Consider the following 57,671-nt stretch of genomic DNA (forward strand, 5'->3'; position numbering starts at 1 on the left):
ATGGCAATGCTAAGTTTTTGACGCGTATTCCGCGCAAAAGAATATAGGTCACAGAGTTCTTTTGGCTTGGGCAAGTGATTGGGGTTTTTCTTATCATCACGGCCACGAATCAGGCGGAACATCATGAGTTGATCATCACGATCAATAATCGAAAACTGTTCTAGACCAAAGGCTTTTGGAATACGGCGCAAGAGGTACATACAAAAGGTATGAAAGGTTGATGCACGTAACCCTTTGGCTTGCTCACCTAGAGCCAACTCCACACGAGCAACAATTTCACTCGCTGCACGGCGAGTAAAAGTCAAAATTTGAATTTGATTGGCAGGCACGCCTTGATCAATTAAATAAGCTGCACGCGCTACGATGGTTTTGGTTTTACCACAACCTGCTCCTGCCAAAACCAAGCTATGCTGTGCTTCTGTTGTTGCGGCTTGTTTTTGTTGAGGATTTAATTCATCAATCAGGTTGGCTAAACTCATGGTGTCTCATCGTGCTATGTGAATTGGTAGTTTAACAGAGCTACCCTAAATTCACAGCGTAGACGACTACAAAGTGACTCAACTTGACGCGGAAACACACCGTTTTAACCATGACTATTCATTTAAAATTTTCATTGTTTATACAGTAAAAAATCAGTAGATTTACAAATCAATATCATTAGAAAAACAAAGACCTATTTAAATCCATAGGCTTATAACTTTAGAAAATAACCGTCTCTAGGAATCATGACATGTTCAATAGATTTTCACAGCTTTCTCTGTTGGTACTGAGTAGTAGTTTTTTTCCATGTCCAAGTATTCAAGCTGCAGATAAACTTAGCCCCATGACACCTAGTGAGTGCCAAAAAGATTTTAACTTTAGCTCTGAATTTATACTCAAAAATGATGCGGGTATTCGAGCAAAAAACTGGGACAACTATCCAGAAAATATTCAAAAGGACATAAATGAGCAAAACGCTAAAATTACACAAGTAAATTCGGTCGATGCCTGTAAAGAAATCACCAATCACTTTCTGAAATCTATCCGTAAAGGCCATCTGAGCTTAGGCCGAAAAACCATATCAGAAGCCGTCACAGAGAGTTCAACAATACAATCAAGCAATCTCGTGACCACGCAAAAATTATCTGAGCAGACAACCTTAATTACCATCCCAACTTTTGCTCTGTCTGTTCAAGATCAACTTGAAAAGATCATTCAAGACAATCAAAACCAAGTGTTAGACGCACGTTATTTAATTCTTGATCTACGCAAAAACTCAGGCGGATTTGATACATCAGCACAACCCCTTTATCCACTTTTGGGAGCAGCTGAGTATTGGTTTGAAATACCCCAAATTTATGCATCTACAGAAAATATTCAATCATGGAAAGAAACAGCCAAAACCTTACCTGATGGGGAAATCAAGGTAGAATTTAATCGTATGATTGCTAAACTTGAAAGCAATAAAAATAGCTGGGTTGGAATGACGAAGCAGAAAGAGGAAAAATATGTGATCGCCCATTCAGACGTCAAAGCTACGCCCAAAAAAGTTGTTATTCTGTCAGATGAAGAATGCGGTAGTTCGTGTGAAATGTTTATTTTAACCGCACGTCAAAATCCGAATGTTTTAGTCATGGGGCGTAACACTTATGGTGCTTTAGATGCATCGAATATTCGAACCATCAAAACGCCATCTCAACAATTCACACTGTATTATGCAACCACATTTATCCACCGCCGTACGGGACAGCAAATTGACGGCATTGGTATTGCACCTAATATTCGCCTCCCTAAACCGCAAAATCCAGCTGAGTACGATGCAGAAGTCACATTGGCACAGCACTATTTAGAAAATCGCTTATAGAAGTAACACTTTTCAGAACCGATCCATCTTAAGAGGAGTAGGTTCTGATCTTTTACATATAGAATTGATGAGATCTGTACAACTTTTTTCTAAGTATGTTTCGGCATTTTTTAATGCATCTTCCAACTTACAATCTGGTGGATTAATCCCAACAATCTGTGTGAAACCTAAATCATAAAGTTCTGTTATTTCCTCACCCACTAGACCAGCAAAGGCGATCACGGGTTTATTAAACTTTTTTGCAACCTGCGCCACACCAAATGGTGTTTTACCTAACTTGGTTTGATGATCAATTTTCCCTTCACCTGTCAGCACATAATCTGCCTGTGCTATTTTTTCCTTCAACTGAGTTTGTTCAATGACCAATTCCACACCTGATTGCATCGATGCACCTGCAAAAGCCATCAACCCAAAACCTAATCCACCTGCAGCACCTGCACCTGCGACATCACGTAAAGCACAACCCAGAGTCGCTTCAACGACATCGGCATAATGACTGAGGTTCTGATCTAACTGACGCACCATCTCCTGCGTTGCGCCTTTTTGCGGGCCAAAGATATGGGATGCACCATTTTCACCACATAATGGATTCATGACGTCGCTGGCAATGATAATTTCTGTATGCGCTAAACGTGAGTCGAGCTGCGTCAAATCAATACTGTTAATTTGATCAAGACAACCACCACAAACTGCTATTTCCAAGCCATTTTCATCTAAAAATTGTGCCCCCAAGGCCTGCGCCATACCTGCACCGCCATCATTGGTCACACTCCCGCCCAAGCCAATGATAATTTTACTTACTCCAAAGTCTAGAGCAGCCTTGATCATTTCGCCCGTACCATAAGTTGACGTCAGTAATGGATTTCGCTGAGCCATATCGACAAGATGAATTCCATTGGCTTTTGCCATTTCAATCACTGCGGTTTTCCCACCGTCGATCAAACCGAAATATGTCGTCACACCTTGATTGGGCAAAGGACCTGTAAGCGCTATCGTCACTTTTTGGCCGTCGCAAGCACTGAGTAACGCATCTACAGTTCCCTCACCACCATCTGCCATTGGCACAGCGATGACATTTGCATCTGGTATGAGCTTTAAAATTGCACGCTGCATCGCGTCACAGGCTTGTTGAGCACTCATACTTTCTTTAAATGAATCGGGCGCAAGAACAAAAGTGGTCATCTAAATGCTCAAAATAAAACTTGTCCTCAACCATAACGGTTTTAAAATAGCAGGTATATCTAAAAACATCAGAAAGGTTCGAAATGTCACGAATCAACCTAGGTCAGTCTGCACCTGAGCTATATAAAAAAGTTGCAGAACTTGATGCACTGGCTATGCAAAAAATAAATGAGTCTGGCCTAAGTGAAGATTTAGCCCATTTACTGAAATTACGTGCATCCCAAATCAACAAATGTGCGTTCTGTATTCGCATACATGCACAAGATGCAATGAAAACAGGTGAAAGCATTGAACGTATTAGCCTACTCAATGCATGGCGTGAAACTGCGTACTACGATGAAAAAGAACGTGCAGCTTTGAGCTTGATCGAAGCGATCACGTTAATTGCTGAAGGCCAAGTTCCCGATGCAGTTTATGAAGATGCTTTGCCCTTTTTAACAGATGAGCAAATCAGTGCCGTGGAATGGCTGGCTATTGTGATCAACACATGGAACCGAATTGCAATTAGTAGCCGCTATAGCGTTAAACCTTAACGGGTTGTACACATTAAAAGTGAATAAAAAAAAGAGTGCCTCAGCACTCTTTTTTTTATTTATCAGATCCGCAAGCAGCTTACTGCTCTGCCGAGCTTTTCGGCACTTCACGTCGAATATAAGAAGCCAAAGTAAGGTAGTTGACCCCTTGGAATAAAATATCAACCGCCAAGAATAATCCTAATACCCAAAATGGCGCATCAGGCAACATCAAAATGATCACACCCGTAATCAAGGTCAATAGACCTGAAAATAGTGTCCATCCCCAACCTTGAAATGCTCGAAATAGCACAGCATTAAAGATACGAATGACCCCTGCAATGATCAAAATAATCGCCAACAAATTGGTCAGGACAATGGCCGTTTTGACAGGCGTTGTAAATGCATAATAGCCTGCGACCAAATACAACACACCAAATAGTGCCCAGAACCAGCGGTAGCCGCCTTCAAAAATTTTAAATGCTGCAATGAAGTGAATTACGCCACCTAACATCATCAGCAAACCAAAAATATAAATCACCGTAAGTGTCGCAAATGGCAAAGCTGCCAAAAGGACCAATCCGAAGACCACCAATAAAGCACCTAAACCGAGATACCACTTACGGTTTTCATGGAGCTGACTGCGAATTAAATCGTTGCCTACTGTTCTCATGCTTTTTCTCAAGTTATTCGTTATTCAATGGATTATGCAACTTCATGATGAAGAAAAATGAAAGAAAAGTCCAAATCTTATCCACACTGCTGACTTAGACTGTGGATAAGATAGGTTTTATCCACATTATTTTTTCCATCCCAGTTCAATCGCTGTGACGTCATTCACCACAGTATCAGCTAAATCTTCAGGCATTTTACTTTGCGTCTGTGAGGTAGGAATATGCCCCGCCATTAATTCAGCTTTGCTTTGTGGAAACAAAGGCTGCCGCTGGGGTTCTGCATAACCGACAGGGAAGATAGGCTGACCTGTGGCCAAATCATATTTATCAGTTGCACCAAAAGCGTGTAATAACTCATGTGCTAAAACGATTTTATTCTGCGCTGTCTGTTTATTCGATGCAAATAAATTCACCGATCCAATTCGACCATTTTCCAAGGCTGTGGAATGTTTAAGTTCTTTGGTTTGGTTCGGATCGTAATAATTTAGAAAGAGCGTAACACTCGAAACCCCGTCTACATTTTCATGCTGTTGCCAAGCATAGTAGCGGAATTTCAAACTCCATAAGATAATGTCCAACATACCAGCGTCATTGGGTACTTTGGGAGGTAAAACTTTCAGCTCGCGACCTAACTTAAAATACACATAAGTCGGTTGCCCTCGGTATTTCTGTGCTGTCGCTTGTAAATATTGTTGAACATCGTTTAAATCATTGACAGAGAGCTGCTGTATATACGCTTGTGTGCTCTCTCGACCATCTGCATTAATTGGATGTAACAATACAAAGATCGGTTTACTCCAGTCTTGGTTTTTGTCTTTATAGGCATTGACTGCGACAACCAATAAAATCAGCAATAAACACAGTACCCGAATTTTTTTCCACATTCCCCAAGATCTCAATTAATTTTTAGCATTTATTTTCAGAATTAAAACAGAACATTCTTAAAATGTCTTGGACAATTTAAAAGCTCAATAGATTGCCTATCATCAAATATCCCTGATCAAAAGACATAAAAAATGCCGACCGAAGTCAGCACTTTATTGGTTTTAAAGCTTAAGCCTCAACCCACTTACCGTCTTGGTACACCAAAGACCATTTGGTTTGTTTGCCTTCAGCATTTTCAGAACCAATATATTGCGCTTGGTTTTTACGGCTGAATTTTACTAATGTTGGGTTTCCTTCAGGATCGACATCCGGTGCTTGCAAGATGAACTGATATTTTGCATCCAACTGATCTGCGACAGAACGTAGTTCAGCCACTTTCGGTGCACGAGTTTCACGAACTTTCGGGAACTTACTTGCAGCTAAGAATAAACCTGCTGCGCCATCACGAAGGACAAAGAAGTCATCATGTTTGGTTGAGCGTAAGTGTTCCATTTTAATTGGATCTACACGTGGAGGTGCAGGCTGACCGCTCTTCAACACTTTACGTGTATTATCACAGCTATTACATGCAAAGTATGGACCGAAACGGCCTGTCTTCAATTGCATTTCGCCATCACATTTGTCGCACGGAATGGTTGGACCATCATAACCTTTGATTTTGAACTCACCTTCTTCAAGCTCAAAACCAGCACAGTCTGGGTTATTACCACAGATATGCAACTTACGCCCACCATCAATCACATAGCTATCCATGGCTGTTTCACAGATTGGACAACGTTTTTTCGACATCAAATCTGCTGTTTCTGCCGAGTCATCGTCAGACAGTGCAGCCAATGATTCTACAGGTGTCAGGTTTAAAGTTCCCTTACAACGCTCTTTTGGCGGTAAGTTATAACCTGAACAACCCAAGAACACACCGGTAGTTCCTGTACGAATCTGCATCGGACGATCACATTCTTTACAGTGCACAGCATCCACTTCTACAGGTAAATTACGGCGCATGCCATTTTCACCCTGAGCTGTGGTTAAACGTGTTTTAAAATCACCGTAGAAGCTATTGAGTAACTCTTTCCAGTTACGATCACCATCCGCGACTTTATCTAGCTGACCTTCAAGATCTGCCGTAAATGCATAGTTCATCAAGTTATTAAAGTTTTCATCGAGACGGTCTGTCACGATTTCACCCATTTTCTCGGCGAACAAACGACGGTTATCAAGCTTCACATAACCACGGTCTTGAATAGTTGAGATAATCGCAGCATACGTCGATGGACGACCAATCCCTTTTTTCTCAAGCTCTTTGACCAAAGATGCTTCAGTGAAGCGCGCAGGTGGTTTAGTAAAGTGTTGCGATGGATCTAATTTTTCAAGTTTCAGTACTTCACCGACTTTTACAGCAGGCAACAGTACATCATCATCCGATTTGTTTTGACCACGCACTTTAGTGAAACCATCAAAAACCAATGTACGGCCTTTGGCTTTGAGTTCGACACCATTGGCATTGACTAAAATCGTTGATGATAAATATTCTGCTGGAGTCATTTGACATGCAACGAACTGACGCCAGATCAGGTCATAAAGACGCTGTGCATCACGCTCTACACCCACCAAACTATCGCCTTTTAGCGCGACATTTGATGGACGAATCGCTTCATGGGCTTCTTGCGCACCAGCTTTATTGCCGTAGCGATTTGGTTTAGCCGGTAAATATTTTTGACCAAACTCAGTTTCAATATGACCACGAACCATATTTACAGCGTCATCACTCAAGAATGTTGAGTCTGTACGCATGTAGGTAATAAAGCCGGCTTCATATAAACGCTGTGCCAACATCATGGTTTTCTTCACAGAAAAACCTAAACGTGTACTTGCTGCTTGTTGCAGTGTAGACGTGATGTATGGCGCACTTGGATTGACCTTGGTTGGTTTGTCTTCACGTGCTGAAACTGTGTAGTCGGCATCTTTAATCAGGTTCAGTAAAGCATCCGTTTCAGCTTTGTTGTGCAGTTTTAAAGTCTTGCCATTTTGCTTCACCGCTTCTAAGCGGATATCGTCTTTCTTCGACTTGGTATCTGCAAAAACTTGCCAAAACTCTTCTGGAATGAAGGCACGAATTTCACGTTCACGCTCAACCACAAGTTTAACAGCCACTGATTGCACACGACCTGCCGATAGACCACGGGCGATTTTTTCCCATAAGAGTGGCGAGATCATAAAGCCCACAATACGGTCGAGGAAACGACGGGCTTGCTGAGCATTGACTTTATCTGTATCGAGGCGAGAAGGATGTTTAAACGCTTCTTGGATGGCATTTTTGGTAATTTCGTTGAACACCACACGTTGATAACGTGAGTCGTCACCGCCAATCACTTCTTTTAAATGCCAAGCAATTGCTTCTCCTTCCCTATCCATATCCGTTGCGAGATAGACCTCGTCAACTTGCGATGCAAGCTTTTTCAGTTCCGCAACAACATGTTCTTTACCCGGTAGGACTTCGTACTGTGCCTTCCAGTCATTTTCAGGGTCTACACCCATACGATTAACCAAAGCTTTTTGTGCTTTTTTGGCTTTTTCAGCTTCAGTTAATTTTGCACGAGTTACTGGCTTTTTCTCTGCTGTTTTACTCGAGCCGCCTGTAGGTAAATCACGGACATGACCCACCGATGATTTCACGATGTAATCAGAGCCCAAATATTTATTGATTGTTTTCGCTTTTGCAGGCGATTCCACAATCACTAACGCACGCTTTTTCCCAGCATCGGCAGATTTTGCTGTGGTACTTTTAGATGTGGACCGAGGAGCGTTCGCCATAGTTAACCATCATTCCTGTTTAATAGGTTTTTTAAAATTTAAAGTTCAGCCAATGAATGTAAAAATGCTTTCATATCATCAAGCTGTGTGGCTCTTAAGTCAGATTCTTCGTTCCAATAGAGTCCTACACAGTTTGCCTGCATATCAATAGCATAAATGCCCTTTAATGTAATGGCTAAATCCTTGAACTTGTCATCACCATGCACCAGTTCAAGTTTGTCATCGACCACTAAAGCACGCATTAAAGGCAAACGCGCATCTGGAATCAGCACACTGTAATACGCCACCATACTGGCACGTTTTTCAGAAGCCATTGGAATCTTGGTCCAAGCAGGTGCAGCCACTAAACGTGGGTGCAGCCCCATCTTACGCGCCTTCTCGCGCATAATGCCCAAGGCTTTTTCTCTAGGATTTACTCGAAGTCCAAAAATCGACCCAAGTACAAAGACCACAATAAAAACGGTAACCCAGATTCCAGTATTTTCCATAGCACAACCTTTATATTCCTTTATTAGAGTTGCATAAGCGCAATATAAAACGCAAGTTCACTCGATAAAATTAATTCAGGAACATCTCGTGGCTATACAGCACTTCGTGACCATTCCAGTAGATATATCCTTTTTCGATCAACTCTTTAAGTAATAATCGAACGTCAGATTGCGGGAACATTTGCTCCAATAAATCACGTAAGGCATAGATATCTTTTGGTTTATCTGACTTTAATTCATGCAATTTTCGGATCACTTCCATTTGCACAGGATCAATCTTATTGAAATTTTTAAATAAGCCTTGCTGTGCAGCCTGAATCATCGACGCCGTATCATCAGTATTTGAGGTTTGTTCTTCGAGTGAAGCAGTAAATGCATTCAGGTCTGTTTTTATCGGCAATGCTGTTTCAGCCGTCGCATTTAAATCTAGCTGCACCCATTGTTTGAGTACTTTTTTTCGAATCGAAATTTGCTCATCAAAGCGTTTGACGATTTTAAGATTGATCAACATACCGACCAAATGCTGAGCTTTTTCGCTAGAGACTTGCAAAATATTCATCAGCGAATTTTTCAGTTTATCCAAACTGTTGGGCTTGCCACTGAGTTTTTCCAGACCATCACAATAGTGTTTAATCAGTAATAAATCAGGTTTATTCCGAATGGTTTCTAGGTCAGGAATTTTATACTTCACTTTATGTGAAACTTCTTGTTCTGACTGAATTTGAATGAGATGTGCGCTGAGTCCAGAGCCGTCCAATTGTTCTATCAATAAGCCAATATCCGGCATCGCTGAAATCACTTCAATATGCGCATCTGGATCCATCAAGGCCATCAGTTGCCCCACAATCACCGCATATTCAAATTCTTTTTGCGGCGTTTCTGGAATATCCAAAACCACCAATTGACCAGTCGCGATCCACCCTGCAATTTCAGTCAAATCTTCAAGTGCATATTCAAATTTTCCGCTGCAGCTAAACACATACAAAGTACTGTAATGTTCAATGATATTGCGCAATAGATTTGCTGTGGGCGGGTTATTTTCCAAATCTAGCAGGACAACTTTTTGACTCATGAGATGAAATAATGGGTTTCGATCAGCAGATGCGGTGCATTAGACCTGTCACGCTGCAAAAGGTCAAATAAATTTACACCAATCCACAGCTTTGGCGCTGATTCGTCATCTGCCTGTCATTCAATAGTGACATTAATAATGCGGTGGGCGGTTAGTCATTGGGTCAAATGCCGCAATACCTTCAGATAAATCTGCCGATTCAATACGACGATACAAAATCTGCATTTGTTTCTTTAAATCAGCGATTTCGGCGTTTTGACGCGCAACTTGATCATTCAGTTGGTCAACTAAATCATCTAAAAATGCAATTCGGACTTGCAAATCTTCAATGGGTGCGGAAAATGACGCCTGTTCATCAAGATTTTGTTGTGTAGTCAATTTACACTCCTCATATAAGATTTCAGGAAACATTATGGCCTATATTACTTTAAGGGACGTCCAGCTTGCATTTGGCGGACCTTCCCTACTCGACGGCGCGAACTTCAGTTTAGAACGTGGCGAGCGAGTGTGTCTAATCGGTCGTAATGGTGAAGGTAAGTCTACTTTACTTAAACTGATTGAGGGAACTTTATTGCCAGATGGCGGTGAAGTTTCATTGCAAAATGGCATTACGATTTCAATGCTTGCTCAAGATGTACCCATGGATTCGGGCAAAGTTGCTGATATTGTTGCCGATGGTGCAGGTGAAGCTGCAACTGTTCTACGTGCTTATCATGAAGCCAGCGAAGCCTGCGTACTCGGCGATATGGACGCCTGTGAGCGCATGGGCAACCTACAACATCAGATGGATCAAATGGATGGCTGGTCACTTGAAACCAAAGTGAATGCCATCCTCAGCAAAATGGGCCTAGACCCAGAAGCTGACCTTGCAGATTTGTCTGGTGGTCGTAAGCGTCGTGTTTTGTTGGCACGTGCTCTCTTAACGCAGCCCGATGTCTTACTACTCGACGAACCGACTAACCATTTGGACGTTGAAAGTATTGAATGGCTCGAAAAATTCCTGCTTGATCAAAATAACTTAACCCTGTTGTTTATTTCGCATGACCGTTCATTTGTCGATAGCATCGCAACCCGTATTGTGGAACTTGACCGCGGCATTTTGCGTAGCTATGAAGGTAACTATTCACGTTACCTCGAACTCAAAGCTCAGCAAATGGAAGCGGAAGAAAAGCAAAATGCGCTATTCGATAAAAAACTCGCTGAAGAAGAAGTGTGGATTCGTCAGGGCATTAAAGCGCGTCGTACCCGTAACGAAGGTCGTGTTCGTGCCCTAAAAGCATTGCGTGAAGAGTCTAAAGCACGTCGTTCACAACAAGGCAAAGTGAGCATGGCAACGCAAGATGCGCAGCGCTCAGGTAAAGTGGTCTTTGAAATTGAAAACTTAGCTGTGCAATTTGGCAACAGCGCACCAATCATCAAAGACTTCTCGGCACTGGTATTACGTGGTGACCGGATCGGCTTAGTCGGTGACAACGGTGTGGGTAAAACCACTCTTATCAAAGCTATTTTGGGTGAGCAAGAACATACTGGTACAGTAAAAACAGGTACACAGCTTGAAGTTGCTTACTTTGATCAGCTTCGAAATGCACTTGATCTTGAAAAATCAGTGAAAGATAACGTCTCTGAAGGCTCAGACCATGTCGATGTCAATGGTAGCCGTCGTCACATCTACAGTTATTTACAAGACTTCTTATTCTCTCCAGAACGCGCACGTACACCAGTTAAAGCACTGTCTGGAGGTGAGCGTAACCGTATTCTGTTGGCTAAGCTTCTACTGAAACCATCGAACCTTATCGTGATGGACGAACCGACCAACGACTTGGATATGGTGACTCTTGAACTGTTAGAAGAAATGCTCAGTGCTTACAAAGGCACACTGTTACTGATTTCGCATGACCGTGCATTTATGGACAACGTGGTGACTTCAACTTGGGTCTTTGATGGTAAAGGTCAAATCGATGAATACATCGGTGGTTATCAAGACTATTTGGAACAGCGTCCTGACCAAACTGTCGTGGATCAAAAAAGCGATGTGAAAAAAGCCATGGCTAAAGCCGAAGCAGCGGCTGCCGCTGCGGTGCCTAAAAAAGTCAAGCTCAGCTATAAAGACCAACGTGCCCTAGAACAACTGCCGACTGAAATTGAAGCATTGGAACAAGAGCAAGCTGAATTGTCTGAAAAATTAGCTGACGGTTCTTGGTTCATGACTGACGCCAATGCTGCGACCAAAGCATCACAGCGTCTAGCTGAAATTGATGACGAAATGCTAGAAAAAATGGAACGTTTAGATGAGCTAGAAACGCTCGCTAAAGGCTAAATCTACAAATATTCCACACAGAAAAAGCCGTATCTCGATACGGCTTTTTTATGTCATATGACTCGACTGGATGGCTAACCTAAATGACGCTGTTTCAAATTGGAGCATACAGCGTCTGTAAAGACGATTCCGCAAATGTGAAAAGCTTGCTATGGTGACGTTCAATATAAGATTGAGTCACGAGCATGCAAATTTCAGATCAAATTGTCTTGGTTACAGGAGGCGCACGTGGCCTCGGTTTGGCAATTAGCAAAACTTTAATAGCTGAAGGCGCACGCGTGGTCGTGAACTATCTATCCAGTCAAACTGCGGCAGAACAGTTGGCGACCGCATTTCCTCAGCAAGTGTTTGCCTATCAAGCAGATGTCACAGATAAAGCTCAAGTAGAACAGCTTTTTGCCGCAGCAGAAGCACATTTTGGTACCGCGATCACCTCTGTCGTAAATAATGCCCTCATCCATTTTCAATTTAATGGCGATGCCCGTCCTAAAATGGAAGAACTGACTGCACAGCACTTACAGCAACAGTTTGATGGCGCAGTCGTCGCTGCACTCAACACCACGCAAGCGGCGCTTCCCAAGATGAAAGCACAGGGTTTTGGTCGCATTGTCAATATTGGCACCAACCTGGTACAAAACCCTGTCGTGCCTTACCACGACTACACTGCAGCAAAGGCAGCTTTGTTGGCCTTCACCCGCACAGCGGCACATGAGCTGGGTGAGTTTGGGATTAATGTGAATATGCTTTCAGGTGGCTTATTACAAAGCACCGATGCCAGTAAAGCGACGCCCGATGCCGTCTTTGACTTAATTGCGGCATCGACACCTTTACGCACAGTGACCACGCCTGAAGAATTTGCTGCAGCCATCATGATGTTCTTGTCCCCTTACTCACGTGCGGTCACAGGGCAGAATTTGATTGTCGATGGCGGTTTAGTCAAAGGTTAAGTCTAGCGCAGCATGAGGTTGAACTTTCTCTTTCAATTCAGCTTCATGCTAAACTGAACCCTATTTTTTAATCTTTGATTTAGCCCTATGAGTCAAAAGCCAACATATCAACCTGGAAAATTCCAATGGTCTTTCTTACTTCCTCAGTATTGGGGAATTTGGATAGGGATTGTATTTCTTATGATTTTGGCGATTCTTCCGTGGGCAATTCAGTATCGACTTGGGCAATTCCTCGGTTCTGTCGCATTTAATAATCTCAAATCACGTCGTAAAACCACGATTCGCAACTTGGAAGTTTGCTTTCCTGAATGGACGGCAGAACAGATTGAAGCTAATGCAAGACAGGTTTTTATCGACCAAATGATTGGTATTTTTGAAACCTTAAATGCATGGTACAGCCCGCAGTGGTTCAAAAATCGGGTGCAAATTGAAGGCTTAGAACATATTCAAAATGCACAAGCTGAAGGCAAAGGTATTTTACTCCTCGGCACACATTCTACCCTGCTCGATGCTGGTGGCTATTTATGCGCACAGTTTTTTGAGCCGGATGTGGTTTATCGTCCGCAAAATAATCCGCTGTTGGATATGTTGATTGTGCGTTGCCGTGCCACCATCTATGCCAACCAAATCGACCATGATGATATGCGTGGCTTGATTCGCAATCTGAAAAATGGCCATGCCATTTGGTACAGTCCCGATCAAGACTTTGGTTTAAAACAAGGGGTTATGGCACCGTTTTTTGGTACTCCCGCAGCCACTGTTACTGCACATCGTCGCTTATTAAAAATTGCTAAAGCCGTAGCGATCCCATTGTATTTTTATCGAGATGGCGACATCAGCAACCCTCAATATCATGTGCTGATTGAACCTGCTTTGGATAATTTTCCGAGTGAAGATGAAGTTTCGGATGCTGTTCGAACCAATAAAATTATTGAAAATCAGCTACGAATCGCACCGACACAATACATGTGGTTCCATCGCCGCTTTAAAACCCGCCCACAAGGCTATGACAAAATCTATTGAGTTCAACTCAGCACATAAAAAAGAGAAATGCTATGAAAGTAATGCAGCTTTTACCTGAATTGAACAGTGGTGGTGTCGAGCGAGGAACCTTAGAAATAGCTCGTGCTTTAGTGACCGCCGGTCATGAGTCCTTAGTGGTTTCAAATGGTGGCCGTATGGTGACTCAATTGGAAGCCGAAGGCTCAACTCATCTCACACTCGCAATCCATAAAAAAGCCTTATCAAGCTTATGGCAAATTCGTCCTCTACGTAAACTGATTGAGCAACATCAACCAGATATCGTGCATGTGCGCTCACGTGTCCCCGCGTGGCTCACGCATTTTGCCCTCAAAGGGATTCCTGCAAACAAACGACCTCACTTGATTTCAACTGTACATGGTTTTTATTCGATTAATCGCTACAGTCAAATCATGACGCAGGCTGAAAAAGTCATTGCGGTCTCGGATAGTGTTGTCAAATACATCACGGACAACTACAAAAACTGTCCTACCAAGGACATTGTGCGTATTTATCGTGGCATTGACCCCGCTGCTTTTCCACATGGTTATCAACCCTCAGCACAGTGGCTCAATCAAACCCTAAAAGATTTCCCTGAACTAGAAAATAAGCGTCTGATTTGCTTACCAGGCCGTATCACCCGTTTGAAAGGTCATGAAACCCTGATCCATTTAATGGAACAGCTACAAACACAGTATCCCGACGTACATGCGGTGGTGGTCGGTGGTGCAGATCCGAAAAAAGCGGCTTATTTACAAGAAATGCAAGACAGTATTGCGGCTAAAGGGCTGAGTGATCGGATTACTTTTGTCGGTCATCGTTCAGATATCCGTGAATGGTTAGCTTTTAGCGATTTGGTTTTATCTTTGTCGAGCCAAGCGGAAACCTTTGGACGGACTGTACTAGAAGCACTGTCTGTAGGTACACCTGTGATTGGTTGGAACCGTGGTGGTGTAGCTGAAATTTTATCCAATGTCTATCCGCAAGGTTTAGTCACTGTCGATGATGAAACACAATTACTCGACACCTTAAAGTTGCATTTAGACCAACCACAACACGTGCAGCCTATCAGCATGTTTAGTTTAAAAGAGATGTGTGATCAGACTTTGGAGTTGTATACGCAAGTGGTCTCTCAGCATTCAGCTTGATTGACTACACGCCATAGATCTTTGCTGTGCAGGATAACGCTCTGAAAATCTTTTTAATTCGGCAACTAGATCAGCATCTAGAAAGGATATTGTGAAATGCACAATATCCTTTTTTATTATGAACGACTCAATGGTTATTATGAATGACTCAATGGTGATTCAACCCTTCCATACACGGTATCGGGCCATCAACCAAAGGATCAGCGGCAACAACATGACATTTAGAATATGTTTCAAACTTTGCCCTATACGCCAAAAGCCTCTATCTAAAATATCATGGCGTGCATTAAACAATTCCAATCCCATTGCGACGACCACAACCGTCCAAATCGCATAAGGTGATTTCAATTGGCGGTGATGGCAAAAGGCCACAAAAAAGAACAGTATTAAGCCAAGGTAAATGGAAAGTGCATCGGTGGATAAGTGTGTAATCTGCAATATTTTTTGGTGCCATTCGGACAGCATAGAACGTCTCATACCTATATTTTTATTGGAAATTCATCGTTTTTTCTTGGCACACTGTATAAAGAAATTGATCAAAAGAAAAGCAAAAAAATCTATATCACAAAAGCAAAACCCGAGTTCTGCATCCTGCAAAACTCGGGTCTATGAGGTTGTGCTTTCACAAGTATTCTTTTTATTTTTTTATTGGCTTTCCTTTCCTGCATCCGTTCCGTGATGCTTCCATCGGCTTCGTCTTCCTTAGTGGGATGTTCCGTTCCCAGTTCCATGTGCCGATGAACAAAGAATAAGTCAATACACTTGACCTGACCATTCGTCAGAAGCCGAAAGCTGTGTAAGCTATTTCTTACACTTTTCTCTTAAATCAAACAAAATCAAGGTGCCTTCGTACCATCCTTATAATCACGGGCGATTTCATCAGTCACAATCTTCTCCTCTTCCTCAGCTTTTTCTATACCCTCCTGAATTGCCTCTTGCGCTTCTTGTTCATCTTCATCTGTTTGCTCTAATTCTTCTTGGATTTGCTCAAATACCCTGCCTGTTTGCAGCACCACATAGACTGGAAAATGGTCTGAACCGATATTGGGCAAGCGTTCCATATGTACCAATGCAAAATCTGTACTATGAAAAATATGGTCGAGCGACCAACGCAGCAGTGGATAATTGGCATGAAAGGTATTTACGAAATGACGTCCAACACGCGGGTCTAAAAGCCCACTGATTCGTTGAAAGAGTCGTGTAGTACGTGACCATGCCACATCATTCAGGTCCCCCATAACGATGCAACTTTCGTCTAAATCTTTAATCTGATCGCCCACAATCAGCAATTCTGCATCGCGTAAAGTTGAATCTTTGGCTTCTGTTGGACTTGGCGGTTTGGGATGTAAACAATACAGTTGAACCTGATTTCCTGATGCTAAGGTGACTCGGGTATGGATCGAAGGAATTTCATCACTGAGAATAAATTTGACTTCAGTTTCACTAAGTTCTAACTTGCTATACAAATGCATCCCATACAAATTATCCAAAGGTACGGGTACGCGATAAGGATAATCAGCTTCAATCACTGCCAATTCATTTTGCCAAGTTTGATCGGTTTCTAGCGTGAGTACTAAGTCAGGTTGATGCTTTTGTATTTGTGCCAATAATAAGTGATATTGAGTATTCGGCGTAAGTACATTTGAGACAATGATTGAAATTTGTTTCTGTTTATCTAACTGGTCTGAACGAACTTTTTTGACTTGTTTTTTCCAAATAAAGGTATAAGGCAAAACCATTTTTAATTGATATGCCAAGGCAGCAATCAACCCAATTAAAATGATTTCACGCGCCAAGTCCCATTCAGCATTCCATAAAATTAAGCCTATGAAGGCAAATATGCCCAAAGCCAAGATTTGCAGACGCGGAAAATCTGCACCACGAAACCACCATTCATCTCGTGGTATGAGTGACCAAAATGTCAACCAAATGACGAAGCCCGCCAGTATTTCAATCCAAATCATTACGCCTCCCTTATATTCTTTATTTTTTATTGATTCATAAATTTATATCAGTTTTGCATGTAACATAAACAAGATATATTGCACAATATTATTGGTGTTTTCATTATGTAGCGCTTGCAGTTATGCGCCCTTTTGGTACACTCGAACCCCCTTTTTATTTTTTTAACGCACCGAGGCAAAGTGACATGAAAGTAGGTCTGGTCGGTTGGCGCGGGATGGTTGGTTCCGTCCTTATGCAACGTATGGTTGAAGAAAACGATTTCGCTCATTTCGAACCGTTTTACTTTTCTACCAGTAATGCAGGTGGTGAAGCCCCTGTGTTTGGTGGTAAGACTGCCCCAGCACTTATGGATGCAACGGACATTGATAGTCTGAAGCAAATGGATGTCATTATCACCTGCCAAGGTGGCGATTATACGACTGAAGTTTTCCCTAAGCTTAAAGCTGAAAACTGGAATGGTTACTGGATCGATGCTGCATCAACTTTACGTATGGATGATGAAGCGATCATCGTACTTGACCCAGTAAACATGAACGTAATCAAAGACGGCTTAGTAAAAGGCACAAAAACCTTCGTGGGCGGTAACTGTACCGTTTCATTAATGTTAATGGGTCTAGGCGGTCTATTCCAAAATAATTTAGTGGAATGGGCAACCTCAATGACTTATCAAGCGGCATCTGGTGCAGGCGCGCAAAACATGCGTGAACTGATTTCAGGTATGGGTTACTTGTACAACAATACCAAAGATTTGCTAGATGACCCACGTTCTCCAATTTTAGATATCGACTCTAAAATTGCAGCCCTACAACGCGGTGAAGGTTTCCCATCTGCGAACTTCGGTGTGCCTTTAGCGGGTTCTCTCATTCCTTATATCGACAAACAGCTTGAAAGCGGTCAGTCGAAAGAAGAGTGGAAAGGTCAAGTTGAAACCAACAAGATCTTAGGCAACCAGCAAATCGTTCCAATCGATGGCCACTGTGTCCGTATCGGTGCGATGCGTTGTCACTCACAAGCATTGACTTTAAAACTTCGTAAAGATGTTCCACTGGATGAAATCGAAGATATCATCGCAAGTGCCAACGATTGGTCTAAAGTGGTTCCAAATACCCGTGAAGCGTCAATGACTGATTTGACTCCTGTTGCTGTAACAGGCACCTTGTCTGTTCCAGTTGGTCGTCTCCGTAAGCTCAACATGGGTAAAGAATACCTAGGTGCATTCACTGTAGGTGACCAATTGCTTTGGGGTGCTGCTGAACCTTTACGTCGTATGCTAAGAATTCTCATTGATTATAAAAATGCTTAAGCATTTTTAAGTCTCTGAACAGGAAGCCGATCACAATTGATCGGCTTTTTTATGTAACTGTCGTGTAAATATTTTACAATTCTTTGACAACTCGCTAATCTATAATTTTCGCCATGCGACATATATTCGAGCTAAAGATTAAGATGACCGTATATAACAAATTAAAGATCGCCATTTTAGCCGTTATTGCATCTCAAAACATTCAAGCGATCAGCATTGATCCTGTACAAGTCCAGTCAGCACCCGGGGAATTGCTGTACGCTGAGATTCATTTTCGCCACTCAAACACATCTGTGCCGCTCAATGCAAGTTTAGCCACGGCAGAGGATTTGTTGAGTATGGGTACAGGGCATCAACCACCGGGACATTTAAACTTCTTTACGCGTCGTGATGGTGCAGGCAACGGGGTAATTACCATTACCTCTTCGCGTCCAGTAACCGATGCAGAACTTAATTTTATTGTTAATATTAAAGAAGGGAATGCTTCACGCCTGCAACAAATTCGTACCCCATTAAAACGCAATCCAGCGCCGTCAAATGCGACTCAAACCCGTGCCAATGAGCGTGCTTTAACACCTGTCGTGATTGTAAATGAAAAAGAAATTGCCTTAAATTTACCTGTCAGCACACTGTATACCGCAAAAGCACCCGTAGCTGCAGAACAACCCTTATTACTCAGTACCAAAGCACCTCCACAGTTAGCAACGTCAACGCCTGTTGCGATTGAACCTGTCACGCATGTACAAAATTATAGTGTTACGCCTGCGGAGCAACATAGCGGAAGTACTTCATCAGGTTCTGAAACATCAATTTCGAAAGTTACAAAAACCAATTCGACCGGCTCTGTCAGTTCAGAAATGCAAGCCACACAAACTGCAACAGCATCAACTGCAAGATCTCAAGACCCATTGGCACAAAAATTTGCTGCGGAGCAGGCAGCACAAAAACGTGAAAATCCAACAACGACAACTCAAACAGCATCTACACCAAAACCAACAAGTACTGCAGCTGCATCAACAGCAACACCTGCGGCAAAATATGTGGTTCGCTCAAATGAAAGCCTTTGGGGGATTGCCTCACGTATTGCGACAGAACAAAACCGCCCTGTCTCTGAAGTCATGCAACAGATTAAAAACAGCAACGAACATGCATTCATTCAGGGCGACGTAAACCGTCTGCGCCGTGGTGCGGCATTAAATCTGCATGGTATGCAGCAAGCAAAACAGCCTGTAAAAGTCTCTGCGGCAGAACTTGCCAAAGTGCCTTCGAAGCAGTCAGGCAAAACCAAATACCGTTTGAATCAAGCTGAAATGAGTCTGGTTGCAGAGAAAGCGCAAGATTCGGCACAATCTTCTGCCAACAGTGCGGCAGAAAAGAATAAAACTTCGAAAGAGTTGTCATTAAAAGTTATGACATCTCGTGAAAAAACCGTTAAATTACAGAGAAACGTAACTCAATTAGAATTGGCGCTAAATCAAAAGGATCACAGAATTCAATTATTAAATGCTCGTCTTGCTCAACTGCAACAACAGTTGAAAGCTCAACAAGCAGATAAAAGAAGCCAATAAACTAAAACGTTACCAATCAAGATTTTATAGGGATGAGTGCAACTTTATATCGCTCTATCTCCAAGGGGTTAAAACATGCTGATTTATGTGATTCCATTAGTGATCTTAGTGATCGTATTGGTTTTTTTAAACAAACGCCAAAAAGATCAAGAATCAGATAAAGCCAAACCGACATCCACTAAAACCAAGAAAACGGGTGTTTCGGCCAAAGCGACTCCGAAGAAAACTCAAGTAGTTGAAAGCAGTGTCATTGAAAAAAAATCAATGACGCCATTAACGACCGATGCTCGTGGCAAAATTGAAAAATTAATTGCGGAACGTAATTTCTTTTCTGCTGAAGCGCAAATCAATCAATCATTAAAACGTGATAACTCACAACATGAGTTATATCTATATCTATTAGATATTCACATTTTACAAAAAGACGAATTTGCCATCAGCCAATTGCTGAGCCATATTCGTTCACTTGAACTCGATGAAATTTTAGAACAAGCTGAAGCAAAAAAAGTAGAGTTTGAAAATTCTCAAAATGTGAAAGATGATGCCATTAACTTTGTATCACCGATCACTGAAGAGGTTCCATCAAAAGCTCAAAATACCTCTGATTTTGATGCTTTAATGCAAAGTTCAACTGCTGCACCTGTTGAGCCCAAAGCAGCCGAAATTAAACCACTAGATTTTAATTTCACCACTGAAACGCCTGCAAAAGCAGACATTTCTACCCCAGTTGAAAGTGCTCCTGCTGAAAAAATACAGCCGCTTGAATTTGATACGCTTTCAATTTCACCAGAACCTGCACTTGAAGCGACACCGAAAACCGAAGAGATTGCTCAGCCATCTCCTGCCGTTGAAGAAATCAAACCGATTGATTTTGCAATGGACTTTGCCCCAAGCACTGAAGCTGTGGCTGAAACCAAAACAGAAACTGTAGAAGAAAAAATCGAGCCTTTAGATTTTTCATTTACGACAGAAAAACCAGCTGTAGAAGAAAACAAAGTTGAAGCTCCAACCTTAAACTTTGACTTAGGTGCTTTTGAAACAGCAAAAACAGAAGAAGCGGTTGTTGCTCCTGCAACAGAGTTTAACTTAGAGTCTACACCTGAAGAAAAACCTCCCGCACTTGCTTCAAGTGGTGTGAGTTTTGACATTAGCGGTTTAGGCACACCGTCAACCCCATCTGCTACAGACCAAAACGATCCATTGGTTCAATCTTTCCCTGAACTGATTGAAGTCAATGAAATTGAATTGAATCTTGAATTGGCAGCGCAATACATCAAACTAGGTGCTTATGACGCTGCACGTGAAATTTTAACTGAAAAAGAGGCTGAGTTTTCTTCAGCTCAGCGTCAACAAGCAGATCAGTTACTGAATCAAATCGCATCTTAAGCAAAAGCGATTTAAACTAAAGCAGTCTTTCAAGGCTGCTTTTTTTATGATGAAAAAAATTGCTCTTATTTATATGGGTGGTACCTTCGGTTGTATCGGTGAGCCTTTAAGCCCCATGCCAGCGAATGCTTTTTTACCTAAATTACAGCATGTGCTGCCACTACACCTAAACATTGAATGTTTTGTCGCACCTGTCATTCGCGACAGTAGTGCTTGTACTGCACCCGACTGGCTGGCACTGATCCAACAAATTCAAAGTTTACAATTACAACAATTTCAGCATTTCGTAATTATTCATGGCACAGACACGCTTAGCTATGCCAGCGCCATGCTTGCACACTTTATGGCACAGTCTGCTCATATCGTGCTAACAGGCAGCCAATATCCGCTGTTTAATGTGGCTGGTGACAACACCCGTGAATTTACCGATGCCATCGACAATTTAAATTTTGCATTGGAATCGGTACATCAATCGAGTGTTGGGGTTTATTTGGCCTTTCATCATCAACTGATGCATGCTCAATCCGCACTAAAAGTACATACAACCGATCTGAAAGCCTTTGATGGGCTGCCAGCCACACAGCCACTTTCAATGCTGACATCGCCATATTTTGTTCAAGTCAATGATTTAGACAAAGCGGCTCATTTCAATTGCCTGAATTGGATGTGGCAACCGATAACAACTGATCTACACAGTCAAAATTTAGCCGCCCTGCTTACACACACGCCAGATGTTTTAATTCTGCAAGGTTTTGGCACAGGGAATATTGCCGTTGATGCTGAATTACTCAATGTATTGAAAGCCATACAACAAAAAAATTGCAAAATTATCTTAAGTACACAGGTTGTTCATGGCGGTATAGATCAGCGCTATGCTGTGAGTGACTGGGTCAAAGATAGTGGAATATTACTGAGCAATTGTTTGGGTCATGCAGATCTTTATGCCAAATGCTTGAAAATGTATTTACAATACGGCAGTGCCGCAGACTGGACTGCGCATTGGAACGATTAAGTCATTTGAGGTAACTATGCAACGTTTTGCGATTGGGATTGAGTTTTGTGGCATGCAATACAAGGGCTGGCAAACTCAGCAACCGGGCGTACCAAGCGTGCAAGAAACCATTGAAACCGTCCTCAGTAAAGTAGCCAATGAGCCGATCATGTTGCATGGCGCTGGCCGAACAGATGCCGGCGTCCATGCAACCAATATGGTGGCACATTTCGATACTCAGGCTATTCGCCCCATTCGTGGATGGTTAATGGGCAGCAATAGCCAATTACCTCGTGACATCTCCATCCAATGGATTAAGGAAATGGATCAGGACTTCCATGCCCGCTTTAAAGCGCAAGCACGTCGTTATCGCTATGTGGTCTATAACAATCCACAGCGACCAGCTTTACTGCACAAGCAAGTGACCCATGTTTATGCAAAATTAGATGTGCTAAAAATGCAACGTGCCGCGGCCAAATTTGAAGGCACTCATAATTTCGAAAGCTTCCGTGCCGCAGCCTGTCAGTCCAATCAGCCTGTTCGTCATGTCAGCCATTGCCGTCTGATCCAACACGGATGCTACTTGGTCCTAGATATTCAGGCCGATGGTTTTTTACATCATATGGTGCGTAACATCATGGGCTGTTTGTTGGAAATTGGGCAAGGTATGTATGACGTTGACCATATTGACGATATTTTTGCTGCTGAAGATCGTAAAGCAGCAGGTGTCACCGCACCACCCGATGGACTATATTTTATCCATGCAGACTATCCAGCTCAGTTTGAACTTCCTCAAGTTCCGTTAGGACCACATTGGCTAAATATGCCTGAATAAACAATCCCTCCCAACCTCACTTTCATAGTGGGAGGAGTGTCATTTTCTCCATTATTGCTAAGCTTTAAAATGAAAGTCCCCCTTTGAAAAAGGGAGGATTCTGTTTAGGGAATACTTTTAAATGTTCAACGTTAACGCTGCTTTCGTTTACGATACTCCACAGGCGTTTCATTGGTCCAGCGTTTAAATGCACGATAGAACGTACTTGGTTCAGAAAAACCCGTTAAGTACACAATGCGCTCCACACTTTCATTGGTATTGGCCAATAATTTTTTAGCCAAACGACAGCGATAGTCTGACAAAATTTGCTGAAAACTGGTATTGGCTTCTGACAACTGAGTCCGTAAACGACGCGGGGTAATGTTGAGCTGCGCAGCGACCGTTTCAAGCGTGGTTTCACCACTTTCTAGCGTTGAACCAATAGCACGGCGAACTTCACCGACCAAATCATAACGCGCCAACTCCTGAAGTTTTTCAATCGCCAACTGCTCATGCAATTGTAATAACTCAGGTTCTGCCTGCCACAATTGATACTCTAAAATAGCCGGATCAAAATACAATCGGGTTTCTTTCTGCCCTAAGCTCACAGGGCATTCATAAACACGGAAATACTCATCATCTGGCGCGCCCTGACTAAAGTTAAAGTCGATATAAATCGGCTGAAAACGCCCTTCAGTAATAAACTTAAAGAAACGCAAAACACCGGACATCGCGCATTCAGAAAAATGACGATTCACGATATTTTCTGCCCAAGGCTGATGACCATTGGTCAAATAGCAGCGGTCATCTTCAATCACCAATTGTGCATGAAAGGCATCGCTAATTAGGCGTTGATAGGCCAAAGCTCGCTTTAAACCTTCACCAAAATTCTCAGATGAAATAAATAAGTGTTCAATCACCTGCCCTCGATATAAAGGCAAATGCTCTCCCAGATGCAAACCAATATCAGGATCTTTACTGACTTCTTCTGCAGCCACCCAGAACGCAAATTGCGCATTCAATGGGGTACGGTCATTGGTTTCAACCTGATTTAATGCCACACCCGCTTTTGTTAAAATTTCTTCTGTTGGCAATCCGGCACGACGAATCGCTTGATACCCTAAACGCAACACAACAGATGCATCAGTTAGCTGACCCACTCCAGAACCTTCCTTGTATGTACTTCATTTATACCTAAAAAGATTGATTTTAGATTAACTGCGATTGACCAAACTGACAACTGTTACTGCACATTTTTTGTTGAAAATATTTAACAGAATTGTTCGCTTATTTTACTGACAGTCGATCAGTTCAAAGCCTTTTACGGCTTGTATTCTGAAAAAAAATTGACTATAATTTGCGCCTTGCTAATTTATTCATTCAGGTAGGCTATGGCCAATAAAGAGGAACTCATCGAGTTCGAAGGCGTTGTCACCGAGACGCTTCCTAATACTATGTTCCGTGTACGTTTAGAAAACGGTCATGAAGTGATTGCTCACATCTCTGGCAAAATGCGTAAACACTATATCCGTATTTTGACTGGCGACAGTGTTAAAGTAGAAATGACACCTTATGATTTGACTAAGGGTCGTATCACTTACCGTGCGCGCTAAGTTTTAGCGAAGCGAAAAAGCCACTTTATCAGTGGCTTTTTTTGTATTTATTTCAATGCAATGATAAAAATTGACTGCAAATTTGCTTTGCTTTACAGTCTAAAAACATAAAAATTCGATTATAAAATTCAAAATATAAGGACATAAAATCATATGAAACATCTAGGATTAGTCGGTGCTATCTTTTGTGTTGCTTGCGCCACGACAGGCCAAAAGCAACTCAATCAATCCCTACAACACTATATTGGACAGCCAGCTGATCAAGTTCGTAAAGAGCTCAACTTGAGTCAATTGGGCTACAAAGTGATGGGAGCACCCGTACAAAGCAATGAAAAACTCAGTTATACCATTTTACGCTCAATGCCAATTCCGATAGGTACACCGAATATCGGCACCAGTATAGCCATGGGCGCCCCTATCCCAACGCCGTCTAAAGGTGGTGTCACTGTCGACATGGAATGTAAAATCGAGTTCAAATTACGCAATCAAATAGTTGAATCCATTGACTATGTTGGCAGAGCTTGTTGATCCTGCATGAGAATCCTAGAGGCTAATCTTGCTCAGCTGACCGTGTATCAAATGACTACAGTGTTATACAGACCGATCTGACTAAACTGAATTTATTTCGTGAGAAACTGACCCATGAAATTTATTTTAGAACATCAGGTTTACAAAGATCAGCGTTTTATTCGCCCAATATTGAGCATGGGATGCGTTCTAAGCATTGTATGTTTGGCTGGTTGTACCACGACATCAACGATATCCTCCGTTGAACGTGAACGCTATTTAGCCTCATTTATTGGTCAATCGAGCCAAACGATTCAAGCAGAACTTAATCTCAGCAAACTCGGCTATCAAAGAACCTCTCCCGTAGAGGTCAGTTCAGACTACCTTCGTTATCGTGTTACACGCCCAATCAGTATTCCTTTACCGATGGCGGAAAATCCTGTGATGGGCATGGGCAGCGGCGCTGCTGTGCCGATTCCCAGTGGAAATACACGCTATGAGGTTGAGTTAAACTGCCTTATTCAATTTCGCATAAAGCATAATATTGCAACTGATGTCCGATTAACTGGTCGCACCTGTTAGCGCATCAATTCTAGGATTGATAATTTCTAGGCACAAAAAAACGCAGCATAAACGCTGCGTTTTTTGATTCGCCATTAGTTCAATGCAGAAACTACAGCTTGACCCATTTCAACAGTACCGACTTGAGTACTGCCTTCTGACATGATGTCACCTGTACGTAAGCCTTGATCTAAGACATTACCTACTGCATCTTCAATCGCTTTTGCCGCCGCTTCTTCACGGAAGGTATAACGTAGCATCATAGCAACAGACAGAATTGTAGCTAATGGGTTCGCAATGTTTTGACCTGCGATGTCTGGCGCTGAACCGTGGCAAGGCTCATACATACCTTTACCATTTTCATCTAAAGAAGCCGATGGCAACATGCCGATAGAACCGGTTAACATCGCCGCTTCATCAGACAAGATATCGCCGAACAAGTTACCCGTCACGATCACATCAAACTGTTTTGGCGCACGGACCAATTGCATTGCAGCATTGTCAACATACATATGAGACAAGTTAATTTCAGGATACTGCTCTTCTTTTAACGCAGTTACGGTTTGTTTCCAAAGCTCAGTCACTTCTAGCACGTTGGCTTTATCCACTGAACACACTTTACCACCGCGTAAGTTCGCCATTTCAAAAGCAACTTTGGCAATACGCTTGATTTCAGATTCAGCATATACGTCAGTATTGAAACCTTGTTTTTCGCCGTTTTCGAGTTCACGAATACCACGTGGTTGACCGAAATAGATCCCGCCAGTTAACTCACGTACGATCAAGATATCCAAACCTGCTACGATTTCAGGTTTTAAGCTCGACGCATCTGCAAGCTGCGGATAAAGAATTGCTGGACGTAAATTGGCAAATAAATTTAATTCTGAACGAATTTTTAATAGGCCACGTTCTGGACGAATTGAACGCTCAATGGTATCCCACTTAGGACCACCCACTGCACCCAATAAAATCGCATCAGCAGTCTTCGCTTGTGCTGCTGTTACATCTGGATAAGGTGAACCGTGCGCATCGATCGCTGCACCACCTAAAAGACCTTGTTCCCAAGTCAAACCTAAGTTGAATTTCTCGTTTACACGTGTCAGCACTTGTTCAGCCGCTTTCACGATTTCAGGACCAATACCATCACCTGGTAAAATCAAAATATGTTTTGACATGAGTCTTTCCATTTATACGCTGGCTTGATTACCAGTCAGATTTAAAGTTTCTTTTCTACAAACTCACCAAGTCCTGTGAGGACATTGTAGGGTCGGCAGAAACGTCGAATCGTTTTTGCACCTTGCTTTAAGTCTACACAGAGCGGATCAGGCGCAGATTTATCCAGTAAACTGCCTCTGTTTTTTGAACGCTCACGGTACATTTTAAAGGTGTACTCGTGTTTGGACCTAAAGTTGTGAATGACATGCAAGCGCTCTGCTTTTTCCTGAGAAATTGGATAATAGCGAATCACGACTTCATGCTGACCTGAAGGTACAGACAAATACAAAGGATTAGGCTCAGACAATGAACGACCATTCAACCGTACAATGCCTGCTTTAATCGCAGCACGTTGTACATGTTGATTATTTGGATCAACCACTTGTATTTGATCAAAACGCTCAAATTCACAATGCGCTGTACCTGCACAGTAAATCAGAGCATTATTTTTTGTACTTTCAGTTTCTTTCACATTTTTAATGCGTGCCGTGTCAAAGCTTTGACAGGCAGAGAGCGTTGCGAACAGCGCTCCCGTTACAACCAGCTGACCGAAGAACTTTTTCATTTTTCGAACCCAACCTGATAAATTCTGGCTAACGTATAAATTTTGTTTCGCCTGATATTAGCAAGACTTAAGCCGACTGACTACTAAGAAGTTCTACAGTGACACTGACTTAAGCTTTAATTTCTGCAAATACCCAAGGGCGAGATGCTTTGGTTTTTTCTTCATAAGCACGGATATCATCGGCAGCTTGTAAGGTTAAACCGATATCATCCAAGCCATTCAATAGGCAGTGTTTACGAAATGGATCGACTTCAAATGTAAATGCTTCACCACTCGGTGTACGTACTTCTTGCGCAGCCAAATCAATGGTTAATTGATAGCCTTCAGATGCAGCACATTCTTTAAACAACTGATCGACGATCTCTTCAGACAAGATCACTGGCAACATGCCATTTTTAAAGCTGTTATTAAAGAAAATGTCCGCATAGCTTGGTGCAATGACAGTACGGAAACCATATTCTTCTAATGCCCAAGGTGCATGCTCACGGCTCGAACCACAACCAAAGTTTGCACGAGAGATCAAAATAGACGCACCTTGATAACGCGGTTTGTTCAATTCGAAATCTGGGTTAATTGGACGTTTTGAAATGTCTTGACCTAAATAGCCTTCATCCAAATAGCGCAACTCATCAAATAAGTTGGCACCAAAGCCTGTACGCTTAATAGATTTCAAAAACTGTTTTGGAATAATTAAATCTGTATCCACATTGGCACGGTCTAATGGTGCAACGATACCTTGTTCAACGGTATATTTTTTCATGTTTATTTCTCACTGAATCCGTGACCTCTCCCTAACCCTCTCCTAAAAGGAGAGGGAACTCCTTCTCCCTCAGGGAGAAGGTTGGGATGAGGGCTTAAACTAGAATGTACGCACATCCACAAAGTGACCAGCGATTGCCGCAGCTGCTGCCATTGCTGGACTCACCAAGTGTGTACGACCGCCATTGCCTTGACGACCTTCAAAATTACGGTTAGACGTCGATGCACAGTGCTCACCTGGTTGCAATTTGTCGGCATTCATTGCCAAACACATTGAGCAACCCGGCTCACGCCATTCAAAGCCTGCTTCAATTAAGATTTTATCTAAGCCTTCTGCTTCTGCTTGTGCTTTGACTAAACCTGAACCCGGTACCACCATGGCTTGCTTAATCGATGCCGCCACTTTTTTACCTTTGACCACTTCAGCCGCTGCACGAATATCTTCGATGCGTGAGTTGGTACATGAACCAATAAATACACGGTCTAATTGAATATCAGCCAATGCCTGACCCGCTTCTAAGCCCATGTAGTTGTATGCACGTGTCCAGTCATTACGCTGTACGTCATCTTTAGCTTGTTCTAAAGTTGGCACTGCTTGAGATACAGGAATCACCATCTCAGGAGAAGTCCCCCAAGACACTTGTGGCTCAATCTCTTCACCTTGCAACACCACAACAGTATCAAAATGCGCGCCTTCATCAGACACTAAAGTCTTCCAATATTCTACTGCAGCATCCCACTGTTCGCCCTTCGGTGCATATGGACGGTCTTTTACATAGGCAATGGTTTTGTCATCGACAGCCACCATACCCACGCGCGCGCCACCTTCGATCGCCATGTTACACACCGTCATACGACCTTCGATCGACATATCACGGAATACTTGACCACCAAACTCAATCGCGTGACCTGTACCACCTGCCGTACCGATTTTACCGATAATCGCTAAAACCACGTCTTTAGGAGTTACGCCCTGACCCAATTGACCGTCAACACGCACCAACATGTTCTTCATTTTCTTTTGAACTAAGCATTGAGTCGCCAATACGTGTTCAACTTCCGATGTGCCGATACCATGAGCCAAGCAACCAAAAGCACCATGAGTGGCTGTATGTGAGTCACCACAAACAACCGTCATACCTGGCAACGTTAAACCTTGCTCAGGCCCAACCACATGCGCGATCCCTTGGCGTACATCGTTGATGTCAAACTGGGCAACATCAAAAGTTTTACAGTTGTCATCTAAAGTTTGCACTTGGATACGTGAGGTATCATCTTCAATACCCGCAATACCTTCAGCACGCTCCTTAGTAGAAGTAGGTACGTTATGGTCTGGCGTTGCAACGTTAGCGCTTAAACGCCATGGTTTACGACCTGCAAGTTGTAGCCCTTCAAAGGCTTGTGGAGAAGTCACTTCATGCAATAAATGACGGTCGATATACAATAATGAAGAGCCATCATCTCGTTGTTTTACTAGATGGTCATCCCACAATTTGTCATACAAGGTTTTTTTTATTTGGGTTTCCGCTTTTTGGGTTTCGCCTGCCATGTCGATTTGCTCCACTGGACTGGGTAAATTCTTTCGTTAAATCGATTATAACCACGTATTCACATAAATCTAATTTATCATTTTTATTAGTTTAAAAACTTATAGGAATGATATTTAACTGCTGATTTCCGCTGCATTTTAAAGACCATTAATGCGTTTAAAACACGCTCACTTCAATACTTTCAGTAGATGAAACTTTAGAATTTTCTCCAACTTTTTGTTCACTTTCTGCCATTTTTAGGCAGTGATTTAGAAATTCAATGATCATAAATTGAATTTTCTCTTTTACATTGCAAATAAGAATCATTATTATTAACTCATTGCCAAGATTTATCAATTTAACAAGGAGCATTTTCATGGCACACATTAACAAGTTCGTCGAAAATAATCAGCGCATGTTCAAAAAAACCTTGAGCTATTACATCATGCATATCACGGTTGCGATGTTGGTTGGTTATTACGTGACAGGCAGTATTGCAATGGCTATTACATTAAGTTTACTTGAACCAACTGTTCAAGCGGTTGCCTTTTTCTTCCACGAAAAAGTCTGGGAAAAGAAAGATAAAGCTGTAGAGGAAAATATCCCCGCTTAATCCAACCCTGCTCCTTGTAAAAAAACCACCATCACGGTGGTTTTTTTTATGATCTTTAAACGTTCTTTTACTCCATCCACTTTAACTTTCTATTCATTTCATCCTATAGATTCAATTGTAGACAGATCATCAAAGCTTGGTTTTTTGCTGTAAGACCAGCTGACCATGCGCCTCAACCAATTGTTCTATCGCAAGAATCAGTTTGTTTTTTGCCGCATTACACTCCGCTGCTGCACGGTTTTCGTCGTCTTCGTCATCTGCGATTTCATATATTGCACAGCGCTTTTCGACTGTCCCTTCAAAAATATCCAATAAATTTTTAATGTGCTTAATATCCATCGCCTTCTCCCTGTGAGGTACGCTATCGCTAATCGATGCCGCCCTGACTGTACCTGTTACTTTAATTATTCACTGAAAAGTATGTTCCCCAAGCCATCAAAACTTGAGTTCATTTTTGTTTTAGTTCAATGCTGAGTTAAAAGAAACGCCATCGCTCCTCTTTAATTCAAACGGTTGAAATACTTTTCAGCCCTGTATTTTTTATATTATGCATAACTCTGGTTTCGGTTTAAAAAACAACTTTGTAACAACGCATTTGAGCTGAAAACGTCACAGCTCCATCTCAAATCATGCAACAATCAAGCACTCGAATAACGCTATAGAACTCGAAAAATCCCCTCAGATTTAATGCGTAGTATGACTTGAACGCCTAGTTTTAAATCAAAAGATACAACTTTCCCTTTGATTTATTCTTAAAATATTATAACAATGAGACTAAGCATAAAAATTCTTTATAGGAATGAAGATGAATCTCGCAGCCTTTGAAGCCTTTGTAAAAGTTATGGAAACTGGTTCGATCTCTTTGGCAGCAGATCAGCTCTTCATTACGCAACCTGCTGTAACCAAGCGTATTCACAGTTTAGAAGAATACTTCGGTGTCAAACTTTTTGAATCCGCGGGTCGTGGTGTTCAAGCGACGCATGCAGCAAACTCTCTCTTGCCAAAAGTAAAAAGCTGGCTGAATGAGTTGGGCGATATTCACCATACGCTCAGCCATGAGCAAGGTCAGGTTCAAGGTAAACTGAAAATTGGTACCAGCCATCATATCGGCTTACACCATTTACCGGCGCATTTGCGTCAATACGTACAGCAATTTCCAGAAGTGACCTTAGATGTACACTTTGTTGATTCTGAACAAGCCCATGAGCAAGTTTTGGCTGGCGACTTAGAATTGGCATTTTTAACTTTACCGCCACAAGGTGACAGCCGTTTAAAATACATTACGACATGGAATGATCCACTGGTATTCGTGGTTGCACCTTTCCATCCTTTGGCGCAAGTTGAACATTTAACCTTAGAAGATTTGATCCAATACCCGAGTCTGTTACCTGCAGCGCAAACCTATACCAGTCAAATTACCTTAGCTGAGTTTGAAAAGTATGGACTCAAGCCGAAAGTCACCATGAGCAATAACTCACTTGAGTCGATTCGCATGTTGGTTTCAATTGGTCTTGGTTGGTCAGTCCTTCCTAAAACCTTATTGAACCAAGATTTAAAACAACTGAATTTACCTTCAAACATGAATCGTCAATTGGGCATGGTATGGCACCCAGGCCGTACTCAGTCACTTGCTGCACAAAAGCTGGTTGAATTGATGAAACACATCTAATTCATTTTTTTGCCTACAAAATTCAATTATTAATCAAGCCACCGCTATGGTGGCTTTTTATATTCATCTGTTTAAGCATTTAGAAAAAGCGAATGACTTGATTAGCCAAGTGTTGAACAGTCCTTGTTGAATAGTCATCATAGACAATGCAGTGACCTTCAAATCTGCCATCAATATTTGTAGCTTTGCTCAAGGTCAGCAATAGATGCTCTTACTTATTATGAAAGTTCAACCTCTTTTCACTGATGTTATACAGTAACATCAGAAGTGCAATTTGATTCAAATATAAGAACGAGGCAAGGTCATCCGCAAGTGTTTGAGATAGGACTACTTCTCATCAAAAATGTTTTTGCGATACTTTGAATAATTAGACGGTAGTGAACGAGTTTTGCGGATGACAATGGTTTTGGGTACTTTTGCCGAAGGCCAATCAATTTATTCAATTCCTAGATGTAAGACTTCGTTGAATAGATTTAAAAATCATTTTAAAAACACGAAATAACTTTTACGTACGTAACATCAGTTTTTCAGTAAAAATGGGATCACCTATTTCAGCCGATCCCATTAAAAAACAAAGGAAAACCCGTCAGTTTTACTTCGTCAACGAATCTTCATGTAATGATTCATTCAATTGATCGACAATAATCGCCCATTCACCATCTGACTTAATTTTTTCGGCCAAGAACTGGCGCTGAGCATCTGTCCAATAATCTGCTTCGGTGATTTTAGTTTGGGCACTGAGTTGATGCGTCACGATAAATAAAGCAATCGCGTCTTCACTCGAATCTAAACCCAGTTGTTCAAATAGATGAGTCATGCGTGGACGTACACTCATTGTCATTCTCCGTGTTAAAACTTATTATTTATGGATACAAAATTATTCTGTTTTAAGGATATAACATGGAATGAACACGCACTCAATTACAGAATTCTATAGCGGTGAAAATTGAATAAAAGGCAAACTGAGCATAATCATCACGACAGATTGAATAAATACCAACAATAAAGGTAGCCCCCAGTTCACTCCCCCTTCTTCAGCAAACACCTGTTCACTATATTTTGGCTGCTGCATATAGGCTTTGGTCTTTTGCACCGCAAAATCGCTATATAAACGCTTTCCGATCCCTGCGAGTACGACGTTAGGAATCAATGCTAGCCCCATCAAGACTTGTTCAGGCACACCGATGATGAGTGCCAACATGCTAATCAAAAAACCAACCGCAAAGAATAAGAAGAAATAGCGGTACATCTTTCGATAGAGTAACCAATAGGGTCCAAAAATTAGCCCTGCCCAACTCAGACCATTGTTCTGTCCAACTTGTTGTTCAATGAAATTTAAATAAGATTGAGCACGTGGCCCAATAAAGATTTGAATTAAATGTTTAAAAGAAGCTTCTGTCTGCATACGGAGCGATAGTTCAAATAAGTGAGTCGAAGGTTAATCAAAAGAACATCAAATAAAAAAGCATCTCAAGATGCTTTTTTTTCATGTTCATCTTTAGGCTTGAATTGACCAGTCTTGAATGTCCCAACCTTGTTCTTTTGCTAGGACCTCTAAACGATCATCTGGATTGACTGCAATTGCATGATCCGCATATTCCAACAGGAAACGGTCATTAATCGAATCTGAATACGCCCAAGACTCTGTAACATCACGACCTTCTAACCATTGATTCAAACGGACTAATTTGCCCTTTTGATAGCACGGAGTATTAATTACTTTACCTGTATATTTACCATTCACAATTTCGGCATTGGTCGCAATGATTTCAGTAATGCCGAATTCACGAAAAATCGGTGCGGTAATAAAATCAGACGTTGCGGTGATCCCGACCAATTGATGCCCTGCATCTTGATGGCGCTGAATGGCAGCATAGCCCTCTGGACGCATTTGCGCACGAATAACTTTTTTCATAAACAACTGATGTAACTCAGTTAAGTAGGCATTGTCATGTTGGGTTAAAAACTCAAATACAAATTCGTTATAGGCAATCGGGTCAAGCTGGCCTTTTTTATAATCATCATAAAATTTGTCATTCATGGCACGATGACGAATTGGATCAACCAAGCCTTCATTGACCAAAAACTCCCCCCAAGAATGGTCTGAGTCGGTATTTAATAAGGTGTGATCAAGGTCAAACAGTGCCAATTTCATGAAAATACTCGTAAAAGCTGAAATTTAAGAAAAAAATTGTAAATCTATCTCCGCTAGTCGATAGAAATTCGTTAAGATCATAACAATTTTAACATTTTTACACTTTGCTTTTTCGAGATGGACACAGAAATAAACGTCCCCGCGAGCAAAGTCATAAATTACACAATATTTAGGTAGCCAAATGATCGATTCAGAAGGTTTCCGACCCAACGTCGGGATCATTTTGGCAAACGACATTGGACAAGTTTTATGGGCAAAGCGCATTGGTCACAATGCCTGGCAATTTCCACAAGGAGGTATCCAACATGGAGAAACCCCCGAACAGGCACTTTACCGTGAGCTGAGAGAAGAAGTTGGCTTACTGCCCGAACACGTCCAGGTGATAGCACAAACCCAAGGGTGGTTGCGCTATCGTTTGCCACATCGGTATATACGTACCGATTCAGCCCCCGTTTGTATTGGTCAAAAGCAAAAGTGGTTTTTATTGAAACTGACAGCTTCAGCACAGCATATTCAGCTTGATTTGTCAGATCCACCTGAGTTTGATCAATGGCAATGGGTCAGCTATTGGTACCCACTAGGACAAGTGGTGAATTTTAAACGCGATGTATATCGTAAAGCCATGGTGGAACTTTGCAGTCAGCTTCCACAAAAGCCGTAAAAATTTGCTGAATGGATGCAGATTTTTAGGATGAGTGTTGTTATAAATAAAGCAGAATAAATTTTGGAGCAGACACGATGTCGAACATGCAGCTGGATACATTAAGACGCATAGTCCAAGAGATTAATGCGTCAGCCAGTTTGCATGAATCTTTAGACATAATGGTCAATCAAGTGGCAGAAGCCATGCATGTGGATGTCTGCTCAATCTACTTGCTTGATGAACGAAACCATCGTTATTTACTGATGGCTTCTAAGGGTTTAAACCCTGAAGCCGTTGGGCATGTCTCTTTGCATACCAGTGAAGGTTTGGTTGGCTTAGTTGGACAACGTGAAGAAATCGTCAACCTTGATAACGCACCGAAGCATGAACGCTTTATGTATCTGCCAGAAACGGGGGAAGAAATTTACAATTCCTTCCTCGGTGTTCCGGTGATGTATCGCCGTAAAGTTATGGGTGTCTTGGTGGTTCAAAACAAAGAACCTCAAGACTTTAGCGAAGCTGCCGAATCCTTCCTCGTGACCCTATGCGCTCAACTTTCAGGGGTGATTGCCCATGCACATGCCGTCGGCAATATCGAAGTCTTTCGTAAGCCGAATAATCTGCCAGCGTACAAAACCTTCCAAGGCATTTCAGGTTCAGGCGGTATTGCCCTAGGTCGAGCAGTTATCCTATATCCACCTGCTGACTTGGCGTCAGTCCCTGATCGTGAAGCCGATGACATTAGTGAGGAACTCGAATTACTCGACAATGCCATAGACGCAGTTCGCCAAGAAATTCAGTCGCTTGATGAAAAAATGCAAGATGCCCTCATGGCTGAAGAACGCGCATTATTTAGCGTGTTCTTACGGATGCTCGATGCCAATGCCCTCCCCGCGGAAATCAAAAGTGAAATTCGCGACGGTAACTGGGCACAAGGTGCTGTTCGCATTGTCATTGATAAACACATTGCGCTCTTTGCACAGATGGAAGATGACTATCTCCGTGAGCGTGTTTCAGACTTAAAAGATCTGGGGCGTCGTATCTTGGCCTTTTTGCAAGAAGCAGATGCTAGTCACCGTGAAATCACCGATGAAAGTATTTTAATTGGTGAAGAAATTTCTACAGCTGCCTTGGTTGAACTCCCAGTCGATAAAATCGCAGCGATTGTGACCACTGAAGGTGCCATGAACTCACACATGGTGATTGTGGCGCGTGCTCTCGGCATTCCAACTGTGGTTGGTGTGACTGAACTGCCAATTAACACCCTCGATGATGTCGAAATGATTGTCGATGCACATCAAGGTCGTGTATTCATCAATCCACCTCGTCGCTTACGCACACGTTATAAAGAGATTCAAAAAGAAGAAGAGCAAATTGCCAAAGACCTAAAACAATACGAAACAAAAGATGCCATCACGCCAGATGGCGTCGCTGTTCGATTGTTTGTAAATACAGGCTTGATGATCGATGTAGTACGCGGTGTACAACGTGGCGCCAAAGGTGTCGGTCTATACCGTTCTGAAATTCCATTTATGCTGCGTGATCGCTTCCCAGGTGAAGAAGAACAACGGGCGATTTACCGTCAACAGCTCAGTCATTTTGCCAATAAACCAGTGGTGATGCGTACCCTCGATATTGGTGCAGATAAAGACCTACCTTATTTCTCGATTGAAGAAGAAAACTCTGCACTGGGTTGGCGTGGGATTCGCTTTACCCTCGATCATCCTGAGATTTTTTCAGCCCAAATTCGTGCCATGCTTAAAGCCAGTATTGGCCTGAACAACTTGCATATTTTGCTGCCGATGGTGACCAGTGTCAGCGAAGTCGAAGAAGCGTTGTATTTGCTCGATCGTGACTGGCAAGCGGTGCAAGAAGAAGAACAGGTGAAAATTACCAAACCAAAAATCGGCATCATGGTCGAAGTGCCGAGTGTGCTGTTACAGATCGATGAATTTGCTGAATTGGTTGACTTCTTCTCAGTGGGATCAAACGATTTAACCCAATATTTACTTGCGGTTGACCGTAATAACCCACGTGTTGCCAATGTCTATTCACACTCACACCCAGCCGTACTTCGTGCGCTGACTCGTTTGGTGCAAGAATGTCATAAATACGACAAGCCGATTAGTATTTGTGGGGAAATGGCTGGTGATCCACTCACCGCTATTTTATTGATGGCAATGGGCTTTAATACCCTATCGATGAGTTCGAGTAATATCCTGAAAGTTCGTAAAGCCATCTGCCATGTGCCGATGCCAGATGCAAAAGAGCTCTTGAATCGTGCCTTAAGCATGAATAATCCACTGATGGTGAAAAGCTTAATGGAGTATTACTTTAAGACTCATGGTCTAGGTGATATGGTGAAATCAGCGACACGAATAGTCAGTTAAATTATAAAAATACAGACCAATAAAAAGGGAGATAATCATTCGAATATCCCCCTTTTTTGTGCTTTGCATAGCCACGTTTTGCATTTTTCTTTCGATCTACAAAAGTTTGGCTTTTGTTAAAATCATTCATGTGTTTTGCCACGAAGTTGCGAACTTCAACTTCTGGCAGGACTTTTTTCTTTGCCATTTGCATTCACCTTTTGCCTATACAGCACCTTCGTGCTGTAGTGCATATATTGGTCTATTTTTAGATTTTTTCAAGCACTTTCCTATGGCTTTTTGATACAGCGTCGTTAGTCCCATGTCCATAAAAAATTGTTTTCCCACATTATTCCCATCTCCAAAACCCTCTCCCATTAAGAGAGGGAAATACATTGTATTTAACTTGCGAAAGCCCGTTCCAACAAACGCTCTACATCGACCATTTTGGCATCCAACATCCCCACCACTTGCCCGTGTTTAGCGCTATAACGGCTTTGAATAAAACCATTTGCTACATAATCAGGCGCATAGCGTTTCAATAACACCGCTTGTGCAAGTACCGTTAAACGACTGACCAAACTGCGCCCCATAAATTGTAAATCTTCAGGCGATTGATGGAACAACCTGAACAAGTCCTGCAATTCTGTTTGCAAGCTTTCATCTGTACTTGCTGTACTGGCCAAATCTTTAAACAGCACCTCAATAGATTCAGGATCACGCCCAATCGCGCGCAGCACATCTAGGCACATAACATTGCCTGAACCTTCCCAAATGGTATTCACAGGTGCTTCTTTAAAAATGCGCGCCATGATGCCGTTATCGACATAGCCATTACCACCAAAGACTTCCATCATCTCACCAGTTAGTTCGACTGCACGTTTACAAATCCAAAACTTAGCTGCTGGGGTCATAATGCGTTTCCATGCCACAGACAAGGCATCATCTGATTCATAGCACTGCGCCAAATGGAAACTGAGCTGCGTCGCTGCTTCACTCTCTAAAGCCAAATCTGCCAAAACTGCACGCATTAAGGGTTGTTCAATCAAATGTTTACCAAAAGCCTGACGCTGACGGGTATAGGCAATGCATTGCACCAAAGCTTGACGCAGCATGGCGCTCGAACCGACCGAACAGGTCAGACGGGTGTAATTCGCCATTTCAATAATGGTTGGAATGCCACGCCCTGCCTCACCAATCATAATGCCCCACGCATTTTTGAATTCGACTTCCGAGCTTGAATTACTGCGGTTACCGACTTTTTCTTTTAGGCGTTGCACCTGAATATTATTCTTCGTGCCATCTTCCAGCCAACGCGGTACAAAGAAACAGGCCAAGCCATCTTGTTCGGTTTTTGCCACCACCAAATGCGCATCACACATTGGTGCAGAGAAAAACCATTTATGCCCTGTCAGCAAATAAGCTTTGCCTCGTCCTGTTTCTGCCATAGGCACAGCTATAGTTTCATTAGCACGTACATCTGAACCGCCCTGCTTTTCAGTCATGCCCATACCGAGCCAAATCGACTTTTTCTGCGCAATCGGTACATCGCGTTCATCATATTCAGTCGATAGTAGTTTCTCTCCAATTTTGGCCCACAGTTCAGGTTCACGCTGAATGAGTGGAATACTGCCGAGTGTCATTGAATTTGGACATAAATTGCCGCACTCGACCTGACCTGCTAAATAAAAACGTGCTGCCCATTCCACCCATTTTGCCTTGGAATTTGGCTGATTAAATGGATGTGCATGGGTATCAAACTGGCGGTTGAGTCCCATCCATTTATGCCATGAAGGATGAAACTCGATAAAGTCAGTACGGCGGCCTCGCGCATCGAAGGCATGTAAAATTGGGGTATGTTTGTTGGCTAAAGCCCCATGCTGAAAGTATTCACTCGAACCTGCCACTTTGCCCATTTCGCATAAAGTCGGCTGATCATGGCTGCTGCAGCGTTTTAAGATTTCATGTAAAACCGTATCGCTTGAAAATAGATTGTAGTTTTCTAGTTCATCAAATTGGTTGCTGATTTGATGCGTCATCCATGGCTGTTCTAATGTATTCATCGTCTATATTTTCCACTTGTTCTTGTTGGCTTTTCATTTCAGTATAGAGAAAATTTAAAGCATAGACGTTCGGTTTTCAGCGCTTAACAATATGAAGAATTCAGCCATTCAGATACGGCGTAAGCCGCGTCAATCACGTGCAAAGCTCACGCAAGAGGCATTGCAAGAAAGTTTTGTTCGGCTTTTGCATGAGCGCCCTGCCGACAAAATTACCATTCGTGAAATTACCGACCTTGCAGGCGTTGGCTTAGGGACATTTTATGAATATTTTTCCAAGAAGGAAGATTTGATTGCGCTGACCATTCATTTACATGTGAAGCACAATGCCGAACAGATGAAAACTTATGCACAATCGCTGATGAAGTTATCCACAGATTTGGATTTTCAAGAGTATTTAAAGCAAATCATCCACTTCCAAATTGAGCAAATTCAAGCGCAGCAGTTTTTATGGTCACAGGTGTTTTTATTGGAACGGCGGATTTCAGATATTGAAAGTTACCGTAAAAGTTATGTCATGATGGTGCAAATGTGGCAACACATGCTTAAGCCTTTTATAAATAACGAGGAAAAGCTCAAGCCAATGGCTTTAAATATACAAAGAGTGTGTTATGGCTTTGTGTCGCAAAGCTTGTTGATCGTACCAAACTTTACTGAATGGGATGAATTAAAGCGAGATATAATTCATATGTTGCGCGATTAGACTTCGCGGACAAGTCTAATGACGTTTCAAATGCATCGGTGAATAAAATAAAGTCATGTTATTTACAAAAAAACCGGCTCTTAAACCAGTTATTTTAGATATTTAGGAAATTCATTTTTACGGTAGAAGAAAATCATTCATCACTTGGTTCATCCTTCAATAAAAGTGCTTTAGAAGTTAAGCTTTTATTGCCAGCTTACTTATCTCATTTATACGCCTTTGCAATGCTGGCCAGTTGTAAGCTCTTTAAAAATTCAGCCGTATATTTTGGACTATGGCCTAATGCACCCCGATGATAGCCATTTGGGATCGCCTGATAACTACTGGCAATTTTTTATTTGCACACTTTCTGGTAATAACTTTGAGTACCAAGGTGATCTACAAATGGTCTGCGGCGCCTTAAACAAACATCAGTGGTACGGTTAGGGTCATATATTCAATCGACTACCGTTTTAAATAGCTTAGGGATGGCCTTAAGTCTGAATTTTTTAAAAGATTGGCTGAGGCGCTTGTTTTAACTAATTTTTTAGTTCTGATAAACAACGTTTACGGGCCTGATTTAGTAAAGACTGCATATCTGGACTAACCTGTTGATCTACATTGATCGATCTGCTGCGGCTGCTCCCTACAACACGCTGGGGAAAAATGCCGCTACGTTGGTATCTGGGTTTGGATTGGTTTCTACGTATTCAGCAACACATTCATATTGATAACCAACCGGTGCCAAGGGTATTGCAGCTTTAAAATTTAATTCAAGGGCATCTTTTTGCTCCTGAGCTGCAACCGCAATCACAGCTGCACCACCTTGACTACGCCCCATCAGCATCCAGTCTTTACTAAATTGCCTCGGCTTCCAAGAATGCAATGCACGCACAGAATGCACCAAATTATAAACTTAACTGACTACATTCATATAAGGGTTCAGTTTTGGCTTACCCAGTCCTTATAATCTGTTGCAACCACTACATAGCCATGCCTCAAACAACTGTCGATTGCACCATCTATGACTAGTTGCAAACTATATACAGGCCCATTGTATAATCACTTGAAGGAGCACTTGTATCAGCCACACAGTCGTGCCATGTGCTCATGCCAATACGGTCCAGTCTTGTTTAAGTGCTTATCCTTTTGGGCGTAAAATATATCCCGAGGTCAAAATGGGTTCGCCATTAACCCCCTCAACTACGATATGCGATCACGTAAGGTTGCCTAGTATGTTGATATGATGTAGGAATCGATTCAAGCTGGAGTGACAACACCTGACCTGACAACAATAAAGATAGGTGTGCCAACTAGCATCACCCCATAAAGAATTTATTTACAATTTTCTAAAACAACTTAGACCACTTGCCAATATTTCTTCAGCTATATTTTTAGCTTATTTTAAGTATTAAATAATGTCTTTAATGTTGAAAAGCTCTGCAATATTAACAACATAAAAATGTCTTTCATTAACTAGAATCAGCTAAAAAACCTATATTAAGGCCAAAATCCATAATAAAAATATGCGTTTAAATATTTCGTCCTGTTCTACCTATCATAGCGATATATTTGAGTTTAATTCATGGATAAAATATTAAAACAAAATATATAAATAAATAATATAAATTCAATAACTTGATTCATCGAATTAACCATTTATTCAAAACTATTTTTCCATTTGTCAAAAGCCACAGAAAGCTTTAGAGTCAATAAGTATATAAAGATTTTTAAGCTTTTAACGGCTACAGTTTTATAACTTCTCTTCGATTGATTGCTGCTTGAAAAATTTTAGAATAAGAGAAAAACTGTTGTCACATTGTCACTTTAAAATGAATTAACAAAACGGTTAATGTCATGTGCTGTTGAGCGTGTTATCAATTGATAAGGTTATAACTCCCAACTTTAATACATGATTATAATAATGGAGATACTCAATGAGCGACGACGTTAAAAAATGTCCTGTCACCCACCTAACAACTGATGCTGGTGCTCCTGTTGTAGACAACCAGAACAGTATGACGGCAGGTGCACGTGGTCCTTTGCTTGCCCAAGACCTATGGCTTAATGAAAAACTCGGTAATTTCGTTCGTGAAGTAATTCCAGAGCGTCGTATGCATGCCAAAGGTTCTGGTGCTTTCGGTACGTTTACCGTGACTAACGATATTACCCAATATACCCGCGCTAAAATTTTCTCAGAAGTTGGTAAAAAAACTGAACTTTTTGCTCGTTTCTCTACCGTAGCGGGTGAGCGTGGTGCTGCAGATGCAGAACGCGATATTCGTGGTTTTGCCCTTAAATTCTATACTGAAGAAGGTAACTGGGATTTAGTTGGTAATAACACCCCTGTCTTCTTCCTACGTGATGCACGTAAATTCCCTGACTTAAATAAAGCAGTGAAACGTGATCCAAAAACCAATAAGCGTAGTGCAACAAATAACTGGGATTTCTGGACTTTACTTCCTGAAGCTCTACACCAAGTTACGATTGTGATGTCTGACCGCGGTATTCCAGATGGTTACCGTCATATGCATGGTTTTGGTAGCCATACCTTCAGTTTTATTAATGCTAATAATGAACGCTTCTGGGTTAAATTCCACATGCGCACTCAACAAGGCATTAAAAACTTAACCGATGCTGAAGCTGAAGCGATTATTGCCAAAGACCGTGAAAGCTCACAAACCGATCTGTTCAATGCAATTGAACGCGGCGATTTTCCAAAATGGAAAATGTACGTTCAAATCATGCCTGAACTTGATGCAGAAAAAGTACCTTATCACCCATTTGATTTAACCAAAGTATGGCCTAAAGGCGACTATCCGTTGATTGAAGTGGGTGAATTCGAACTCAACCGTAACCCTGAAAACTATTTCCAAGATGTTGAACAAGCCGCTTTTGCACCAAGTAACTTGGTGCCGGGCATTAGTTTTTCACCTGACCGTATGCTGCAAGCGCGTTTATTCAACTATGCTGATGCTGCACGTTATCGCGTGGGTGTAAACCATTACCAAATTCCTGTAAATGCACCACGTTGCCCTGTTCATTCCAACCGTCGTGATGGTCAAGGCCGTATGGATGGTAACTATGGTGCAACACCGCATTATGAACCAAACAGCTTCAGCCAATGGCAAGAGCAACCACAATACAAAGAACCACCATTGAAAATTACTGGTGATGCTGACTTGTGGGATTATCGTGAAGATGACAGCGACTATTTCAGTCAACCACGTGCATTATTCAACTTAATGAATGATGAACAAAAACAAGCATTGTTTAATAACACTGCTGGCGCAATGGGCGATGCACTCGACTTCATCAAATATCGTCATATCCGTAACTGTTACGCATGTGATCCAGCTTATGGTGAAGGTGTTGCAAAAGCATTAGGCTTAACTGTAGCGGATGCGCAAGCTGCTCGTGCAACTGATCCAGCTCAAGGTAATCCTGGCTTGCTTTAAGTTTTATCTTTGAATAAAAAAACCACCTTTTAAGGTGGTTTTTTCTTGGCATTAAATATTCCAATTACCTTCTATTAATCCTTAAACAATCAATTTTTTGCCTTCATGCATGGTTAAAAATGGATTCATTAACTTTGATGTTTTTCGCATTGCATGATGTAAGTCATGTTCAGGTTGGTCTCTAGCTTCATCAGTCAACTGAAAAGTCCGATAATGCATTGCCAATGAACATTTTGACTGTAAATCTTTATGCGCCTGAAAAGCTTCTTCGGGATTCATGTGCAAATATTTCATTAAACGACGTGGCTCATAAGCTCCAATCGGTAATAACGCTACTCGGGGTGCACCTAAGCGTGTATGGATTTGTTTGAAATGTGCGGCATAGCCCGTATCTCCAGCAAAGAAGAAATGTCCTGTACTATGCACGATGGAAAAACCTCCCCATAAGGCATGATTTTGATCTCGCCAACCACGACCTGAACCATGCTGTGCAGGCGTATAAACGATACGCAAATCTTCAAACATTTCCGATTGCCACCAATCAAGTTCAATGACATTGAAATGTGTGGGTAAATAATAAGCATTGCCTAAACCAGTATAAATCGGCATAGCAAATTGTTCATGTAACCAATTCAAGGTTGCTAAATCCATATGATCATAATGATTATGGCTCAGTAAAACCCCATGAATTGTAGGTAATTCTTCTAAGGCAATTCCTGCAGGACAAGCACGTCGTGGTCCAGTCCCTTGACGTGGGCCTGCATACTCCGCCCATACAGGATCGGTCAAAAAATTATATGGCCCAATTTGAATCAAAACCGTCGCATGTCCGACAAACCAAACCAACCAATCATCCATTTTAGCCAATGGCCGATTGTGCGGAATGCTACGCGAAGAAGCAAAAAACTGTTGGTATTCTTGCTCACGATCTACTTTCCATGTATCGCTTTTACGCGTCATGATCCATTTCAGCATATCTTTACGCGTAAACGCATCTGGATTTCGAAGGGTATTAAAGAATTTTTCCCCATTAAAATGGTCAGTTGCCAGATAATCAAATACAGGCTTCGTCCACGTATGTTTCATACAGCTTTTAGTTCTGATTTGAAACTGTGCTGATTGAGTTTTTTGATTCATGTGTATTTAAAATTCATTCACTATGCTGACAAACCTTGCAAAGTATTTAACCTCGCAGACCTATTGATCAAGACGACCTTTCATGCGCTCAAGCCAAACCTTCCGAGATTGAGGCTTGACAAAGAGTGCCACAATTTCAGGATGAAGCTGTTTAATTTGTGCTTCAATTCTGTTGACACAAGCTTCTATATCATCTGACGTTAAATTATCTTTAAATTCAAGACTCAAAGATGCCAAAACTTGATGTGCACCCATCTGCTCTGTTAACACCCCATTGGCAGAATGCACTGCTGGATCTTGCTCTGCAAGCATCAAGACATTATGCCTCAATTGTGGATCAGCAGTTTCTCCCATGAGCAATCCTTTAGTCTCACGTGCAAGTAAAATTGCTGAAATAGCGAGTACAACCCCAATTAGAATTGATGCCAGACCATCAAGCATTGGCATATTCAGCGCGTGTGATAAATAGATACCGATCAGGGCAATAAACAGACCAATCAGCGCTGCTGAATCTTCAAATAACACGGTAAATGTCGTCGGATCTTTACTGCGTCGAAATGCTTCAAAATAGCCCTGTTTCCCTTTGATTTTACGAAATGCTTTCAATGCCACAAACCAAGAGGTCCCTTCACACAAAATCGCAATACCTAATACGATATAGTTAATCATCGGATTTTGCATTTCTTCGGGGTGATAAATATGACTAATCCCTTGATAAATCGACACGATCGCACCCAAAGCAAAGACCATCAACGCCACAATAAAAGCCCAAAAATACAGCTCTCTCCCATAACCAAACGGATGGCGTGCATTTGCTGGCTGCTGCGATTTTTTCATACCGTAGAGCAGTAAGATTTCATTTAAAGTATCAACCACAGAGTGAATAGCTTCACTCAACATGGCCGAACTATTCGTGATATAGGCAGCGACAAACTTCACCAGTGCAATCGCTAAATTGCCGAAGAGCGCTGCATATACCACGATTTTGTTAGATTCAGACATTTAAAATTGTCCTAAATTTATTTTTATCAAACAGATCTATTTGATTTTATAGCTCATTCCATAGTACTCAAACTGACTGTAGCTGTTGTTTGTTATTTTGTTGTTTTTACACCAACTGTCGATTGTTTCGACAATGCCATCATGTTCCATGTGAAACACGCTCTTTAGCGCAAAGGGATAGAAAAAAAAGGAAGCCGCAGCTTCCTTATAATTCTGTAGATGTACACGGTTCAACGTACTTTATTAAAATATTGCTCGCGCCACTCTTTCCAAAAGTACATCACAATACCAAACATCACGACCACGATTCCAACAAAGGCATTGGAGCTAATATGTTCACTGTTCAACGTAGCTCCCAAAACCAATGCTATGACAGGTGTCATCACATTACTGAGTGACACCGTTGATGCGGCTAAACGTCTTATAAGCCAGAAGTAACACAGCATTGCCACAATGGATGACATGATCATGGTAAAGACAAATCCAATCATCGCACGGCCGCTTGGCAATTCGGTTGGAAAATGCTGCCAAATAAATGGAATAATGAGCATCGATCCTAAAGCAGAAACAATCAGAGAACCTGTTGCCTGAGACATCGGTTTTAACGGTGCGTTAATCTGTTTCACCCAAAAAATCGAACTAATATACGACACCATACTGATTAGCATCAGTACAACGCCAATTGGATTGACTTTGCTATCAGCAGAATCTGCAAAGACAAAAGTTAAACCACCCACTGCAACCGCCATACCCAACCACTGCAAAGCGACCAATTTATGTGTTTTTAAAATTACATGCCCAATCAAACCGGCAATTAAGGGTGAAAAACCAAAAATCAGTGCCATTAAACCAGAGGTGAGATAATTGGCTGCCAGATAAATAAATAACTGTGCGCCAATCAAATTCAAACTCCCTGCCACATAACTTTTTAATGAGGTTTCATCAAACGGCAAAGGATCACGCATCAATTTCAACAGAAACAGCGCAATAATAGATGCACCGAAGTAACGGATAATCAACACCCACATCGGATGTATTTCCTGCACACTCCACACAATCGCGAGCGGCGTCGTCGCCCAAATCAGTACCAAAAGAGCATATATACTTGCCGTCAGCGGCAGTGAAGATTTCATTTCATTCTCAAATTTGATTGTTCTAACGACTTAACCTGAAACCCACTATTCAGATCTGGAACTACTCGTAAGACCAGTAACTAATAAAGTTTAAGACCAATTATTGCTCTCCACTTTATCAACTAAATTGGAGGCGGTATGAATGCCACCCGATCGTTTGGGGTATAAGGACTTCTCTTCAAACGATCAATAATCTCCCCTAACCCGTCTTTAAAAAAAGAGGGGGAATCATCCAAACGAAATCCATTCTTCACAAAGACTACTCCCTCCTTTGAAAAAGGAGGGCTGGGAGGATTAAAACCGTTGAATAGAACTATATAAGCTAAAACTGTATACATGGACTACAAAATAGCTTTATAAGTGCGATGCTAAAACTAAAGACATAAAAAAACAGACCTACGTTACCGTAAGTCTGCTCCTCTTAGACATTCAGCTTACTTTACAAGTTTACGTAAATCTTGGCTTAAATCTAAATATTTATCCGCTTCAAACGCCGCATTCTTGCTAATCAATTTTTTCAAATGACGCATCTCTTTCGCAGCATTCACAGTGATACCACCCACGATTACACCATCAGTAACACCAAACAAAACAAATGATGATTCTGCAGCTAATTCAGGATTTACTTCGCCACGTGCAATCCATTCGCTTGCAGCCATATCACCCACAAATTGATAGTTGATATTCAATTGATCTGTCCAGAACCACGCTGGATTTGGGGTTGGATGTTCAACACCCATTACATGACGAGCAAAGATACCTGCTTGAAGATTGGCATTTTCCCAAGTTTCGACACGACGGTGGTTACCACAGTCACGAAGCTGAGTCGCAACATCACCCGCTGCATAAATATCTGGATGTGAAGTTTGGCAGTTATCATTCACTTTAATGGCAAAATCAACGTCTAAACCTGCATCAACCGCAAGTTGAGCATTTGGCACAATGCCAATACCGTAAACTACAGCATCTGCACGAAGTTCTTCGCCGCCTTCAAGCGTGATCACCACTTCTTCGCCATCAAGCTTACAGTCAGCAATAGAAGTCGAAAGACGAACATCTACACCTGCAAGACGTTGTTGAGCCAATAAGAATTCGCTCAATACGCGTGGAGATGAACGCCCCATCACCATTGGACCCATTTCAATCACGGTCACGATACAGTCTTTAGAACGTGCTGAAGATGCAAGCTCAAGACCAATCACACCACCGCCGATCAATACAATACGGCGACCCGCTTGTAATACAGGCACCAATGCTTGTGAATCTTCAAGGTTACGTAAGGTATAAACGTGTTTACCCAAAGCATCGAAATTCGGTAAACGGCGTGCTGCACCACCGGTTGCTAGAAGCAACTTGTCAAATGCAACAATTTCGCCATTTTTCAGTTCAACTGTTTTTGCATCGCTATGGATTTTCACAGCGCCATTGCCACGAATATGTTCAACACCGAGTTCTGCCAATTTTTCTTCTGACAGAATTTCGATTTTGGTCTCTTCAGGTTTTAGAATTACGTCTTTAGACAAAGGCGGACGTTCATAAGGAAGATGTGTTTCATCACCCACCAAAATGATTTTGCCTTCATACTTGTTCGCACGGAGTTCTAAAATGGCGCTAGCACCAGCTTGACCAGCTCCAACAATAACGATGGTTTCGATACCATTTTGGCTCATGGGTTTGTTCCTTATTTCAATTCTGCAGATACGATGCCGAAGCCCGCAATCCACTCACTAATATCTTCGTAGCAATGTGTAGTCATGTCGTATTCGCCCACTTCATGTAGTGCAGCAAAAGCAGCCATCCAAGAACGAACTTCTTGACCGCCACGACCGCCTTCAACACGAATTTCAGCTTCAGTCATCGCTTCAATGGCAGCAAAGTCAGTTTTGGCAAACGTCTCAAGCAATGCGCGATCCCATTCAGGGTTTAAAGGCACTGCGACAGAAGTATCACCCGCTGCGAGCTTTTGACCGACAGCAATGATTTTGCCTTGACGTATATTACGTGCCTCTTCAGTTGGGTTACGACCTGCAATCAGGAACTCTTCCACTTCTGGTGGAACTGAACCCATTTGCGGCGTTGGTGGATCATGAGACAAACCACCTGTACCCAAAACAAGTACACGTTCATTCTCTAAGTTCAATGATTTAATGAACTGACCGACTGCACGACCCAAAGCGACTGTACGCTTGGTTGTTGGCATCGGTGCAGCTGCACCATTGATAAAAATTGGAATCGTTGGATAACGATCAAGCTTGCCACCACAAAGGAAATGTAATGGTTGAGTCACACCGTGGTCTGCCTGCATACGATAAGAGTATGCAACATCGACACCTTCATCCAATACGCGACGAACCAGACTGATTGCTGTTTCTTCAGGCACATTGATGTGGTCATTGTCTTTACCATAATCCCAATCACCTGCTGCTTTGGCACGAATACCGACGCAGAAAGATGGCATGAGGTCATAGAAGAAACCATTGAAATGGTCTGGACCAAAAGTAATGATCAATGTTGGATTATAGTCTTCAACTTCTTTAGCAAGTTTGGCAAAAGTTTCGCGAACTTTTTCCTCTTTGTATTTCTCTTGCGGAGAAGCGAATTCCATTAGGGGACTGTGCGATGCACAAATAAGTTTAACGGCCATGGGTGACTCCTAAACGGAAGGCAGCCAAGACGGCTGCCGAGTAAGTCCTTTACGTATTTGGCGAATTAAATCTCGTCAAAGAAGCCAGCACGTGGTTGACGTAAACCACGGATACCCAGACCACATTCAGCATTAATTAAAACACCAGTTAATGGGCGGTTGTTTTGACGAGAAGCCAATAACACGTATGAACCAGTCATATCTTCAGGTTCGGGTAAGAAATTGAGCGGCATGCCGCGTGCAATCTTCTCAGGATCACGTGCATCGAGTAGACCGAGGTTTTCTTGGCCTAAAGAAGCAGCACCTTTGATGTTTACATTCATACCCGACGGAGCAACAGCGTTCACTCGTACTTTAGGCGCAAGCTCATAGGCTAATTCTTTCATGATCCCAACGCCAGCATGCTTAGACGCTGTGTATACAGGGCCTCCGCCTGCCGAATACAGTGCTGAGTTAGACAAAGTAAATATGATAGAACCTTCCGAAGCTATCAATGCATCAAGTGCAGCTTTGGCACCTAAGATGAGAGATTTGGTGTTAATACCCATAATCTCATCAAAAGCTTTCTCCAGCTGTTCACCCGATGTATTGACGATATCTGCGTAATGATCCCAGATACCTGCGTTTCCGACGAAACAGTCAAGTTTGCCATAATGTTCTACAGTTGCTTGAACTGCACGAACATTATCCTCATAGCTAGCTACATCTCCTGCGATCGCAAGCACGCGGTCACCAAAATGTTCTTTCAATGCATCAACTTTCGATTGAGAACGTTGAAGAACAGCAACTTGTGCACCTTCTTCTAAGAAACGTTCAACCAATGCCCAGCCTAAGCCTGAACCACCACCGGTAATAAGTGCAACTTCGCCTTGTAGCCAACCCATGATTACTCTCCTGCCATCTCTACGTATAAAGCACCATCTTCAACAATCACAGGGAATGTCTTGATAGGATCTGTTGCTGGTAAGCATAATGCTTGACCAGTTTTCAAACAGAATCGAGCCGAATGAAGTGGACATTCAACAGTGCCATCATCTTCAAGGTAACCTTCAGACATTGAAGCATTACCATGTGAACAACGGTCGTTCATCGCGAAAAATTCGCCATTGTTGTTGAATACTGCAAGCGCATCGATACCGTTAACGCCGCAATCTACTTTCAATGCTTCGCCTTCGTCTAATTCGTCAACTTGGCAAACAAAAATCTTATTCATTAGAAGAACACGCTCAGGTTATGTGAGTTGTAAGTCACCTGATCAAGGGTAATCTTACGGTTGAAGATTTCGAAACCTTGCTCAGTGTCAACTTTGCGGATCTTGTCGTGACGCTTACCACAGTAGATTGTTACATCTTTCTCTTTCTGGGTGCGGTACAACAAGTACGTTACGTAAACGTCGTATTCACCTTCAACTTCTGTCGCTTCAACAATCACATTTGAAACCATGTGTGTTGTACGTGAAGGAGGTTCTTCAGCCCAAGCCATACCTGTCTCTAAACGAGCTACACGGCGTTCCAACAAATCTTTAGTATCGTTAAATACCCAAGTTGTTGGCGGCTCAATCGAACGACGACGGTCACGTGTTTGCGCGTTTGGTGTTGTGCGTAGCGTATAAGAAATATCTTCCGCTAATACAGCTAACCAATCACGGAACTTCCAATCGTCCAGCAATTTTGCTTCACGATAAAGAAACTGACTAATTTGGTGATGGAGTTCTAAACTAATTTGACTCATTTCATAAGCTCCTTCTCATATTCGTCAGCCGCAGCTTCAACGTCTTCCCATTTTTCATGAATCAATAGGTCAGCCCAACGACGGTACATACCTCGTGCAGCTGTTTCTGAGAAAATGTAGTTGGTGATACCAGGGATACCATCTTCACGTACTTTCTCGTTACCTTTACCCATTTCCATAATGAGTTTGTTTTGACGGGCTTTATAACCACGTAAAACTTTTTGAATTTCAATCCAGTTTTCAGAGTCATCTTGCTCTAGGAAACCAGCAGGACCGAAGGCACGTGTTGCAGAACGTTCAAATGCTGCTTGTACATCTTCTGGCGCGTCCGCATCACAGATACAGAATGCCCATACTTCAGTTTTGTTTGGACCACGTGGGTGCCATACACGAAGCGTTGCAGTACCGTTCAACCAAGATAGTGTTGGGAACATAGTGTTGTGACCAGCAAGACGCAGTGCACGAGTTTCACCTAGGCGTTCTTTCACTTCTTCATACGTTTCACGGAAGTAGTTTGCTACTTCACCATCCACCCATACGTTTGCGTCTGGTTTCTCAGTGAAGAAGAAGCCTGAACCGTGACCACGTGAACCGTATTGGATCGCGTCTTTGGCAGTTTCCCAAACTGGACGGGCAGTTTGTGCAGCACCTAATTTCTTAGAAGATTCATCATCTGGTTTAGCACCAAGCACCTGAATCGCAGATGCATGAGAGAACAACGCGTGGTATTGGTCAGAAGCGAACTGTTCAGCTGCAAATTTCCAGTTACAGTCGATTTCCCATTTGTGTACACCACCAACGATCACAGTACCACCTTCACGACGGTCTACAACGCCGTCCAGGTACCAAGCGATATCGCCCATGTATTCTTCTAGATCTGGAGTTGTTTCATCCCAGCAGCCGAATACTAAGCCTTTGTATGATTTAACGCGGTTAACTTCTACCAGACCCCATTGCTCTTTACATGCACCATGTGGGTAAGCACGATCTTCAAGCGGGATATCTTTTAGAGAACCGTCAATACCGTATGACCAGCCGTGGTATGGGCAAGTGAACGCACGTGTATTACCACAGTCCGCGAAGCTCACACGCATAGAGCGGTGACGACATTGGTTTAAGAATGCTTTGATTGAGCCATCTTTTTGACGTGCCACGATGATTGGATCTTCACCCATATAGGTATTGAAGAAATCGCCGGCTTTAGGAATTTGGCTCTCATGGCATAGGAATAACCATGTACGACCGAACACACGTTCTAATTCAAGTTCGTAGATGTCTGGATCTGTATAGATAGATGGCGTGATACGTCCATTTTGTGCATCGACTAAAGCATCGATTTCGCGCACATCAATTTTTCCACTCATGAAAAGCTCTCCTGTGACCATAAGGCACAAAGTAATAGACTCAACTTTTCAACGATGATGGATTTTAGAGCGATATTCGGGAAATATTTATTTTGTTTTAATTAAGAGATTTTATGGATTATTACGGTAGATTTTTTTTATAGTATTTTTTTTAAATTACCGAGAACACCATTTATTTCGTGAATGGCAAAATAATCCTCACGCAATAGTTGTTTATAGATTATACTGAACGAACTTCTAAGTAAGACATTTTTTGGATTACTCCACGGGTTGATTATATGGAATTACGACACTTACGCTACTTCATTACTGTTGCTGAAGAACTCAATTTCAGTAAAGCTGCGTTAAAACTTTATACTGCTCAACCTTCTTTAAGCCAACAAATTAAAGATCTTGAAGAAGACGTCGGCGTAAAATTGTTGCACCGGACTAAACGCAAAGTTGAGCTCACAGAAGAAGGTGCCGTATTTCTAGAACAAGCACGTTTGACACTAGCTCAAGCAGACAAGGCCGTAGCGATGGCACGTCAGGTTTCACAAGCCAAACAACAGATGCTGCGCATTGGTTTTGTGCCTGTCGCAGAGATGAAAATCTTCCCATACGTCTTGCCAAATCTGCGTGTTCAAAACCCAGAACTCAAAATTGAATTACTTAGTTTAAATAATCGCGATCAGATGAAATTGCTGCAAAAAGGTGAACTAGATATCACTTTTACTCGCAATAACTTTCATAGCGACGAAATTGAAAGTCAGTTTGTACTACGTGAACCATTGATCTTTATTTTACCCAAAGATCACCCTTTAGCGAAGTACGAACGTATTCCAGTTAAAGCATTGAATGGTATTGATTTTATCATTCCTGCACGCGAACAATCAGGCACATTGCATGAAGCCATTTTAGACTTTGCTTCTAACCATGGCGTTCAATTTAATATCGTGCAAAAAGCCGACAATATCCTGTTTAACATTAACTCCATCGGCATGGGTTTAGGCTGCACGATCCTACCGGGATACATCGCGCCATTGACCATGAACAATACTGTCATTCGTCCTTTAGATGTCGAATTACCGTATCTAGACCTGTACGTAAGTTACCGAAAAACGGCGAGTTCTGTGGCTGTAGATAAATTCCTTGAACTGCTAACCAAAGTTTTTTATCTCGATATCAATCGCGAACAGCGTTAATTTTCGCCAAGTCATAATTTATAGATATAGCACCATTATTTTTGAAATAAATAATGGTGCTTTTTTTATGGCTAAAAAGTCGCTTTTTTAATCGTTTAAATGTTTTAATCGACGCATTTTATCTATCATGCATATCGACTTGATGGAAAATAACTTATAAATTTTAGTTTAGACATTGATAAAAATTGCTAAGAATAGCCGATTTACAACTTAAGTCTAATAAATAATTCCCCTTCCCCAACCATTTAGATGAGCTTATTTTATGCCTTTTTACTGATTTAGACCGTACACTGTCGACCCGATAATGAGAATAATACTCATTTAAAGTATTTCTTTCAAAAGATTTATATAAAAAAAAAGGATGGCAAAACCATCCTTTTTTTGAATTTCATGTCAGTGACAAGAAATTACACACCACGCGCTTTTAAATAATCTTTAATCACGGTGTTGAATTCTTCTGCTTTTTCAACTTGAGACCAGTGGCCACATTGGCTGAAAATATGCGCATCAGCATGAGGAACGGTATTCAAAATATCCCACGTACGAGATACAGGAATCACCACGTCTTGTACACCGTGAATCAACAATACTGGCACAGTAATGTCTTTCATTTTTTCAAAATCTAATGGGAATTCGAAACGGTCACGGTCACGTGCGCCAACAACATCCATCAAACGATTTGATGCATAGTCATTTGCAGCAGATGCAAAACGTACTTTTACCAATTCGTCTGTGATCAAGTCTTTGTTTACAACAAACATAGACAAGGTTTTCTTGATGCCTTCTTCGGTTAATACAGGGTTTGCATGTGCTTTAAGTGCTGCAGTTTGTTTAGCACCGCCTGTACCCATAGAAACGATACCCAATACACGTTCTGGATAGTCCAAAGCCATTTGGAATGCTAACCAGCCACCGAGTGAGTTACCCACTAACCAAGTTTTTTCAATACCTAGGGCATCTAACGTACGTACAGCGTGATCAACCCAAGCACGGATACCATAAGCAGTATTCGGTGCAACAACAGTTTGACCATAACCAATCGTATCGATAGCGATACAACGTGCTTGTTCACCAATTTGTGGAAGGTTTAACCACCAGTTTGCAGCAGCAGATACACCTGTACCTGAACCGTGTAAAAATAGAATTGGTGTGCCTTCACCCACTTCGTGGTAATGCGTTAATTCGCCTTCAGCAGTTTCAATCCATTTATCTTCTAAACCAAAGAATGAATCAGTTGTATAGTCAGGAATCTGAACAGTGCTCATACATGCTCCTCGTATTGCGTAGAGCTTATGTTTCAATCCATAGCGGATTTAAACACAAGGGGGACTCTTTTGGATTTTGTGGTTTTTACAGTCTCATATTACCTGTTCAGCCACTGCTAACTGATACATATTTACGATCATAAACAACAAATAGACTATAATTTAAGTTATTGTTTTTTAAATATATAACTCAAAAATATATCCATAAAATCTTTGAGGTATTTCTTTTTTAAATAACCCAGCAAATAAAAAGGGAAGCAATGAATCCACTTCCCTCTTTTTTATCCTGAGAAATTAGAACTTATAGGTATAAGTTGTCGCGACACGGTACTCTTGCAAGTCAGATTTGTAATCGAAATCGGCATCGATATACATTGCCTGGAAGCCTAAGCCCTTCAACTTACCTTCAGGCACGGTGTAGTTCACAATTAAGTTCAATTCATCTGACTTCTGATCTTTAAGACCAGCAATTTCTGCATCTGAACCTGTGAAATACACAGCAGTTGTATTTAAGCCTTTCACACCCATTTCTGAGAAATCATAACCATAAGTAAAGCCCCATGATTTTTCATTTTTTGCAGTAAATGTTGCTATACCCCAGTTGACTAAGTACGGCTGCGGCACCCATCCACCCAGTGTTGGGAATGCATTATCACCAAACATTTGTTGATAACCCAAACCAAAGGTATGCGAACCGTAATTCACTTTCGCACCAACCGATAACGCTTGGTTATCAATTTCGCCATACAGTTTGTCACCCGAATCTGAGTTGTCAAAATAACGGATATGGCTGTCTAACTTGACTTTTTCACCCAGTTTAGTTTTGTAGTTCGCACCTATATAGTGCTGTTGGTAGATATCCTGTACATCGGCATACCAGTAGCTACCACCAATTTCAGGCGTAAATTGGTGATCAATCCCCGCAATATACATCCCGTCAGATGCTGGACCGTTGTCAAAATGACCTATTTTTCCATTCGGCAGCTCTTTACCTGGTGAAAATAAAGTTAAATCACGGAACTGGTTATCATAACGATTATTAATACCGTCAATATAAGCCACGGTCAACTTGGTATCTTTCAGGTCTTTCGACTCCAGCCATGCACCGCTGTAAGTAGTCAGCAACTGACGTGATGGATCGAAAACCAACACTGGAGACACTGGTAATAACTCACCCACTTTCAACTCAGTTTCAGATACTTTGGCTTTAAGGGTCACGCCCACTTTACCAAAGTTATCTTTTGATTCTTTACCATCGTGCGGCAAGATCCAGTCTGGGTTTTTATCACGTGCATTAAGTTTAAATGCATGTTGAACCAAAAGGTCAGCACCCACTTGAATACCTGCACCAATATCTTGATACCCTGACTTGGCATCCAAAGTCACACCCTGTGACCATGAACCCCAGTTACCCGCCGGATTTTCTTTAATTTGACGGTCTAAGTAGAAGTTTTTAAATTTCAATTGTACTTGGCTGTCGTCAACAAAGTCCGCATAAGTTGCAGATGTTCCTAATGTTGCTGTCGCAGCAAGAATTGCTATCCATAAATTTTGACGACGCATGGCTTATTTCCCAGTAATCAAATTAAGCTATGGCACCATCATGCTCAACAATACCTTGGAAAAAAATCCGACTACAGTATTAAGGTTTATCAGGCTTTTGTACAACTTGAACTTTGGAAGCTATTTCTGCTTATTTTCCTTAGAGATTAAAACAATAACTCTTTTTTATCATTTAGAACGACAGATTAAATTAACCCCATGTTTTATTAACGTAAAATTTAAAGTTTTTTATTTTTCGCAATTACATACGCTGTATTAATTGCTTTTAAGTTTAATCAAAGTTTTCTACTGAGATTTATCCTTATTTAAGTTATAAAATTTAGCTATCACATAATATTTAATTTATATAATCATCAACAGCTTAAAGTTAAATTTTACTACTATGGCTGCTCGAAATCAGCCATTGGTTCGTAAGACTTTTCTTATTTCAATCCGCTTTCTATGCATCAATTCAATCTCAACTAAAAACCAAGCCCATATAGTCAGTTGAGACATAAAAAAAGCGCCCATTTCGGGCGCTTTTTGATTTAAAGCAAATTAAGCATTGGCTTCTTTTGCTTTAGACATGGTCAATGCCAAATCTTCGATCATATCTTCTTGACCACCAACAGTACCACGACGACCAAGCTCAAGAAGAATTTCACGCGCAGAAACGCCATATTTCGCTTCAGCACGTTTCGCGAATAACAAGAATGATGAGTAAACACCGGCATAACCTAAAGTTGCTGCATCACGGTCAGCACGGATCTGATGTGTCATCATTGGAATGATTAAATCTTCCGCAACATCTTGAACTTTAAACAAGTCCACACCTGTCTCCATTTGCATACGGTTGGCAACCGCAACAAACAATTCAAGTGGAGTATTACCTGCACCTGCACCTAAACCTGCAGAAGCTAAATCGACACGCGTTGCACCAGCTTGAACCGCTGAAACAGAGTTCGCAACACCCATACCTAAGTTATGGTGACCGTGGAAACCGATTTCGATCTCTGAAGCCAGGTTGGCACGTAAAATACCCACGCGGTCAGTCACGTCTTGAGGCAACATATAACCAGCAGAGTCAGTCACATAAATACAGTTTGCACCGTATGACACCATTTTGCTGGCTTCTTCCAAAAGTTTTTCAGGAGTTGCCATGTGCGCCATCATCAAGAAGCCCACAGTGTCCATGCCAAGTTTACGTGCAGCCGTAATGTGCTGTTCAGAAACGTCAGCTTCAGTTGAGTGCGTTGCAACACGAATGGTTGCTACACCAACATCATGTGCCATTTTCAAATGGTCAACCGTACCAATACCAGGAAGTAAAAGTGCAGATACTTTC

General features: G+C 41.8%; 55 protein-coding genes (2 of these 55 cut by a window edge). 21 read left to right on the plus strand and 34 right to left on the minus strand.

The features are described from left to right. On the minus strand, positions 1–479 hold the 5' portion of the coding sequence (locus MST18_RS13455) for an ATP-dependent helicase (RefSeq protein ID WP_168377891.1). Its footprint begins 1,510 nt before the window's first position; the window shows 479 of its 1,989 coding nt (coding positions 1–479); its start codon is at positions 477–479; its stop codon lies beyond the left edge, outside the window. Positions 480–730: 251 nt separating this feature from the next. On the opposite strand from MST18_RS13455, the gene MST18_RS13460 reads away from it, so the two are divergent. Then, the gene (locus MST18_RS13460; RefSeq protein ID WP_180132697.1) at positions 731–1,843 is read left to right on the plus strand and encodes a S41 family peptidase; all 1,113 of its coding nucleotides are present in this window, start codon (positions 731–733) and stop codon (positions 1,841–1,843) included. A gap of 12 nt (positions 1,844–1,855) precedes the next feature. Here the strand turns inward: MST18_RS13460 and MST18_RS13465 are convergent, their stop codons facing one another. Next, complete coding sequence (locus MST18_RS13465) at positions 1,856–3,025, minus strand: glycerate kinase (RefSeq protein WP_180132698.1); 1,170 nt, start codon at positions 3,023–3,025, stop codon at positions 1,856–1,858. Positions 3,026–3,108: 83 nt separating this feature from the next. On the opposite strand from MST18_RS13465, the gene MST18_RS13470 reads away from it, so the two are divergent. Further along, a complete protein-coding gene (locus tag MST18_RS13470) occupies positions 3,109–3,558 on the plus strand; it encodes a carboxymuconolactone decarboxylase family protein (RefSeq protein WP_180132699.1) in 450 nt (149 codons plus the stop codon). 79 nt (positions 3,559–3,637) lie between these two features. Here the strand turns inward: MST18_RS13470 and MST18_RS13475 are convergent, their stop codons facing one another. From MST18_RS13475 to MST18_RS13500, 6 genes are all read right to left on the minus strand, one after another. Beyond that, positions 3,638–4,210, minus strand: a complete 573-nt coding sequence (locus MST18_RS13475) for an HdeD family acid-resistance protein (protein WP_180132700.1) — start codon at positions 4,208–4,210, stop codon at positions 3,638–3,640. Positions 4,211–4,336: 126 nt separating this feature from the next. Continuing rightward, a complete protein-coding gene (locus MST18_RS13480) occupies positions 4,337–5,095 on the minus strand; it encodes a hypothetical protein (protein ID WP_180132701.1) in 759 nt (252 codons plus the stop codon). Between the two features lie 169 nt (positions 5,096–5,264). Further along, positions 5,265–7,907, minus strand: a complete 2,643-nt coding sequence (gene topA / locus MST18_RS13485) for a type I DNA topoisomerase (protein ID WP_180007162.1) — start codon at positions 7,905–7,907, stop codon at positions 5,265–5,267. A gap of 38 nt (positions 7,908–7,945) precedes the next feature. Next, positions 7,946–8,395 (minus strand): hypothetical protein, encoded by a 450-nt coding sequence (locus tag MST18_RS13490; protein ID WP_078189705.1) that lies wholly within the window; start codon positions 8,393–8,395, stop codon positions 7,946–7,948. Positions 8,396–8,465: 70 nt separating this feature from the next. Next, on the minus strand, positions 8,466–9,467 hold the full coding sequence (locus MST18_RS13495; RefSeq protein WP_180084714.1) for a hypothetical protein: 1,002 nt from the start codon (positions 9,465–9,467) through the stop codon (positions 8,466–8,468). A gap of 132 nt (positions 9,468–9,599) precedes the next feature. Then, positions 9,600–9,845: a SlyX family protein gene (locus MST18_RS13500; RefSeq protein ID WP_180024468.1), complete on the minus strand. Its 246-nt coding sequence runs from the start codon at positions 9,843–9,845 to the stop codon at positions 9,600–9,602. Positions 9,846–9,879: 34 nt separating this feature from the next. Here MST18_RS13500 and MST18_RS13505 point away from each other — a divergent pair, with 34 nt between their 5' ends. The 4 genes from MST18_RS13505 (at position 9,880) to MST18_RS13520 (ending at position 14,899) form a co-directional block, all read left to right on the plus strand. Beyond that, on the plus strand, positions 9,880–11,784 hold the full coding sequence (locus MST18_RS13505) for an ATP-binding cassette domain-containing protein (protein ID WP_180007159.1): 1,905 nt from the start codon (positions 9,880–9,882) through the stop codon (positions 11,782–11,784). Positions 11,785–11,969: 185 nt separating this feature from the next. Further along, entirely contained in the window at positions 11,970–12,731 is a 762-nt protein-coding gene (locus tag MST18_RS13510) for a 3-oxoacyl-ACP reductase (protein ID WP_180084715.1), read from the plus strand. A gap of 87 nt (positions 12,732–12,818) precedes the next feature. Next, positions 12,819–13,754 carry an LpxL/LpxP family Kdo(2)-lipid IV(A) lauroyl/palmitoleoyl acyltransferase gene (gene lpxL / locus MST18_RS13515; protein ID WP_180084716.1) on the plus strand — a complete coding sequence of 312 codons (936 nt, stop codon included), beginning with the start codon at positions 12,819–12,821 and terminating at the stop codon, positions 13,752–13,754. Positions 13,755–13,786: 32 nt separating this feature from the next. Beyond that, complete coding sequence (locus MST18_RS13520) at positions 13,787–14,899, plus strand: glycosyltransferase family 4 protein (protein WP_180010178.1); 1,113 nt, start codon at positions 13,787–13,789, stop codon at positions 14,897–14,899. 159 nt (positions 14,900–15,058) lie between these two features. Here the strand turns inward: MST18_RS13520 and MST18_RS13525 are convergent, their stop codons facing one another. Next, positions 15,059–15,364 carry a hypothetical protein gene (locus tag MST18_RS13525; RefSeq protein WP_257227488.1) on the minus strand — a complete coding sequence of 102 codons (306 nt, stop codon included), beginning with the start codon at positions 15,362–15,364 and terminating at the stop codon, positions 15,059–15,061. Positions 15,365–15,735: 371 nt separating this feature from the next. Further along, a complete protein-coding gene (locus MST18_RS13530) occupies positions 15,736–16,863 on the minus strand; it encodes an endonuclease/exonuclease/phosphatase family protein (RefSeq protein ID WP_111884080.1) in 1,128 nt (375 codons plus the stop codon). A gap of 185 nt (positions 16,864–17,048) precedes the next feature. Between MST18_RS13530 and asd the strand changes: the two genes are divergently transcribed. The 5 genes from asd to truA all read left to right on the plus strand — a co-directional run bounded on the left by asd (position 17,049) and on the right by truA (position 22,947). Next, the gene (gene asd / locus MST18_RS13535; protein ID WP_180132702.1) at positions 17,049–18,167 is read left to right on the plus strand and encodes an aspartate-semialdehyde dehydrogenase; all 1,119 of its coding nucleotides are present in this window, start codon (positions 17,049–17,051) and stop codon (positions 18,165–18,167) included. Between the two features lie 143 nt (positions 18,168–18,310). Continuing rightward, positions 18,311–19,735, plus strand: coding sequence for a hypothetical protein (locus MST18_RS13540; protein ID WP_180132703.1), 1,425 nt, complete (start codon positions 18,311–18,313; stop codon positions 19,733–19,735). 75 nt (positions 19,736–19,810) lie between these two features. Next, positions 19,811–21,121 (plus strand): fimbrial protein FimV, encoded by a 1,311-nt coding sequence (locus MST18_RS13545; protein WP_180132704.1) that lies wholly within the window; start codon positions 19,811–19,813, stop codon positions 21,119–21,121. Between the two features lie 49 nt (positions 21,122–21,170). Next, positions 21,171–22,133 (plus strand): asparaginase domain-containing protein, encoded by a 963-nt coding sequence (locus MST18_RS13550; RefSeq protein WP_180132848.1) that lies wholly within the window; start codon positions 21,171–21,173, stop codon positions 22,131–22,133. Between the two features lie 16 nt (positions 22,134–22,149). Further along, on the plus strand, positions 22,150–22,947 hold the full coding sequence (truA, locus tag MST18_RS13555) for a tRNA pseudouridine(38-40) synthase TruA (RefSeq protein WP_078189716.1): 798 nt from the start codon (positions 22,150–22,152) through the stop codon (positions 22,945–22,947). A gap of 131 nt (positions 22,948–23,078) precedes the next feature. Here truA and MST18_RS13560 read toward each other — a convergent pair whose 3' ends face one another. Next, positions 23,079–24,086 (minus strand): AraC family transcriptional regulator, encoded by a 1,008-nt coding sequence (locus tag MST18_RS13560; protein WP_078189717.1) that lies wholly within the window; start codon positions 24,084–24,086, stop codon positions 23,079–23,081. A 231-nt stretch (positions 24,087–24,317) separates the two neighbouring features. Here MST18_RS13560 and infA point away from each other — a divergent pair, with 231 nt between their 5' ends. The 3 genes from infA to MST18_RS13575 all read left to right on the plus strand — a co-directional run bounded on the left by infA (position 24,318) and on the right by MST18_RS13575 (position 25,628). Continuing rightward, positions 24,318–24,539, plus strand: coding sequence for a translation initiation factor IF-1 (gene infA, locus MST18_RS13565; protein ID WP_001284370.1), 222 nt, complete (start codon positions 24,318–24,320; stop codon positions 24,537–24,539). Between the two features lie 153 nt (positions 24,540–24,692). Continuing rightward, the gene (locus MST18_RS13570; RefSeq protein ID WP_078189718.1) at positions 24,693–25,067 is read left to right on the plus strand and encodes a hypothetical protein; all 375 of its coding nucleotides are present in this window, start codon (positions 24,693–24,695) and stop codon (positions 25,065–25,067) included. A 114-nt stretch (positions 25,068–25,181) separates the two neighbouring features. Then, the gene (locus MST18_RS13575; protein WP_306670016.1) at positions 25,182–25,628 is read left to right on the plus strand and encodes a hypothetical protein; all 447 of its coding nucleotides are present in this window, start codon (positions 25,182–25,184) and stop codon (positions 25,626–25,628) included. 74 nt (positions 25,629–25,702) lie between these two features. On the opposite strand, the gene leuB is transcribed toward MST18_RS13575, so the two are convergent. From leuB to leuC, 4 genes are all read right to left on the minus strand, one after another. After that, on the minus strand, positions 25,703–26,782 hold the full coding sequence (gene leuB / locus MST18_RS13580) for a 3-isopropylmalate dehydrogenase (RefSeq protein WP_078189719.1): 1,080 nt from the start codon (positions 26,780–26,782) through the stop codon (positions 25,703–25,705). 41 nt (positions 26,783–26,823) lie between these two features. Continuing rightward, positions 26,824–27,387: a hypothetical protein gene (locus MST18_RS13585; RefSeq protein WP_078189720.1), complete on the minus strand. Its 564-nt coding sequence runs from the start codon at positions 27,385–27,387 to the stop codon at positions 26,824–26,826. A gap of 109 nt (positions 27,388–27,496) precedes the next feature. Next, on the minus strand, positions 27,497–28,147 hold the full coding sequence (leuD, locus tag MST18_RS13590; RefSeq protein WP_078189721.1) for a 3-isopropylmalate dehydratase small subunit: 651 nt from the start codon (positions 28,145–28,147) through the stop codon (positions 27,497–27,499). 99 nt (positions 28,148–28,246) lie between these two features. Further along, entirely contained in the window at positions 28,247–29,695 is a 1,449-nt protein-coding gene (gene leuC / locus MST18_RS13595) for a 3-isopropylmalate dehydratase large subunit (protein WP_180007147.1), read from the minus strand. A 356-nt stretch (positions 29,696–30,051) separates the two neighbouring features. On the opposite strand from leuC, the gene MST18_RS13600 reads away from it, so the two are divergent. Continuing rightward, a complete protein-coding gene (locus MST18_RS13600; RefSeq protein WP_111884090.1) occupies positions 30,052–30,288 on the plus strand; it encodes a DUF2061 domain-containing protein in 237 nt (78 codons plus the stop codon). Between the two features lie 129 nt (positions 30,289–30,417). Here the strand turns inward: MST18_RS13600 and MST18_RS13605 are convergent, their stop codons facing one another. Then, the gene (locus tag MST18_RS13605) at positions 30,418–30,627 is read right to left on the minus strand and encodes a hypothetical protein (protein ID WP_180131715.1); all 210 of its coding nucleotides are present in this window, start codon (positions 30,625–30,627) and stop codon (positions 30,418–30,420) included. A 466-nt stretch (positions 30,628–31,093) separates the two neighbouring features. On the opposite strand from MST18_RS13605, the gene MST18_RS13610 reads away from it, so the two are divergent. After that, a complete protein-coding gene (locus MST18_RS13610; RefSeq protein ID WP_078189725.1) occupies positions 31,094–31,957 on the plus strand; it encodes a LysR family transcriptional regulator in 864 nt (287 codons plus the stop codon). Positions 31,958–32,549: 592 nt separating this feature from the next. Here MST18_RS13610 and MST18_RS13615 read toward each other — a convergent pair. From MST18_RS13615 to MST18_RS13625, 3 genes are all read right to left on the minus strand, one after another. Continuing rightward, a complete protein-coding gene (locus MST18_RS13615) occupies positions 32,550–32,792 on the minus strand; it encodes a DUF2789 family protein (RefSeq protein ID WP_078189726.1) in 243 nt (80 codons plus the stop codon). 96 nt (positions 32,793–32,888) lie between these two features. Beyond that, the gene (locus tag MST18_RS13620; protein WP_180132706.1) at positions 32,889–33,362 is read right to left on the minus strand and encodes a DUF2628 domain-containing protein; all 474 of its coding nucleotides are present in this window, start codon (positions 33,360–33,362) and stop codon (positions 32,889–32,891) included. Positions 33,363–33,455: 93 nt separating this feature from the next. After that, positions 33,456–34,112 carry an HAD family phosphatase gene (locus MST18_RS13625; RefSeq protein ID WP_078192760.1) on the minus strand — a complete coding sequence of 219 codons (657 nt, stop codon included), beginning with the start codon at positions 34,110–34,112 and terminating at the stop codon, positions 33,456–33,458. 181 nt (positions 34,113–34,293) lie between these two features. Here MST18_RS13625 and MST18_RS13630 point away from each other — a divergent pair, with 181 nt between their 5' ends. Together MST18_RS13630 and ptsP are read left to right on the plus strand one after the other, a co-directional pair. Further along, complete coding sequence (locus MST18_RS13630) at positions 34,294–34,773, plus strand: RNA pyrophosphohydrolase (protein ID WP_078192761.1); 480 nt, start codon at positions 34,294–34,296, stop codon at positions 34,771–34,773. A 77-nt stretch (positions 34,774–34,850) separates the two neighbouring features. After that, a complete protein-coding gene (ptsP, locus tag MST18_RS13635) occupies positions 34,851–37,145 on the plus strand; it encodes a phosphoenolpyruvate--protein phosphotransferase (protein ID WP_180101444.1) in 2,295 nt (764 codons plus the stop codon). A 1-nt stretch (position 37,146) separates the two neighbouring features. On the opposite strand, the gene MST18_RS13640 is transcribed toward ptsP, so the two are convergent. Then, complete coding sequence (locus MST18_RS13640) at positions 37,147–37,332, minus strand: hypothetical protein (protein WP_180024481.1); 186 nt, start codon at positions 37,330–37,332, stop codon at positions 37,147–37,149. A 193-nt stretch (positions 37,333–37,525) separates the two neighbouring features. After that, entirely contained in the window at positions 37,526–39,187 is a 1,662-nt protein-coding gene (locus MST18_RS13645; protein ID WP_180132707.1) for an acyl-CoA dehydrogenase family protein, read from the minus strand. Positions 39,188–39,278: 91 nt separating this feature from the next. On the opposite strand from MST18_RS13645, the gene MST18_RS13650 reads away from it, so the two are divergent. Continuing rightward, positions 39,279–39,887 carry a TetR/AcrR family transcriptional regulator gene (locus tag MST18_RS13650; protein ID WP_180122000.1) on the plus strand — a complete coding sequence of 203 codons (609 nt, stop codon included), beginning with the start codon at positions 39,279–39,281 and terminating at the stop codon, positions 39,885–39,887. A gap of 625 nt (positions 39,888–40,512) precedes the next feature. Here MST18_RS13650 and MST18_RS13655 read toward each other — a convergent pair. Further along, on the minus strand, positions 40,513–40,761 hold the full coding sequence (locus MST18_RS13655) for a hypothetical protein (protein ID WP_180132708.1): 249 nt from the start codon (positions 40,759–40,761) through the stop codon (positions 40,513–40,515). A 1,042-nt stretch (positions 40,762–41,803) separates the two neighbouring features. Here MST18_RS13655 and MST18_RS13660 point away from each other — a divergent pair. Next, a complete protein-coding gene (locus MST18_RS13660) occupies positions 41,804–43,324 on the plus strand; it encodes a catalase (protein ID WP_111884100.1) in 1,521 nt (506 codons plus the stop codon). Positions 43,325–43,405: 81 nt separating this feature from the next. Here MST18_RS13660 and MST18_RS13665 read toward each other — a convergent pair whose 3' ends face one another. The 9 genes from MST18_RS13665 to hcaE all read right to left on the minus strand — a co-directional run bounded on the left by MST18_RS13665 (position 43,406) and on the right by hcaE (position 52,335). Continuing rightward, on the minus strand, positions 43,406–44,461 hold the full coding sequence (locus MST18_RS13665) for an MBL fold metallo-hydrolase (RefSeq protein ID WP_180078123.1): 1,056 nt from the start codon (positions 44,459–44,461) through the stop codon (positions 43,406–43,408). Positions 44,462–44,521: 60 nt separating this feature from the next. Next, complete coding sequence (locus tag MST18_RS13670) at positions 44,522–45,463, minus strand: cation diffusion facilitator family transporter (RefSeq protein ID WP_180132709.1); 942 nt, start codon at positions 45,461–45,463, stop codon at positions 44,522–44,524. A gap of 230 nt (positions 45,464–45,693) precedes the next feature. Continuing rightward, a complete protein-coding gene (locus MST18_RS13675; protein ID WP_168377924.1) occupies positions 45,694–46,596 on the minus strand; it encodes a DMT family transporter in 903 nt (300 codons plus the stop codon). Between the two features lie 434 nt (positions 46,597–47,030). Next, positions 47,031–48,266, minus strand: a complete 1,236-nt coding sequence (gene hcaD, locus MST18_RS13680) for a 3-phenylpropionate/cinnamic acid dioxygenase ferredoxin--NAD(+) reductase subunit (RefSeq protein WP_180132710.1) — start codon at positions 48,264–48,266, stop codon at positions 47,031–47,033. Positions 48,267–48,277: 11 nt separating this feature from the next. Continuing rightward, complete coding sequence (locus MST18_RS13685) at positions 48,278–49,240, minus strand: 3-carboxyethylcatechol 2,3-dioxygenase (protein ID WP_180132711.1); 963 nt, start codon at positions 49,238–49,240, stop codon at positions 48,278–48,280. Positions 49,241–49,305: 65 nt separating this feature from the next. Continuing rightward, the gene (gene hcaB, locus MST18_RS13690) at positions 49,306–50,124 is read right to left on the minus strand and encodes a 3-phenylpropionate-dihydrodiol/cinnamic acid-dihydrodiol dehydrogenase (protein ID WP_078192772.1); all 819 of its coding nucleotides are present in this window, start codon (positions 50,122–50,124) and stop codon (positions 49,306–49,308) included. Between the two features lie 2 nt (positions 50,125–50,126). Beyond that, positions 50,127–50,453, minus strand: coding sequence for a 3-phenylpropionate/cinnamic acid dioxygenase ferredoxin subunit (gene hcaC / locus MST18_RS13695; protein WP_067763933.1), 327 nt, complete (start codon positions 50,451–50,453; stop codon positions 50,127–50,129). Next, positions 50,453–50,971: a 3-phenylpropionate/cinnamic acid dioxygenase subunit beta gene (gene hcaF, locus MST18_RS13700; RefSeq protein WP_067763936.1), complete on the minus strand. Its 519-nt coding sequence runs from the start codon at positions 50,969–50,971 to the stop codon at positions 50,453–50,455. Before hcaF ends, hcaC begins: the two co-directional genes overlap by 1 nt. Continuing rightward, positions 50,968–52,335 carry a 3-phenylpropionate/cinnamic acid dioxygenase subunit alpha gene (hcaE, locus tag MST18_RS13705; RefSeq protein ID WP_078192774.1) on the minus strand — a complete coding sequence of 456 codons (1,368 nt, stop codon included), beginning with the start codon at positions 52,333–52,335 and terminating at the stop codon, positions 50,968–50,970. Before hcaE ends, hcaF begins: the two co-directional genes overlap by 4 nt. Positions 52,336–52,613: 278 nt before the next feature. On the opposite strand from hcaE, the gene hcaR reads away from it, so the two are divergent. Next, complete coding sequence (hcaR, locus tag MST18_RS13710) at positions 52,614–53,519, plus strand: DNA-binding transcriptional regulator HcaR (protein ID WP_078192775.1); 906 nt, start codon at positions 52,614–52,616, stop codon at positions 53,517–53,519. A 407-nt stretch (positions 53,520–53,926) separates the two neighbouring features. Here hcaR and MST18_RS13715 read toward each other — a convergent pair whose 3' ends face one another. From MST18_RS13715 to dmpG, 3 genes are all read right to left on the minus strand, one after another. Beyond that, positions 53,927–54,784, minus strand: coding sequence for an alpha/beta fold hydrolase (locus MST18_RS13715; protein WP_078192776.1), 858 nt, complete (start codon positions 54,782–54,784; stop codon positions 53,927–53,929). 294 nt (positions 54,785–55,078) lie between these two features. After that, positions 55,079–56,347, minus strand: a complete 1,269-nt coding sequence (locus MST18_RS13720; RefSeq protein WP_180132712.1) for an OprD family outer membrane porin — start codon at positions 56,345–56,347, stop codon at positions 55,079–55,081. 537 nt (positions 56,348–56,884) lie between these two features. Next, positions 56,885–57,671, minus strand: partial view of a 4-hydroxy-2-oxovalerate aldolase gene (gene dmpG, locus MST18_RS13725; protein ID WP_111884105.1) — the 3' portion only. The gene runs 233 nt beyond the window's last position; the window shows 787 of its 1,020 coding nt (coding positions 234–1,020); its start codon lies off the right edge, out of view; its stop codon occupies positions 56,885–56,887.

Origin of the sequence: Acinetobacter sp. YH12068_T (genome assembly GCF_024606005.1) — a bacterium.
Taxonomy (GTDB): domain Bacteria; phylum Pseudomonadota; class Gammaproteobacteria; order Pseudomonadales; family Moraxellaceae; genus Acinetobacter; species Acinetobacter amyesii.

Excerpts from the sequence above, each read along its gene's own strand:
- MST18_RS13460 (WP_180132697.1), top strand. The coding sequence starts at position 731 with ATGTTCAATAGATTTTCACAGCTTTCTCTGTTGGTACTGAGTAGTAGT.
- MST18_RS13465 (WP_180132698.1), bottom strand. The coding sequence starts at position 3,025 with ATGACCACTTTTGTTCTTGCGCCCGATTCATTTAAAGAAAGTATGAGT.
- MST18_RS13470 (WP_180132699.1), top strand. The coding sequence starts at position 3,109 with ATGTCACGAATCAACCTAGGTCAGTCTGCACCTGAGCTATATAAAAAA.
- MST18_RS13475 (WP_180132700.1), bottom strand. The coding sequence starts at position 4,210 with ATGAGAACAGTAGGCAACGATTTAATTCGCAGTCAGCTCCATGAAAAC.
- MST18_RS13480 (WP_180132701.1), bottom strand. The coding sequence starts at position 5,095 with ATGTGGAAAAAAATTCGGGTACTGTGTTTATTGCTGATTTTATTGGTT.
- topA (WP_180007162.1), bottom strand. The coding sequence starts at position 7,907 with ATGGCGAACGCTCCTCGGTCCACATCTAAAAGTACCACAGCAAAATCT.
- MST18_RS13490 (WP_078189705.1), bottom strand. The coding sequence starts at position 8,395 with ATGGAAAATACTGGAATCTGGGTTACCGTTTTTATTGTGGTCTTTGTA.
- MST18_RS13495 (WP_180084714.1), bottom strand. The coding sequence starts at position 9,467 with ATGAGTCAAAAAGTTGTCCTGCTAGATTTGGAAAATAACCCGCCCACA.
- MST18_RS13505 (WP_180007159.1), top strand. The coding sequence starts at position 9,880 with ATGGCCTATATTACTTTAAGGGACGTCCAGCTTGCATTTGGCGGACCT.
- MST18_RS13510 (WP_180084715.1), top strand. The coding sequence starts at position 11,970 with ATGCAAATTTCAGATCAAATTGTCTTGGTTACAGGAGGCGCACGTGGC.
- lpxL (WP_180084716.1), top strand. The coding sequence starts at position 12,819 with ATGAGTCAAAAGCCAACATATCAACCTGGAAAATTCCAATGGTCTTTC.
- MST18_RS13520 (WP_180010178.1), top strand. The coding sequence starts at position 13,787 with ATGAAAGTAATGCAGCTTTTACCTGAATTGAACAGTGGTGGTGTCGAG.
- MST18_RS13525 (WP_257227488.1), bottom strand. The coding sequence starts at position 15,364 with ATGCTGTCCGAATGGCACCAAAAAATATTGCAGATTACACACTTATCC.
- MST18_RS13530 (WP_111884080.1), bottom strand. The coding sequence starts at position 16,863 with ATGATTTGGATTGAAATACTGGCGGGCTTCGTCATTTGGTTGACATTT.
- asd (WP_180132702.1), top strand. The coding sequence starts at position 17,049 with ATGAAAGTAGGTCTGGTCGGTTGGCGCGGGATGGTTGGTTCCGTCCTT.
- MST18_RS13540 (WP_180132703.1), top strand. The coding sequence starts at position 18,311 with ATGACCGTATATAACAAATTAAAGATCGCCATTTTAGCCGTTATTGCA.
- MST18_RS13545 (WP_180132704.1), top strand. The coding sequence starts at position 19,811 with ATGCTGATTTATGTGATTCCATTAGTGATCTTAGTGATCGTATTGGTT.
- MST18_RS13550 (WP_180132848.1), top strand. The coding sequence starts at position 21,171 with ATGAAAAAAATTGCTCTTATTTATATGGGTGGTACCTTCGGTTGTATC.
- truA (WP_078189716.1), top strand. The coding sequence starts at position 22,150 with ATGCAACGTTTTGCGATTGGGATTGAGTTTTGTGGCATGCAATACAAG.
- infA (WP_001284370.1), top strand. The coding sequence starts at position 24,318 with ATGGCCAATAAAGAGGAACTCATCGAGTTCGAAGGCGTTGTCACCGAG.
- MST18_RS13570 (WP_078189718.1), top strand. The coding sequence starts at position 24,693 with ATGAAACATCTAGGATTAGTCGGTGCTATCTTTTGTGTTGCTTGCGCC.
- MST18_RS13575 (WP_306670016.1), top strand. The coding sequence starts at position 25,182 with ATGAAATTTATTTTAGAACATCAGGTTTACAAAGATCAGCGTTTTATT.
- leuB (WP_078189719.1), bottom strand. The coding sequence starts at position 26,782 with ATGTCAAAACATATTTTGATTTTACCAGGTGATGGTATTGGTCCTGAA.
- MST18_RS13585 (WP_078189720.1), bottom strand. The coding sequence starts at position 27,387 with ATGAAAAAGTTCTTCGGTCAGCTGGTTGTAACGGGAGCGCTGTTCGCA.
- leuD (WP_078189721.1), bottom strand. The coding sequence starts at position 28,147 with ATGAAAAAATATACCGTTGAACAAGGTATCGTTGCACCATTAGACCGT.
- leuC (WP_180007147.1), bottom strand. The coding sequence starts at position 29,695 with ATGGCAGGCGAAACCCAAAAAGCGGAAACCCAAATAAAAAAAACCTTG.
- MST18_RS13600 (WP_111884090.1), top strand. The coding sequence starts at position 30,052 with ATGGCACACATTAACAAGTTCGTCGAAAATAATCAGCGCATGTTCAAA.
- MST18_RS13605 (WP_180131715.1), bottom strand. The coding sequence starts at position 30,627 with ATGGATATTAAGCACATTAAAAATTTATTGGATATTTTTGAAGGGACA.
- MST18_RS13610 (WP_078189725.1), top strand. The coding sequence starts at position 31,094 with ATGAATCTCGCAGCCTTTGAAGCCTTTGTAAAAGTTATGGAAACTGGT.
- MST18_RS13615 (WP_078189726.1), bottom strand. The coding sequence starts at position 32,792 with ATGAGTGTACGTCCACGCATGACTCATCTATTTGAACAACTGGGTTTA.
- MST18_RS13620 (WP_180132706.1), bottom strand. The coding sequence starts at position 33,362 with ATGCAGACAGAAGCTTCTTTTAAACATTTAATTCAAATCTTTATTGGG.
- MST18_RS13625 (WP_078192760.1), bottom strand. The coding sequence starts at position 34,112 with ATGAAATTGGCACTGTTTGACCTTGATCACACCTTATTAAATACCGAC.
- MST18_RS13630 (WP_078192761.1), top strand. The coding sequence starts at position 34,294 with ATGATCGATTCAGAAGGTTTCCGACCCAACGTCGGGATCATTTTGGCA.
- ptsP (WP_180101444.1), top strand. The coding sequence starts at position 34,851 with ATGTCGAACATGCAGCTGGATACATTAAGACGCATAGTCCAAGAGATT.
- MST18_RS13640 (WP_180024481.1), bottom strand. The coding sequence starts at position 37,332 with ATGGCAAAGAAAAAAGTCCTGCCAGAAGTTGAAGTTCGCAACTTCGTG.
- MST18_RS13645 (WP_180132707.1), bottom strand. The coding sequence starts at position 39,187 with ATGAATACATTAGAACAGCCATGGATGACGCATCAAATCAGCAACCAA.
- MST18_RS13650 (WP_180122000.1), top strand. The coding sequence starts at position 39,279 with ATGAAGAATTCAGCCATTCAGATACGGCGTAAGCCGCGTCAATCACGT.
- MST18_RS13660 (WP_111884100.1), top strand. The coding sequence starts at position 41,804 with ATGAGCGACGACGTTAAAAAATGTCCTGTCACCCACCTAACAACTGAT.
- MST18_RS13665 (WP_180078123.1), bottom strand. The coding sequence starts at position 44,461 with ATGAATCAAAAAACTCAATCAGCACAGTTTCAAATCAGAACTAAAAGC.
- MST18_RS13670 (WP_180132709.1), bottom strand. The coding sequence starts at position 45,463 with ATGTCTGAATCTAACAAAATCGTGGTATATGCAGCGCTCTTCGGCAAT.
- MST18_RS13675 (WP_168377924.1), bottom strand. The coding sequence starts at position 46,596 with ATGAAATCTTCACTGCCGCTGACGGCAAGTATATATGCTCTTTTGGTA.
- hcaD (WP_180132710.1), bottom strand. The coding sequence starts at position 48,266 with ATGAGCCAAAATGGTATCGAAACCATCGTTATTGTTGGAGCTGGTCAA.
- MST18_RS13685 (WP_180132711.1), bottom strand. The coding sequence starts at position 49,240 with ATGGCCGTTAAACTTATTTGTGCATCGCACAGTCCCCTAATGGAATTC.
- hcaB (WP_078192772.1), bottom strand. The coding sequence starts at position 50,124 with ATGGGTTGGCTACAAGGCGAAGTTGCACTTATTACCGGTGGTGGTTCA.
- hcaC (WP_067763933.1), bottom strand. The coding sequence starts at position 50,453 with ATGAATAAGATTTTTGTTTGCCAAGTTGACGAATTAGACGAAGGCGAA.
- hcaF (WP_067763936.1), bottom strand. The coding sequence starts at position 50,971 with ATGAGTCAAATTAGTTTAGAACTCCATCACCAAATTAGTCAGTTTCTT.
- hcaE (WP_078192774.1), bottom strand. The coding sequence starts at position 52,335 with ATGAGTGGAAAAATTGATGTGCGCGAAATCGATGCTTTAGTCGATGCA.
- hcaR (WP_078192775.1), top strand. The coding sequence starts at position 52,614 with ATGGAATTACGACACTTACGCTACTTCATTACTGTTGCTGAAGAACTC.
- MST18_RS13715 (WP_078192776.1), bottom strand. The coding sequence starts at position 54,784 with ATGAGCACTGTTCAGATTCCTGACTATACAACTGATTCATTCTTTGGT.
- MST18_RS13720 (WP_180132712.1), bottom strand. The coding sequence starts at position 56,347 with ATGCGTCGTCAAAATTTATGGATAGCAATTCTTGCTGCGACAGCAACA.